The following is a 57,671-nucleotide window of genomic DNA, read 5'->3' as shown; positions in this document are numbered from 1 at the left end:
TTTTCAAATAACTTATTTAAAAAATAACGATCATGTGAAACAGCTAAAATCGTCCCGTTATATTGCTCAAGGGCTTCCTCTAAAACTTCCCTTGATTCAATATCAAGATGGTTTGTCGGCTCATCTAGAATTAGAAAATTGATGTCTTGATACATAAGTTGCGCAAGTCTTAACCTCATTTTTTCTCCACCGCTCAGTTGCGTTACTTTCTTAAATACTGCTGGACCATAAAATAAAAACTTAGCCAATATATGTCTTGCTTCTCCTTCGGTTACAGCTACATACTCTCTAAACGCTTCCAATACATTACTCTTCACATTTCCATACGTATGCTGTGATAAATAACCAATTTTGACACTACTACCAATTCGAATTTCACCAACGTCTGGATTTATTTCTTCTAATAGTAGTTTTAATAATGTAGTCTTTCCTGTACCATTACGACCAACGATAGCCGCACGCTCTTGAAAACGAACATGTAAATTCGCTTGTTCAAATAAAGGTCGGCCAGCAAAACCTTTACTCACTTCTTTCATTACAACAACATCTTTCCCGCTTCTCTCTTGCCCTTCAAACTGAAGACCCATCTGTTTTCGTTCTAAAATTGGCCTCTTTAATTTCTCTATACGTTCTAACGCACGTTCCATATTTCTCGCTCTTTTATGCAATCCTTCATTCGGAGGGTTCGCTTGATTTGCCCATTCACGTAGACGCTTAATTGCTTCTTTCATTTTCTTTATTTTCTTTTGTTGCTCCTGATAAGCTTGAAACTCTTGAAGTAATTTTTCTTCCTTCTCCTCAACGAACTGAGAATAATTCGTATGGTACACGTGAATCTCTCCATCTTCCAAATCAAAAATTTTCGTTACAACTTCATCAAGGAAATAACGATCATGTGAAATAACCATAACTGTTCCAGTGTATTCTTTTAAAAATTGCTCTAACCATTCAACTGCAAATAAATCTAAATGATTTGTTGGTTCATCTAATAGAAGTACATCTGGTTTCTGCAATAGCATATATGCAAGGCTTACTTTCGTCTGTTCTCCTCCACTTAATTCCGTAAATACTCTTGAAAATAAGTCTGTCACTTGTAAGCCATTTGCTACCTTCATTATATTTGCCTCGATTTCATAACCACCGAGAAACGCAAATTTTTCTTGAATGACTCCGTACCTCTCCATTAGCTTTTCCAAAGCAGATTGTTCCTGTTCCACCGCCATATTTTTTTCTAAAGCATGCATTTCTTTTTCTAATTCCTTTTCTACTTTAAAAGCAGAACTCAATACATCATATACAGTCATAGCCTCATCAAACTTCGGAATTTGTGCAACATGACCAATACGTGTACCTTTCTTCATATGAATGGCTCCTGCATCCAAACTCTCCCTTCCCGTCAGAAGCCCAAAGATTGTTGTCTTCCCACTACCGTTACGACCAACTAATCCAACACGTTCACCATTCTTTATTTCAAGCGATATATTTTCAAATATGGTGTTTCCACCAAAAGATTTCGTTACATTATTTACACTACAAATAGTCATTTTCCGTACTCCTTTCAATATAAAAAACCATGAGAAAGAAACATTCCCCATGGTTTTCGGCATAGAAAAAGGAAGCCAAATAGCTCCCTTTTCACACGTTTATTAAAAATGGGTGAAGAGATTTCTATCGTTCAATAGTCACTATGCAATTGTTAAAAAAGGGCATACGTATCCCGTTAACAACTACATCATGAAAAATCGCACGACAAAAATAGATAAAATCTAAAAATTTGGCACGTGCAGCTAAAGAACGTTTCATCTCATTCACCCCTTTCGTACGGAATTTAATACTTACTTCTTTATTATACTTTCCAATTTCATGTTTGAATAGTCATTTTTCTGAAAATAATGAAGATAGACTAAACATTTCAATAAGTGACATCAAATCTTACAAAACTGTTATGTTCACGTAATGGAAAGCGATAGTACGAAAAGATGCCTCCCTATACAATAAAGATGTAAACAAGAGAGACAAACAAAAGGAGGAAACAAACATGATGAAAGAAATCGTAAAAGCAATCTTTGAGGTATTAGTGAACGGACAAGCAGTTGTAAAAGAACTAAATGAACTATAAAAAGGAGTGAAGAAATATGATGAACATGGTGAAAATGATTTTACACGCTTTAGTCGATGCAAAAGCAGTTAGCCAAGAATTAAACCAACAATAAAAAGGGGTATATGAATATGAAGAAAGCCATTATTATAATTGCAAGCACAGCAATTACTTTATACACAATAAAAAATAGAAAAAAGAAAAATACTGAAAATGTTCTATATTATCCATACACACTATTAGAGAAAAAATAAAAGACAAGGTACCCTATCGTAATGAGGATATCTTGTCTTTTATTTTTTCCATATTGCCTTTAGAGGATTTCCTCCTCCTTTTCCCGAATGTATTAAGCGGGATTTTTACACATATTTTAAAGGGGCATATATACAAATGGATACACAACAACTATATTTTTTAAACGATATCGGTAAACAAAAACCAGAAAGTATTCGGAATAGAAGCGCTGCATGTCCATTTTGCGATAAAGAACATTTAACGGATATTTTAGCAACTGATGGTTCTATTATTTGGTTAAAAAATAAATTTCCTACATTACAAGATACATTTCAAACAGTGTTAATCGAAACCGGTAATTGCGAAGATCATATCGCAACATATACAGAAGAACATATGCGGAAATTAATGCAATTTTCTATTCAACATTGGTTACACTTACAGAAGAAAGAAGAGTTCGCATCTGTGATTTTATACAAAAATCACGGTCCATTTTCAGGTGGAAGTTTGCATCATGCACACATGCAAATTATCGGAATGAAATATGTAGATTATCTTGAAAATATTGAAGAAGAAAATTTCCAAGGGGTAATTGTTCAAAAAAACGAACGCATTGAGCTTAATATTTCAGAGCGTCCCATTATTGGCTTCACTGAATTCAATATAATCATTGATAATATTTCATATATAGATGATATGGCAAATTACATTCAGCAAACTGTACGTTACATACTGACAGATTTCCATAAAGGATGCAGTAGTTATAACTTATTCTTCTATTGCTTAAATGGAAAAATTATTTGTAAAGTTGTTCCTAGGTTTGTCGTTTCACCGCTGTATGTAGGATATAAAATACCTCAAGTTTCTACAAAACTAGAAGACGTAAAAATACAACTAGCGGAGTATTTCACAAAATGACACGATTATCAAAAAAAATAGAGTAGGTATTAAAACCTACTCTTTTATTACACCTTTATTTCGATAGTACACATCTTCTAATCCGATGTTATACTTCATGTTATTATCCGTCCACTCTGGCCCTAAATTCCCTGGCCATCCAGATGTATTCGCTATATATTTCAGTAATGCAAAATCAGTCAAACCTTTTTGCACCCCACGCTTATATCCTTTCAGTAAATGCGGCATTGCAATTTGTGCATTTGTACGTGGATCTTTTAGCTCATCATCAGTTAAATGTTCTGGTGCAAGCCCGCCGCCGCGGTGCAGTTGAAACAATCCGAATGAAGTTCCATTATCTCCAACACTCCTTGGATTTAATCGACTTTCATGCTCAGCAATTGCAAGAGGTATCCATTCCGGAAGATTTACTTTCTTCGCTTCCTCTATAATGATTTGTTTCACCTGTTTTGCTTCTTCTGAATCAACATAGCTTGTTCCATTCACTAGCTTATCCATTCCTTCAGACTTTCCTTGGAAATATAAATATACTCCAAGAACAACTAAAAATCCTACAAAGAATTTCTTCACTACCTCTACCTCTTTCTCCGCTGAAATTTGTCCCCTTTCAGCCTTCCCTTTACAATTACCTACATTCTACTACTCTTTTATCATAGCAAATAACTATACATATTATCATCATGCTTTAGACCGATTTTGTGAAAAAAAAGCTGGTAAATACGTACAAAAATGTAACTTTCATAGACTATAACGCATTCATTGTATATAATTGTAAATTGAATTCTAAATATAAACTAGGAGAATAATAATATGAAAAAATGGCTGTTACTCTTATTTAGTTTACTACTATTAATTCCTGTCCCTATTTCTGCACAAAAAACTGAACAACCAAAAACCCTTATTTTATACAGTTCAAACGATGATCAAATTACAAGCGATATCCAAATACTTAATACACAAGTAGGGCATTTCACTAATAATATAACAATTAAAAACATAAAACAGTTAGCTAAAATAACTGATAAATCTTCTTATACACATGTTATTTACATGGGTGAAAAACAAGAAGAACTTTCTACTGAAGCAAAGGAATTTCTAGAAGGCTTCCCAGGACCATTACTAGTTTTAGGTCAAAATATAGAACAGTTATCTACTCGTTTTTCATTTATCACACTTAAAAATGAAGATATAAACTCTGATACAATTGAATATCCAACACGTAAACTAAAGAATATATTAGAAGAAGAAAGATCAATTAAACAACTTGATACAAACGGCACAATTCTCGCACATGCTTTAAGAGGAAATAATACTTATCCATTAATTGTACAGCAAAATAATTCTTATTATGTAGCAACTTCTAACCTCTTTGATTGGATATCTTATTATATTGGCGAAAGCCTATTTTCTTATTTTCGGCAAAAACCCGAAACCAATAAAAAATTAGCTTATTTACGTCTTGAGGATGTTCACCCAGCAGCAGATATAAATCAATTGAAAGAAATTGCTGAATTACTAAAAGAGAAGAAGATTCCTTACATGATCACTGTTATTCCTGTATATACAGATCCAGATACAGGTAAAACACTACATTTAAAAGATAAACCCAAACTAGTCGATCTTTTACGCTCTATGCAAGATGATGGCGCAGCGATTATTATGCATGGTTACACTCACCAATTTTATGATAGTGAAACTGGGGAAGGTTTTGAATTTTGGGACGTAAAGACGGATCAACCAATTCGCCAACCGAAACATGAAAAACCGAAGTCAAAAGATGAATTTCCAAATATAGAGTCATATAACCAATATGTAAAAAAAGGGGAAGAGTTTGAGGAAAAATATACGACAGATCACATCGAAAAGGGGATTCAAGAACTTGTAGATGCTAAACTATATCCTGTCGCCTTTGAAGCACCTCATTACACAATGTCTCAAAAAGGGTATGAAATATTATCAAGATACTTTTCAACTTATGTAGGACAACTACAGTTAAGTGATACAACTTGGAAATCCATGCACTCTCCAGCATATAGAAGTACACCATCATTTCTACATGGAATGAAATTAACGCCTGAAACAGTCGGTTTTATTGAAGAAGATAAGCCACAAGCTATTGCTAAAATGAAAGCAAATGCTTTATCTGTTGCTAAATTATCCGATGGGATTATTGGAGCATTCTATCATCCTTACTTAGGTGTGAAACCATTAAAAGAAGTGTTAAAGGATCTAGAGAGTATTCCAAATATAGAATGGATTGATTTACAAAAGGAAAAGAATGAAGTAAAAATGAAAGGTATTCATATTACTACGAATAAAGACGGCATTCACGTTAAAAAACCAACAAGTGCAAATGACATAATTGATTATATAAAGCAATATGGCTTCTTCCTTATACTAGGATTCGTTATTATTGTCTTTCTTTTATTATTAAAACGCGCGAAAAAATTAGAATCCTAATACAAAACCATCGAGCGGAACGCTTGGTGGTTTTTTGTCCTATATCAAACCGTGGCATTTTATTAAATACATTCAATTTTTACTTTTTCCGTTACATGATTAAAACTATAATTCTCCTATCCTTTCAAATAAAATCGACTTGTATTTTCATATATTGTTTCTGCAACCTTATCAATGGATATGTTTTTTATAGAACTAATTTCCTTTAATACCTCTCGAATCATTCTTGGATGCGTTACAACACCCTCTTGAAATTCCCACGGTCCATCTGTTTCTACCATCATATATTCAAGCGGATAATACGAAACGATTTTTCTAATCTTCTCCTTATGTAAAACATCCGGTGTAATCGAAGTATAATAACCATTTCTCATCATCCGTTTCATTGTTTCATCGCTTCCTTTAAACCAATGGAAGTGTGCACGTGAAACTTTATATTTCTCTAGCAAATCACATACAATGTCAGCATCTTCATAAACTGCATGTAATACAATCGGCAAATTATACTTACTAGCTAGTTCTATAAATTTTTTCAATACAGCTATGTATAGATCTGCAGCAATTCTTTCATCTTCTTTTCTCAAATAATAGGGCAAACCTACTTCACCAATCGCAACAATTTCCTCTGCGTTCTGTTCAATAAGTTGATAAATCTGTTCACACTCTTCTTTATGAATCTGTTGCTCTGGATGAAACCCTATCGCTGGATATATAAAGGGATACTTCTTCGCTAAAGATAACGTTTCCTTACAAGATTGATAATTCATAGATACCGCAATAAGCCCCTTTATTTCATTACTATTTTCCACCTCTTTTAGTAATCTGCTCTTCTCTTCATCCTTATATTGATCAACATGTATATGACTATCAATCCATTTCATCTTTATGCCCCCATAAAAAAAACAAGAAAGGACTTCCTTTCTTGTTTTAGCATCTATATTATTTAACAATTAAGTTTGTTATGATATCAAATAATCCAATACACACTACGGCAACAGTAAAGTAGCTACAGAAATCTTTAATTGGTAACTTCACTACTTCTTCTTTACTCATCCCATTTTTCTCCCTTCTTACTAGATCCCTAATTATTTTTCTATTTGTATCTATTATGCAAAAAATATGACAAATTTACTATCGAATTAACTTACGTAAACCTTACAATGTTGTAAGGTTTTAAAAAAGATCCCCATCTTGATTCAGATGAGGATTATTAAAAATTAGTTGGTTTTTCATTCTTCATTACAAACAGAAAGTAATACATTGAGACTTTCTAGTTACACTATATGAAAATTACTATCTTTTAACTATCGAATTACATTACAGAAGGCTTACATGTTTGTAAGTTATGTGTAATGTAATTCGATAGTTCCCCTTACTTATATTTCGTACAATAAAATTAGAAAGTAAGCCAAATAAGAAGAACAATCACATAACCAAATTACATTGCTAGTAGCTACTCTTCTTATACCTTTCACCCATGCTACTACAATGTACCCCCTTCCCCTTTATATAACAAAAAAGCCTTAGTCTATATGGACTAAGGCTTTTTTGTCGAAAATAAAAATACCCTTACCCAGTATTTTTATTTTCGACAAAAAATAGCTGGGGGTATATTTCTCTATCTCACCGTTAAAAGTTTACTCTTCGCATTTATAGGAATATTTGCAACCTCAATCTCTTCAATGGACTCACCGTAACGCCCTTTCGCAAAAACCTTTAATGCTTCATCTCTCTTTAACATATGCTTAACCGTTTTCTTTATTTTCTGCTCTCTACCACGTTCATCGAATGCAATGAATTCATATTCATACCACTCATCACCGATATGCTGACCAATTGTATTCACAACCGTATAGTATTCTTTCGTCTTATAAAATGGATTATATTTATCGATAACCGGTCCAAGTTTCGTAGGCAGTAACATTACTACTATCACTATCATCGCTATTATAGTAGTGATCATTTTTTTCTTCATAATAAACATTCCTCCTCTGCAGGATATATATACATCCATTTTAAAAAGGGGGAATAAAATCTACTATTGAATCTCATTACATTACACTTACATTTTTGTAAGAATTAAAAAAGGTGAACGAATTTACTCGTTCACCTTTTAGCTTGCTTTAAAGCCACCGCCAAGTACATCACGTACATCGTGTATAACAACGAAAGCATCTTCATCTACCCGGCTAATAACTTGTTTTAACTTAACAAGCTCTTGTTTATTAATAACAACATATAAAACTTCTTTATTTTTACCAGTATATCCGCCGCGCCCTTCCAATACAGTAACACCGCGTGTCATATTTTTCGTAATGGCCTCACGAATTAAATCTGGTTGATTTGAAATAATCGTAACAGCCGTTTTTGTATCCATTCCTTCTACAATGAAATCAATCACCTTCGCTCCGATGAACACAGCTACAAGTGTATACATTGCCTTTTCTTGTCCTATTATAAATACAGAACCAGCAATTACAACAATATCAATAATTAGTACGCCTTTACCTACACTCCAACCTAAATATTGATTTGCTAACCGAGCTAAGATTGCTGATCCTCCCGATGTACCTCCGGCTTTGAACATACAGCCTAATCCAATACCCACAAATAAACCAGCAAATAAAGCTGCTAATAATGTATCACTATTTACATGATACTCAATATGTTCTGTAACGTATAAAAACAAAGATGTTTCTACAATCCCTAAAATTGTATAAATCATTGTTTTCTTATCAAAAAATTTATAACCAACAGCTAGTAAAATTGCATTTATAGCAAAATTCACAATCCCTGGTGACCAATCAAATAAGTAGTACGTAACAACCGTTAAACCAATAATTCCACCTTCCGATAAACGGTTTGGAATTGCAAAGTAATTAATACCAATTGCGAATAATAATGAACCAATTGTAATTAGTGTTATTTCCTTTATACGTTGATTAACCATAGTTCATACCCTCCCCCCATTTGACATTGTATCACTATCTCCTAGAGGTTTAGAAGTGGTTTTTATTCCGCATTTTCCCTCTTAAAAATTGAAATATTATGTTTAAACAGAGGGTTGATTAATTATTCATATTTGCTCTAACTACATGGACAAATCGCTCCACATTCCCTTTCTGAATATGCTTAACTCTAACCGTTTCATGATTATAAGTAAACTCAAAGTACGGATGAAAATCTATGCTATCTATATGCAAATATGAGTACTCTTTAAATGTTGAAGGATAGTACGGAAATTTCCCGTAAAACAGGAGACGTCTAGTAGTGGCAACAAAAATTCCATGTTGATAACATAACATGAAATTATCCTTCTCAAAGATCCCTACTACAAAGGCTAAAATTTTTTCGTCATCCTCTATATACTTGTTCACACTTAATAAAAGTTCATTCATGCATATCCCTCCAAATACTATTCTTGAAAAGAATCCATGGATTATTACAGACCGGTTTAACTCCTTTATAAAGTATGAAACGCGTTTCCTGTCAAAGATATTTCAAAAAAAATAATCCGTTATGCGATTATACACATAACGGATTAAGATTAAACTGTAGAACGTTCCACAAGTTCGTATGGAATTTCCAGCTTTTCTTGTTCAGAACTCTCATCATTCACTTTTCTATGCAACATTTCAAAAGCAGTTTTCCCTATCTCCTTTAAATTTTGATCAATAGTTGTCAATTGTAACACTTGCGAGATAGGTTGATTATCCAAACCAATAATTGCTAAATCTTCAGGAACTCGAATACCTAATTTCCCAACTTCCGTCATAACCCCAATCGCAACTTCATCGCCTGCTACTATTAATGCTTCAGGAAGATCCTGCATCTCTTTTAACTTATGAGCCACTTTTACACCGTCTTCTAGTGTAAAACATTCTGTAAAAATCCATTCTTCATTAACCTCTTCGTCTATAGATTGCAATTGCTGTTTATAAACATCAAAACGCTTTTGACTACTCGGCCCTAATTTTCTTCCCGTACAATAACCAATTTTTTTATAACCTTTCTCAATCAAATAATCCATTCCTAATTGAAAGGCCGCTGAATGATTCGTATATACACTTGAGATGTTTGAAATATCATTATCTTCACAAGCAATTATTGTGCCGTAAGAAGCATACGGTTCTATCGTTTCCCAATCATTTGCACGTGAACAAATAATAAGACCATCCAATTGTTTTGTTTTTAACATATGTAAACTTTTCATTTCTTCTTTTTTATTATAATTCGTTTGGCAAAGTAGCACCCTGTAATTATGAGTTAACGCTCCCTCCATCATTCCCCCTACCATTGCATCAAAGCTCGGGTGATTAATGTAAGGTAGAATTACACCAACAATATTCGTCTTTCCTTTTGATAAATGAACAGCATTTGCGTTTTGCGAGTAATTCAATTTCTCAACTATCTCTATAACCGCTTTCCTTTTTTCTTCACTTACATATGGGTGATCATTCAACACTCTCGAAACAGTCGTAACTGAAACTCCCGCCATCTTTGCAATATCTTTAATATTAGCCATACACTCACCTCTACCTTTAACTTAATGAATCTCATGAACATATGTCAAATCTTCTTATCATTACACCTTCATTCGTTTCTCTTACAAAAGTGTAATTTTTCTGTAAGCTAATTCGATAGTTACTTTCCGCAACATTTCATACAATTGAGTCAGAAACAGGGTAACAACTATTCGAAAAGGAGCGGATTAATATGATGAACAAAATGAAAACGAACAATTTCTTAAATACAATGGGCATGGTATTTTCCGCTCTTATCGACGCAAAAGCTGCTGCTTCTACATTAAACAAGTAAGGAGAATATATTATGAATAACATCACTTTTAACAAATTAGATTTTTTAGGACTAGCTAGTGGCTCTCTTCTTCTTACTGCTTTTATTTACGCCGCTACGCTTGTATAACTTTGTGTCCCCTTTCCCCTTTATTATAAATAGCAATAGAAAAGACGACCGTCTATGCCCGGTCGTCTTTTCTTATTTTTGATTTGATTGCAAAGCTTCTTTTAACTCCTCAAACTTCTCATTTAATTGATCTGTCATCATTTTCATAGCGGTTTTTCGATCTATTTGTTCTCCAGCCTCAATTTGAATTGGATCTCCAAAAATCAATTGTGCCTTTTTTCCCTTTATTAATTCTTTTACACTTGATGGACCAACATAAGCTGCTGGTACTAACGGAACATTAGAACGCATCGCAATTGTCACAGCACCCGCTTTTAATGAAACATCTTCCGCTGATCTTGTTCCACTCGGAAAAATCCCTACTACCTTTCCTTCTTTTAATAAACGTGATGGAATTTTAAGTGTACTTGGTCCTGGATTCGCACGATCTACAGGGAATGCATTTACATTTTTAAAGAACCAATTTTTGAATTTCCCTTCAAATAATTCTTTCTTGGCCATGTAATGAATTTGAGTTGGATACATCCCTGTAGCTAACATTAATACATCCATAAAACTTGTATGTGTACATGCAACAACATACGGTCCACCTTCTGGTAGCTTTTCTCTTCCTTGTACTTCTACTTTCCCAGCTGTTTTAAATATATATTTCAACAAAAATGTAATTGGTTTATACATTTGTTTCGTTCCTTTCTAAACATCCGAAGTATAATCATATTCTTACAATAATTATAACACTAAGTTTTAGGAGTTGGTAATAAAATTAAGAATGAATTGTTAAATTTCAATTCTTACAAAAGTGTAATTTTCTTGTAAGCTAATTCGATAGTTACTTCTTACTATATTTCATACAATTAAGTCAGAAACAGGGCAACAATTATTCGAAAAGGAGTCGATTAATATGATGAACAAAATGAAAACGAACAATTTCTTAAATACAATGGGCATGGTATTATCGGCTCTTTTCGATGCAAAAGCTGTTGCTTCTACATTAAACAAGTAAGGAGAATGTATTATGAATAACATTACTTTTAACAAATTAGATTTTTTAGGATTAGCTAGCGGCTCTCTTCTTCTTACTGCTTTCATTTACGCTGCTACGCTTGTATAACTTTGTGTCCCCTTTCCCCTTTATATAGAAAAAGACGACCGTCTATGCCCGGTCGTCTTTTTAATTTTTTCTTTCTTTCAACTCTTTTAAAAGCTGTATCAGCTCAGCTTGTTGTTTTATCTTTTTACGACCATTTCGATTAATTGCTGCAAGCTCACAGGCAACTCCGACGGCGAAGAAAAACAATAAACTTTCTAACATGTGAAATCCTCCATTTGCCTATTAAACAGCTTGACGTAATTGTTCTTCTTGTAAAACTCTCTTATTTATATTTTCTTCTTTTCTCTGGCAAACGTTATTGCGAATAAGTGCTGCAATAACAAGTACAGTCCCTATAATATCAAACATTGTGATCTGATACCCTTGCATCATCATAATAACTAAAGTCGTAATTGGTACAAAATTAATAAATAAAATCCCATTAATGGATGATAAAATTTTCACACCGTAGTTCCAAGCAAGTAGCGCTACAATACCTGGCAATGTCATCATAAATAACAAATCATACTTCACAATAGAAATCGTTCCCACACTAGGAACTGAAACATATCCAAGCGACGTAATAATTACCGTTATAATTCCTGTAACAGTCGTACCGAATACACACGTCAACGTAGAATAACGTAATGTTGACCAATCACTACACGTTTGACCACCCATCGTATAAATAACCCAGCCTACAACACCAATAAATATAAATGCTAATGAGAACATATTATCTTTCAATGTTACAAAGAAACTCATGTCACCTTTTGTAATAACAAACACAGCTCCTACAAAAGCAATAACCATACTCGTTATCATATACTTCTTCGGTTTTATATGCTTATATCCCCATAAAATACAAATAGAAATCATCGGCATAAGTGATTCCATAATGGAAGCTACCATTACACCCGACTTACCCATTAACATTTGCCCTAAAAATATGAGGACATTATATACTGTAAATGCCATCGTTCCAAAAAAGACGAGTAACTTTCCTCTTCCCTCTAAACGAAATGCCTGTTTTCCTTCTTTCATTAACAACAATACAATCAGCATTATCGCCACTGCTCCATAACGAATAAGCGAAAAATAAAATGGATCTATGTATTCTAGCGCATGATCAGCAACTGGAAACATCGCTCCCCATGACATACTCGCAATTAAACACGCTAAAGCCCCTATTATCATTTGACCTCTTCTCACCGCAATCCCCCGTTTCTTTCTATTTGCACAAAGAGAATTGTAAAAGAAAAAATATATCACGTAAAATGATTCAAAATGATGTTAACTATCATTTATAATGATAGTTAACATCAAGGGGGATTACAAAATGGAATTACGAGACTTACAAATCTTTAAAAGCGTTGCCGACCAGGGTAGTGTAAGTAGCGCAGCAAAGGAATTAAATTATGTACAATCAAATGTAACTGCACGTATTAAACAACTAGAAAACGAATTAAAAACCCCACTCTTCTACCGCCATAAACGAGGAATGACTTTAACAGCTGAAGGAAGAAAAATGCTCGTTTATGTTAGTAAAATTTTGCAAGATGTCGACGAACTAAAACAAGTATTTTTAGATAGCGAAACACCCTCCGGTATATTAAAAATCGGTACAGTCGAAACAGTAAGTACACTGCCTACCATTTTATCTTCTTACTATAAAAGCTATCCGAATGTCGATTTATCATTACAAGCGGGTCTAACAGAAGAATTAATTAGAGAAGTACTTGATCATCAATTAGATGGTGCCTTTATATCAGGTCCTATTAAACATCCACTAATCGAACAATACGATGTTAGTACAGAAAAATTAATGCTTGTAACACAAAATAAAGCTTTTCATATAGAAGAATTTACAACAACGCCTCTACTCGTTTTTAACCAAGGATGCGGATACCGTTCCAAACTAGAACGATGGCTGAAAGACGAAGGTTTGCTACCAAAAAGAATTATGGAATTCAATATATTAGAGACAATATTAAACAGCGTTGCACTCGGCCTCGGAATTACACTCGTACCACAGTCTGCTGTCCATCATCTTTCTAAAGCAGGTAAGGTACATTGTCATGCAATTCCTGAAAAATACGGCAGTATTTCAACGGTTTTCATACGCCGTAAAGATAGCTATATGACGAATTCAATGCGTAGTTTTTTAAAAACAATTGAAGAACATCATCATATCAATATGCTGTGAAAGACATTCTTACATGAATGTCTTTTTTTCTTACAAAAGTGTAAGTCTTTCGTAAGCTAATTCGATAGTTGCAAGTGGACATATTTCCTATAATTAAGACATAAGCAGGGCAACAACAATTCGAAAAGGAGCGGATACGCATGATGAACAATATGAAATCAAATAAATTTTTAAATACAATGGGCATGGTGCTATCCGCACTTGTCGATGCAAAAGCTGTTGCAACTACATTAAACAAATAAGGAGAGATTATAATGAACAACATTACTTTCAACAAATCAGACTTTATCGGACTTGCAAGTGGAGCTACTCTTCTTACAGCTTTCATTTACACACTTGCTCAAGGTCTTATTTAATACTTTGTTTCCCCAAACCCCTTTATATATAGAAAAAGCAGCTCGTCTTATAGACAAGCTGCTTTTTAGTTTGTTTCATATATAATTTGACCTGTTTTCATAATATCATATCCGTCAATTGCATTTAATTCATTATGAAATTCTTCCGATTGCAGAATGTCTTTCACGACTTCAATCAGCTCTTCATTTTCTTTATTCTTCAAAATTACTAAATCATACTGTTCTTTCATGATTGGAATAAAGTCCACATTTACAATTTGCGAAAACTTTTCTGAACCTACTCCTACATCAGCTTTTCCATTTGCAACTTGCGTGGCAACACCCAGATGATTCGATTCTTCCCATTCATATCCACTAATATCAGCTTTATTTAATTTTTGGATTCGTAATTGTTCATCCACTAACACTCTAATACCAGAACCCTTTTCTCGATTTATAAACTTTATAGTGGATCTGGATATGTCGGCCCATGTCTTTATTTTCTTCGGATTTCCTTTTTGGACATAAAATCCTACATTTCTGGACAATAAATTAATCATAATACATGGCTGGCCTACTAAAATGCGTTTTACATAAGGAACATTATATGTACCCGTTTCACCATCAAACAAATGCAAACTAACGATACTTCCTTCTCCTTGATACATTTTCACTAAACTTGTTAAGCTACCTTGATACGCTCTTAAAACATTAGAACTTGGCAAACGATTTTCTATACGTTTAGCTAACATATCTAACGTTAGTTCTTGACCACTAATAATACACGTGTTCAAGATACTACTACCATCGTTTTTTACAGGAGTAACTTGTACCTTTCCTGTTTTCATTTGTTTTATATATTGATCTAAATCTGCTGCATCAATGCGCATCTGTCTACCAACTCTATAAGAAGGAAGTTCTCCTTTTTTAATTAAGTCGTATACAGTTAATTTTGATACTTTTAATCGCTTTGCTACTTCTTCCGTTGTGTAGGAATGATGATCCATAGACGATTCCTCACTTTCTTCTTTCATTGTAACAAAGAAAAGAATATTTCTCCTATTTTTTAAAAATAGATATATGTTCAAATTATATTCAATTATAACTAGTTATATTTAGTTATATTTAGTTATAATTAGATGTGTCAAAACGAAAGGGGATTTTTTTATGAATAAATTTACATTACGTTCGATTGGGGCACTTATACTTTCTTTTCTTCTTATATTTAGTGTTGCATGTATAAACGGAGATAAGAAAGAGAAATCAACTGCTAAAGAAGGAAAAGCAGTTGAACTTACTATCTCAGCTGCTGCAAGCTTACAAGATGCATTAAAAGAAATTGAAAAACAATATAAAGAAAAAGAACCCAATATTAAACTTTCTTTTAACTTCGGTGCTTCTGGAGCACTTCAACAACAAATTGAACAAGGTGCACCTGCTGATTTATTCTTCTCTGCAGCAGAAGATAAATTCCAAACCCTTGTAAAAAAAGGATTCATTAATGAAAAAGAAGGGAAAAATCTTCTTGGAAATGAACTAGTTCTAGTCATCCCTAAAGATAGTTCTCTTACAAAATTTCAAGATTTAAAAGATGAGAAAATCAAAAAAATTGCACTTGGTACACCTGAATCTGTACCTGCTGGAAAATATGCAAAGGCTTCTCTAACACACGAAAACCTTTGGAATGATGTTCAAAATAAAGTCGTATTTACAAAAGATGTTCGCCAAGTGTTAACATATGTAGAAACAGGGAATATCGATGCTGGTATCGTATACAAAACAGATGCTCTCATTTCAGATAAAGTAAAGATTGGTGAAACAGCAGCAGCTACTTCTCATGAGCCAATCCACTATCCTTTAGGTGTTATAAAGGAATCTAAACATAAGAAAGAGGCGACTTCATTTTATGAATATTTGCAGTCAAAAGATGCACAATCTATCTTTAAGAAATATGGATTTACAGTCCTGTCGTAATTACTATGAGCATTGATGCTATTATATCGCCTGTCTTTCTATCTTTAAGAGTAGCTGCGTGTGCCACTATTCTCGTTACAATTTTAGGGACGATTGTCGGGCGAGCACTAGCTCGCTCCTCATGGCGATATAAAGTACTATTAGAAACTATATTTTTATTACCAATGGTACTTCCACCAACTGTTATCGGCTTCTTTCTCATTATCATCTTTGGAAACAACAGCCCGATCGGAAGGTGGGTTGAATCATTATTTCAGCAGTCTATTATGTTCACATCTACCGCTGCGATCATCGCTTCTACAGTTGTTGCATTTCCGCTTATGTACCAATCAGCGAAAACGGGATTTTCTATCGCAAATGTACAAATTGAAGAAAGTGCTCGTGACCTTGGCGCAAGTGAATATCAAGTTTTTCTGCACGTTACACTTCCGCTCGCATTTCCTGCATTACTAAGCGGGATGATTTTGAGCTTTGTCCGCGCGCTCGGTGAGTTTGGTGCTACACTCATGTTTGCCGGGAATATCCCTGGTAAAACACAGACAATCCCGACTGCAATTTACATGGCCATTGACGCAAGTAATATGCAACTCGCCTGGACACTTGTGGTTATCACTATTAGTATGTCACTCCTATTTCTGCTATGTATTCAGCTTATTAACAAAAGAATTACTAACCCTTAAAGCAGCTTTTTTGGAAGCTGCTTCTTTATTTCTTAGGAAATAAAATATACCACCGGGAAATAACTGAATTTTACCTCTTATTTAAATATACATTTTATTTGAATTCACTTTCTAAAATAGGCAATTTCCTGTTATTATATGGAGGTGTTTCAAAAAATGAAGAAATGAAAACGCATTTATATCGTGAATTCTTCATCCTGTTTTAGCGATCGGTAATCTTCTACTCTATTAGTGGGGCATTACCGATCGTTAGAACAATATGTAACTATATTGGTATAGCAAACCGAAGGGAGTCTTGTAATGGACATTTTATTAGCGCTTCTTCCTGCAATTGCATGGGGAAACATCTTATTAGTAAGCGTAAAAATGGGCGGTGGTGCATATAGCCAAACGGTAGGTATGACAATCGGTGCTCTATTCTTCGCAACAATTATGTATGTATTTACTCAACCAGCTTTAACAATGACAGTCTTAATTGTTGGTTTTATTTCAGGTTTATTCTGGGCTTTAGGACAAGTAAACCAATTAAAAACAGTTGAAAAACTAGGTGTTTCAACTACCGTAACAATTTCTACTGGTATGCAACTTGTTGCAACTTCTATCTTTGGAGTTATCGCTTTCCGTGAATGGACTACTACAACAACGATTGTTCTGGGAACGATTGCAATCCTATTAATCGTAGTTGGTGTTGTATTCACATCACTAGATGATAAAGAAAATGCTCAGCCACCAGGACAATTGAAAAAAGGACTTCTTACTTTAATCGTTTCTACTTTCGGCTATCTTGTATATGTAATTATTATTCGTTGGTATAATATCGATGGTTGGTCTGCTATTTTACCACAAGCAGTTGGTATGTTTGTTGGTGCGGTTGTACTGACGTCTAAACATAAACCATTTAACAAATATGCAATCCGTAATGCTTTATCTGGTTTACTATGGGGAACTGGAAACTTATTCTTACTTCTTTCATTACCACGTGTCGGAGTAGCAACAAGCTTCCCATTATCTCAAACTGGAATCGTTATCTCAACATTCGGTGCGATTGTCTTCTTAGGTGAAAAGAAAACAAAACGTCAATTGATCTTTATTGCACTAGGTAGTGTTTTAATTATCGGCGGTGCTGTATTACTTGGTATGACAAAAGCATAATCTTATATTCTATTAGTAAACCCCTGAAGCATATATGCTTCAGGGGTTTTTCAATTCTAATTATTTTCTAGATATAATTATTTGTATGTTCTTGCCCCTTATAATTGCTCTTCCACTCTAGCAAACCAGCTACACATATAAAGAGATTAATAACAGCTAATATTAGCATGACGTATAAAGTAATAGCCCTTTCCTTTACCATGAATTTCCGCCTTCTCATTATCCATTCCACCTACGATAAGTCTTTTCTTTTTACAAAATTCCCTTAAAAATGATATCGTTTTTATAACATATCTCTACTAGAAAGGAATAAAGGATATGGCAACTAAACATCGAATTTTATTTATTGGCGCCGGTCGTATGGCAGAAGCTATATTTTCCGGATTACTCAAAACAAGCAAAGAATACATCGAAGAAATTATCGTCTCTAACCGAAGTAACGTAGAAAAGCTCAAACAGTTACAACATCGATATAATGTGTCTACTGCAACAGATTGGAAGCAGCATATTACATCTGTTGATACGGTTGTTTTAGCAATGCCACCTTCTGCTCATGAAGAGTTATTAACTGAGCTATCTCCGTTAATATCAAATCAACTTGTCGTAACAGTAGCAGCTGGCATTGGACCATCTTATTTAGAAGCTAGACTCCCAAAAGGCACTCCTGTTGCTTGGATTATGCCTAATACAGCTGCTGAAATTGGAAAGTCTATCTCCTTATATACAATGGGACAATCAGTAAATGAGTTGCATCAAGAAACCCTGCAACTGCTTTTAAGAGGCATTGGTACTTCACAGCTTTGCACCGAAGAAGAAGTTCATCAGCTTACTGCAGTTACTGGAAGTGCGCCAGCCTTCCTTTATTACTTTGCTGAAAGCTTAATTGAAGCAACAAAAAGTTATGGAGTCGATGAAGAAACCGCAAAACATCTTGTCATTCAAATGATTTCTGGCTCTGCTTCTATGCTTGAACAAACGCAAAATCCAGCTAACCTCCGAGAACAAGTAACAACACCAGGTGGTTCCACAGCTGAAGGTCTCAAAACTTTATATGAATATAATTTTTCAGAGGCAATTCAAAAAGCAGTAGAAGCAACAAATAAAAAAGCTAGGGGGAAATAATATGAATTTAACAAATTTAAAAGACTATACAACATTACATAATGGTGTGAAAATGCCTTGGTTCGGTTTAGGTGTTTTTAAAGTAGAAGATGGTTCAGAAGTAATTGATTCTGTAAAAGCAGCAATTAAAAATGGCTACCGCAGCATCGATACTGCAGCAATCTATCAAAATGAAGAAGGCGTTGGACAAGCGATCCGTGAATCCGGTGTTTCACGTGAAGAATTATTTATTACATCAAAAGTATGGAATAGCGATCAAGGCTATGAATCAACACTTCAAGCATATGAAACTACATTAGAAAAATTAGGGCTAGAATATTTAGATTTATATTTAGTACATTGGCCTGTAAAAGGGAAATATACTGAATCATGGAAAGCGCTAGAAAAACTTTATAAAGATGGCCGTGTTCGTGCTATCGGTGTGAGTAATTTCCACATTCACCACTTACAAGACGTATTTGAAATTGCTGAAATTAAGCCAATGGTCAATCAAGTGGAATATCACCCACGCTTAGCACAAGAAGAATTACATACTTTCTGTAAAGAACATAACATCCAGCTTGAAGCTTGGTCACCATTAATGCAGGGCCAACTATTAGATAACTCAACATTACAAGAAATTGCGACAAAATATAATAAATCAACTGCGCAAATTATTTTACGCTGGGATTTACAAAACGAAGTTGTAACAATTCCTAAATCAATTAAAGAATATCGCATTATTGAAAATGCAAACATCTTCGACTTTGAATTAAGTGCTGATGATATGAAAGTAATTCAAGCTTTAAATGAAGATCGTCGCGTTGGTCCAGATCCAGATAACTTTAACTTCTAGTAGAAAAACCACTGCCATATGCAGTGGTTTTTTCGTTTAAGAAAACTGAAAATTTAAACTATATTTCATTTAGTTGACACTTCATTATTCAAGGTGTAAGATTTTGAATTATCAAAGAAACACAAAAATTAATAAAATTTATTCGTTTACTCATTGTATCAAGAGAGGTGGAGGGACTGGCCCTTTGAAACCTCGGCAACAGGTTCATTTTGAATACTGTGCCACTTCCTGCAAGCTTTATGCTTGAAAGATAGAATGAGGGACTTCGTTTATATACGGGTGCATAACTTGTACGTAAAAATCCCTCTTTCTCAATATGAAAAGAGGGATTTTTTATTTTTCATTTCCCTCATCATCATCCAAACTTAATTATTTAGGAGGAAAATCAAATGAAAAAGAAGTTTGTACCCGGTATTGCATCAGTTGTAGGAGTAAGTATTTTATTAGCTGGTTGCGGTAGTTATAAAAACGAAGCAAGCGGAGCAAATGCAAAAGACGAGGCACCTAGTAAACAGGTTTTAAACTTATCTTCACCTACTGAAATACGAACAATGGATACGGCTCGTGCTACAGATACTGATTCTGGTCAAGTAATGAGAAACGTATTTGAAGGTTTGTATAATCTTGGTGAAGGTAACAAACCTGTTCCTGCTGTTGCACAATCTCATGAAGTAAGTGGCGATAAAACGAAATACACATTCCATTTGCGAGATTCAAAATGGTCAAACGGCACTCCTGTTACAGCTAAAGATTTTGTGTTCGCTTGGCAAAGGGCCGTAGATCCAGCAACAGCCTCTGAATATGCATTTCTATTCTTTGATATTAAAAACGCAACAAAAATTAACAACAAAGAACTTCCAGCCGACCAACTTGGTGTAAAAACAGTTGATGACCATACGTTTGAGGTAGAATTAGAGCGTCCTGTTCCTTATTTTATTAGCTTAACAGCGTTCCCAACATTTCTACCAATTAATGAGGAATTCTTTAAAGCACAAGGTGATAAGTACGCTTTAGAAGATAATACAATCTTGTACAATGGAGCTTTTACACTAAGCGATTGGAAGCACGAACAAAGCTTTAAATTTAAGAAGAACCCTACCTATTGGGATAAAGATACTGTCAAACTAGAAGAAATCAATTTTAACGTCGTAAAAGAAAAATCAACAGAAGTAAATTTATTCGAGTCAAAACAATTAGATCGTATAAAACTAACATCTGACTTCGTTGATAAATATAAAAAAGATGCTAACTTTAAAGAACGTCCAAATGTAGGCGTACAATTTTTACGTATGAATCAACAAAACAAAGTACTTCAAAACGTTTCTGCACGCCAAGCAATCGATCAAACAATTGATAGAAAATCCTTTGTAAATACGTTATTAAATGATGGCTCTACACCAACATTTGGTCTCGTTCCAAAAAACTTTGCAAAAGGACCTGAAGGAAAAGACTTCCGTACTGCAAACGGCGATTTAACAAAAGTTGATACAAAATCTGCACAAGAGTTATGGAAAAAAGCTAAACAAGAGCTTGGTTCTGAAAAGATAACATTAGAATTATTAACGAGTGATGCTGACCTTGATAAGAAAACTGGTGAATTCTTAAAAGGACAACTAGAAAAGAATTTAGATGGCTTAACAGTAAATATAAAACCGCAGCCGCGTAAGCAACAAGTTTCGCTTTTATTAAAAGGTGACTACGAAATCGGAATTGATGGCTGGAGCCCTGACTTTGCTGATCCAATCACATTCCTTGAGCTATTTACAACGAATAATCCTTACAACTTAGATCATTACTCTAATAAGGAATTCGATGAAACAATAGCAAAAGTGAAAACAACCTTAGCTGGTGATGAAAAAGCTCGCTGGGAAGCATTACTAGAATCAGAGAAAATATTATTTAAAGACTCTGTTATCGCTCCTCTTTATCAAAAAGGAGAATCTTATTTAGAACGTTCTTACGTAAAAGGAATTGTGCAAGTAGACTTTGCTGGTCAGTTAAACTTCAAATGGGCAAAAATTGAAAAATAAAGTGAAACTTTAATAATTGGGGTTTCTTCATCCCCAATTATTATTAGCCCACACCAATTGTTTTTTTAGCAAAATATATTAAAAGTAGATTCTCTCATACAAGAGAATCTGCTTTTTTAATATATTATTCTAAGAAATTAACAATCTGTTTTTATTATTGACATATAGTTCTTTCCAGTGTTAATATTCTAAATAATCAAAGAAACAAAATATTTCACCATCAAAATATAACGTCCACTACGTTAAAAGATATAACGATAGATTATAGTTCAACATGTATATACATATAGAACACCTGATTACCTACATGCACATATCTATAATGGGTTTTCTCTTCTTCTATAGATACACTTCAAGACATGGACATTATGACGTTACGAACAACACATTTAGGGAGGACCGAACAATGAAGAAAAAAATTGTACCTGTTGTTGCATCTGTTTTAGGGGCAAGTCTATTACTAACTGCTTGCGGGGGAAATAAAGATAATACAAGCGGAGCGAAAGCAAACGATAAAGCACCTGATAAACAAGCAATTAACTTATCATTTGCTTCAGAAATTCCAACAATGGATGTTGCCAAAGCAACGGATGGGGAATCCATGAATGTAATGCGAAATGTTTTTGAAGGTTTATATGCAATGGGAGAAGATAATAAACCTATCCCTGGTGTTGCTGAGTCGGTTGACATTAGTCCCGATAAAACAAAATATACATTCCACCTGCGTGATTCAAAATGGTCAAACGGTACTCCTGTTACAGCAAAAGACTTTGCCTTCGCTTGGCAACGTGCCGTAAGTCCTGAAACAGCTGCCGAATATGCATTCTTATTCTTCGATATAAAGAATGCAAAACAAATAAACCAAAAACAATTGCCAATTGATCAATTAGGTGTCAAAGCTCTTGATGATAAAACGTTAGAAGTACAACTAGACCGTCCTGTTCCCTATTTCTTAAGCTTAACGACATTTTCAACATTCTTACCAATTAATGAAGATTACTTAAAATCTCAAGGCGATAAATACGGTTTAGAAACAAATCATTTAATTTACAACGGTGCTTTCACATTAGATAACTGGAAACACGAACAAAGCTTCCAATTAAAGAAGAACCCTAACTATTGGGATGCTAAAACTGTAAAATTAGAAGAAATCAACTTCAATGTCGTTAAAGATAAGTCTACAGAAGTTAACTTATATGATTCAGGACAAATTGATCGTGTTGCTTTAACTGCAGAGTTTGTTGATAAATATAAGAGCGATCCAAACTTCAAAGAACGCGCTGAAGTCGGCATTCAATTCTTACGACTAAATCAGAAAAATGAAACATTAAAAAATCAACATGCACGCCTTGCTATTAACGGTGCAATGAATAAAAAAGCTTACGTAGAAACAATCTTAAATAACGGCGCGGTTCCAGCTGAAGGAATGGTTCCTGCGAAATTCGCAAAGAGCCCAGAAGGCAACGACTTCCGTAAAGAAAATGGAAATCTAGTTAAAGATGATGTGAAAACAGCAAAAGAAAACTGGAAAAAAGCAAAACAAGAACTTGGTACTGACAAAGTAACAATCGAACTATTAACAAGTGACAATGCTTTAGCTAAAAAGACTGGTGAATATTTAAAAGGTGAATTAGAAAAGAACTTAGACGGATTAACAGTGAACTTAAAACCACAACCACGTAAGCAACAGTTGAAACTACTATTAAGTGGTGACTATGAAATCGGAATTGACGGCTGGGGCCCTGACTTCGCTGATCCAATTACATTCTTAGATTTATTTACAACAGATAGCGCTTATAACTTCGATAAATACTCTAACAAAGAGTACGATGAGCTAATTCATAAAGTAAAAACAGATTTAGCTGGTGATGAAAAAGCACGCTTTGAAGCAATGAAGCAATCTGAAAAAATCTTATTACAAGACGGTGCTGTCGCTCCGTTATACCAACAAGGTCGCTCTTACTTACAACGCTCTTTCATTAAAGGACTTGTAACGACTGACTTCGGCGGTGAATTTAACTACAAGTGGACAGAAGTTGCAAAATAATAAGTACTAATAAAAGGTATCCAATTGAAGGATACCTTTTTATTTTATGCTTCTTTAACTACCGAGCTTCTTCTTCCCTTTACCATTCCTTTTATAGCTAAAGTCGTCACTGCTACTAATTGTGTAACCAATACAATAACTAATAATGAAATAATATTTCTCTCTAAACTAACTCCTCCGAATATTATTGTATAATAGCCATTTGCTGCATATGTTGCGGGAAATAATTCACCGATCGTTTGATATGTTTTAGGAAGCATTTCAGTACCTCCTCACAAATTCAATTTACCATATACATACAAATCGTTTTTGATTTAAATTGCGGATTAGCCCTTGTGACTGCAGGATAATAATTTATTTTCAACACATACATAATTACATGTTTTTGGGAAAAACTTGTATAGAACGAATTTACATAAGGAGGAATTTATAATGAGAATTCTACTATCAGTTTTATTAGCTCTTATGCTAGTACCTGCATTAACAGGATGTAAAGCTCCTGCAAAAGAAGACACAACTTCTAATAAAAAGACGACTGAAGAAGCAAAAAATGAGGCTCCTGCAGATTTAAAACTAAACTTCAATGAATTCGATTTAAAGGCAGACTACCAAGATACAAAGAAAGACTACGAAGCAGACTATAAAAATGTAGCAGCTGATAAGAAAATGGAAGCAAAAATTGAAGATCATAAAGCAGATGTAAAATTAACAGGAGACGAGGCTATCACAAAATTAAGCCCACTTCTACAAGAATTAAAATTTGATAAAGATACTGCTGACCAAGAAGTAATCGATCAAGTAGTAAACGTGTTCAAACTTGATAAAGACTATCAAAAATTCGATTTAGAAGTTGTCTTCTCTGATGGAACGAAAAAAGAATATAAAAGAGAAATAAAATAAAGAAGTAGGCGATTGCCTACTTCTTTATTTTTTAATTTTTGCGTATCTTAGTTCTGGACTAGAACCGATAATGAACTGAACACCAGATACTGATGGTTTTTGTAAATATGAAGCACTTGGGAAAATAATTGGGATTAATGGTGAATCTGTAAACATAATATCTTCCGCTTTATGCAATAAGTCAAAACGCTTATCTTCGTTTTGTTCAACTTTTGCTTCTTTTACTAAAGCGTCAAATTCTTTATTATGCCATTTTGCATAGTTATTCGGACCATCACCTGCATATAAATCTAGTTTAGTAATTGGATCTAATAAAGAGCCGCCCCATCCCATATAAGCTAATTGGAAATCACTTTGCTTGTATGTGTCGATGTAACTCTTCCACTCTTTATTTTCTAATTTAATATCTACGCCAAGATTTTTCTTAAACATTTCTTGCATTGCTTCTGCTACTTTTTTATGTTGTGTATCTGTAGTGAATTTTAATGTTACTTCAGGTAATGTAGACCACCCTTGTTCTTTCATACCTTCTTCTAATAATTTTTTCGCTTCTGCTGGATCAAATTTAACGTAATCACCTTTTTCTTTACGAAAATCACGACCACTTTGTGTTTTTGCTCCTTCTGGAACGAATGCATATGCTTCTTGCGCATTATTTTTATACAGTTTTTCAACGATAAATTTACGATCAACCGCTAATGAAAATGCTTTACGTACCTTCGCATTTGTAAACGGCTCTTTTTCTACGTTAAACGAATAAATATAAGATGAAAATCCTGCAACACGCTTATATTCTTTATTTCCTTTTTCTTTTTCAATCATCTCTTGTGGTAAACCACTTAGTAAATCTAATTCTTTTGATTTAAATAATTGATACGCTGTTTTAGAGTCTGGAATAATACGAAACTCAATTTCTTTTAGAGTTACCTTTTTATCGTAGTATTCTTTATTTTTTTGTACTGTAATAGCCTGGTTATGCTTCCACTCTTTTAACTGGAATGGTCCATTCGTAATTAGCTCTTTTGGATCTGTTTTTAATTTATTATTATCATCAATCGACTTTTTAGCTAATGGAATAAATAATGAGCTTGCTAATTTTTGTTTAATAGAAGCAACTGGATGTTCAAGAGTTACCTTTAATGTTTGAGGATCAACGACTTGAATACCAACTTGTCCCTCTTCACCTTTTCCAGTATTATATGCCTCTGCCCCTTTAATGAAATACATTTCTGTCGCATTCATAGAACCCGTTTTCGGATTTAATAATCGCTTCCATGCAAATTCAAAATCATTTGCCGTAATAGGAGAGCCATCTGACCATTTAATATCTTTCTTCAAATGGATTGTATATTCAGTTCCATCAGCATTTACCTCTTCTTTCTCTGCTAATTCATTTTGATATTTCCCATCACTATCTTGCGTATATAAACTTGAAAACAACTGCCCAATTATATAACCTGACGTGCTATCTGTTGCAATAGCAGAATCAAGTGTGTATGGATCACTACTAATATTCGTTACTAATCGATCGCCTTCTCCCTTACCAGCACTCGCCTTTTGCGTCTCTTTCTTACCACAAGCGACCGAAGTAATCGCTAAAACAGTCATAATGATAAACAGTAAAAACTTCTTCATCCTACATTCTCCTTTAACCCGAAATTTTTGGTGTTGATGCTAACAATGTTTTTGTATAAGAATGTTGTGGATTACGGAACACTTCGTCCGTATTTCCAAATTCAACAAGTTCTCCTTTATATAAGACAGCCACTTTTTCACATAAATAGTGAACCATCGGCAAATCATGTGCGATAAATAAATATGTATAGCCTTGTTCCTTTTGAATTTTTTGCAGCAGATGTACAATTTGAATTTGCAATGAAACATCTAATGCTGAAATTGGTTCATCAAGGATCAATACTTCTGGCTCACACAATAACGCTCTTGCAATAGCGATACGTTGACGTTGTCCTCCGCTAAATTCATGCGGATATCGATCAATATATCTTCTATCTAATCCAACACGTTCTAGCGCATCACCTGCTACTTTATCCTTCAATCCTTTATCACCTAAACCGAATGAAATATAACCTTCCGTTACGCTATCGCGTACTTTCCAGCGCGGATTTAATGCTGCTGTGGAATCTTGAAAAATGAACTGTACTTTCTGTAAAAAATCTCGCTTATGAGCTGATTTCAGCTTGTGAACGACTTGACCGTTATAATTAATTTCACCAGACGTTGGACTCTCAATCCCTGCTATGAGCTTTCCAAGTGTTGTTTTTCCTGAACCACTTTTACCAATAATGCCAAGTGTTGTTCCTTTCGGGATAGAAAGTGATATGTCTTTTAACGCTGTGATTTCTTTACTTTTACTTCCATACGTTTTCGTTACTTGCTTTACAGTAATTAAATCTGTCGTCATGAGGCATTCACCTTCTCTTTTGATTTCGCTTTATTATGCTCTAGAACATGTTGCCAACAATGTGAACTATGCTCCTTAGAATATGTGGTTCTCTCTGGAAAACGATGAATACATTCTTTTATCGCTACTGAACAACGATTTACAAAAGGACAACCGAAGCTATTTAATGTTTCAATGGAAGGTGTCGTTCCTTCTATAGCACGTAATACCTTTTCGGAATCATCCATATTCGGAATTGCTTGTAATAAACTTTTCGTATATGGATGTTTAGGAGAACCTATTACCTCCTGTATCGTTCCTTTTTCAACGACACGTCCCCCGTACATAACAACTACTCGATCAGCTACTTCACGTACAAGTGCCAAATCATGTGTAATTAATAAAATACTCGTATTTTGTTTTTCTTTTCTTTCTTTTAATAGCCCCATAATTTGTTTCTGAATCGTTACATCTAACGCTGTTGTCGGCTCATCTGCAATTACAAGCTTTGGATGACAAGCAAACGCAATTGCTAAACAAATACGCTGCCTCATACCTCCGCTTAATTGATGTGGGTACTGTTCAAAGCGTTTCTCTGCTTCATGTATCCCTAAATCTGTTAACAAGTTAATCGCAATTTCCTTTGCTTCTCTTTTCGATTTTTTCTCATGTTGCAAAACTACTTCTGTAATTTGTTTGCCTACCTTCATCGTTGGGTTTAAAGATGAAAGCGGATCTTGGAATATAAAGGAAATATCTTTTCCACGAATTTGATTCCATTCTGACTCTTGTAAATTCGTTAATTCCTTTGCTTGGAAAGCTATATTTCCATCATCGATATGAATTGATTCTTGATTTAGTCCGATAATAGATTGTGCTGTAACACTTTTTCCTGAACCACTTTCTCCTACAAGTGCAACTATTTCACCTTCGTTAATAGAAAAGGAAACATGTTTCACAATCGCTTGCTTACTATTCTCTTTTTCAACGGCTAACGTTACGTTTTCTAAAGATAAGATTTGTGCCATGTTTTTTCTCCTTTCGATTCCGTTTGACGATTTTCGGATCAATTGCATCTTGCAAACCATCACCAATTGCATTAAATGCGAACATAATGAGTGCAATCATGATTGCCGGGAAAAATAACTGCCACCATTCTCCGCTCAATAATGTCCCGAGTGCATCATTCGTCATCGTCCCCCAACTTGCCGCTGGTGATTGTACTCCAAGTCCTATAAAGCTTAAAAATGATTCTGAAAAAATAGCTGCTGGAATTGTAAATGATAAATTTACGATAATAATCCCTGTTAAATTCGGAATTAAATGCCCATATATAATTTTCATATGTGATGTACCTAATCGCTCTGCTGCAATAACAAACTCTCGTTGTTTTAAAGACAATACTTGTGCTCGAATGAGACGAGCCATTCCAATCCATCCCGTTAATGCAAGGGCGATAATAATGGTGAAAAGACCTGGTTTCATAACAATTAATAGTAAAATAACAATTAACAAATATGGGATGCCATATAATACTTCAATTCCCCTTATAATCCACTCATCAATTAACGTTCCAAGGCGATTACGCCCTCTCACATATCCACTAAATCCACCAATCAGTACACCAAGCCCTATATCGAGGGCAGCTGCTACTAATCCAACTGTTAGTGAAATCTTCCCACCAGCCCAAGTACGTGCCCAAATATCTCTTCCTAGATCATCTGTTCCAAACCAATGTTCACTACTCGGCGGTAAATTTGTTGCCTCTTTTACTTGTTCACTCGCAGTAAATGAAGTTAAACTTTCGCCAATAAGCGAGAAAACAATAATTAGCAATAACGTCACTGTTCCTAAAACTGCGATTGGATTCGATATAAACTTACGAAACACTTCTTTCTTTCTGCTAATCGTTTGCTGATTTTTATTTATCGTTAATTCTTTTTTCTCTTCTTTCGTTAATAACTGTTCATTAATTTCATAAGCTCCCATTTAAATATCCCCCCTCCTTATGTAATAGAACGAATACGCGGATCAACAATGCGGTGAATAATATCTGTAATGAAAATACAAGCAATTAATAATGCACTATAGAAAATCGTTGTTCCCATAATCACCGGATAGTCTCGGTTAAAAATACTATCTACAAAATATTTTCCTAGGCCAGGAATTGAAAAGATTTTTTCAATAACGAAAGTCCCTGTTAAAAGTCCAGCCATTAACGGTCCCACAAATGTAAGTACTGGAACAATCGCATTTCGAAGAGCATGTCTTATAATAATCTTCTTAATTGGTATACCTTTTGCTCTTGCTAGCTTAATATAATCACTCTGCAGTACTTCAATCATATTAGAACGAACAAACCTCGTAATAACCGCGATTGGCCCTAACGCTAATGCAAAGGATGGCAATACCGTATGTTCGAATGTTCCCCAAGAAGCTACTGGTAAAAGCTCAAATTGGATAGCGAATACTTGTATAAATAGTGGTGCTAAAATAAAACTTGGAATAGAAATACCGAGAATTGCAAGTAAACTCAGACTATAGTCAATTACTTTTCCATGATATAGAGCAGCAAATGTCCCTGCCGCAATTCCTACTAACAACGAAATAACAAGTGCTTGTAGACCAATAATTGCCGATGGACCAAAGCCAGTTGTTATAATTTCTGATACCCCTTGTCCAGTTGATTGAACAGACTCACCAAAATCAAAATGAACTACACCGTCTAAATAAGCAACATATTGATTCCATAACGGTTCATCAAGGTGATACTTCGCTCTCATGTTTTGGATCACTTCTTCAGGAAAGATTTTTGCATCTGATGAAAATGGATCTCCCGGAATAATATGCATAATTAGAAATGTCACTGTCGTAATAACCCATAGTGTGAACACCATAACCGATAATTTTTTAATTACATACACTCTAATAACCCCCTAAACACATATATTTACTTTGTTTTATGAACGTACTTTTTCAATTACTCCCTTTTCTCTTTTTAGAATACAAAAAGCCTTGATCTTAAAAAATAAGATCAAGGCTTAATAAACAAAGGCCCATCACTTATCTTTCAAGACTTGCTTGCTGGAATTAGCACGGTGTTCCTATTACAGAACCCGCTGCTGAGGTGTCATAGGGCCAGTCCCTCTACCTCTCTGGATAAGTAAATTGCTATATTATTATTTGGTTCAAATTGTATATTTCGAATTATAATTCTGAAAAATTAAAAAGTCAATCGAATTGGATAAATTTATAAAAATCAGTTTTTAATCCTTTTATCGAAATTACAGTTTTCGGCTTATCATAAAAAGAAATGATGATAAAGGAGTTATAAGATGGACCCCTTACTTCTTGCTACTATAGGATTCCCCTTAACAATCGTTATACTTGTCATCATTGGCTTCTATAAACTCTTTATTAAAAAGAAAAGTATTACTTCTTTTTATACCCCTTTCGATAATATTACCGGGCAAACTATTTCCGAATTTTACGAAGAACAGAAGGTATTAGTATCCGAGGATGAAGACGGAGATGGCAAGAAGAAAAAATAACCTTGCACAGGCAAGGTTATTTTTTCGTTTCTGCTTGAAAACGTTTATAGTATGTCGATGCTGTTGCAAAATTAATTTCTATATCACGAATCAACGATGAATCTTCTTCTTTAGCTAACTTCTGTAATTTTTTCATTGCTTGTTCCGATTCATTTAAGAAACCAACATATACCTCATGTTCTTGCTCTTTCGACTTCGGAACACGAATTTCTTTACGTATATTATCAATATCTTCTAACATGCTCGTTGTTACCTTTTGCACATCTTCTTTATATGTAGCCTTCGTTATTTCCTTACCGCCCTTTTCCTTTGCCACTTCAAATAGCTGCAGTGCGTTATTAATTTCTTTATTCATTTTTATATCGTATTTTTCATGTACTGCACGGTATTCTTTCATCTCTTCTGTTTGTTCTGTAGATTGCTCTATCTTTTCTTTCGGTTCTTTCGTATCTTTATTTCCATCACATCCTGCTAGAAGGATCATACTTCCCATTACAGCAATACCTAAAACCTTCTTCATCTCTTCTTCTCCTTTTATCTACAACTACTACTCATTATAGTTTCTTTTATCTCCACTTGTTATTATACCGAGAACATCCTACTTTTTACACTTAAGACGACATCGTAATATATATACCAACATGTTTGTCACAGTATCGTCACTTTATACAAATAACTTTTGCAATGCTTTACTACATCACCTTACAAAACTGTAAGCACACATAAAGAACAAACCATGCTAGACTTACATATGCATAACGCAAACATATGTAAGTTTTTAAGGAGAATCATCTATGTACAACACAACGCCTTTTATGGGAGAAGATATTCGTGTCCTTATTCGCGAAAAATCACTTCATATCGAAAATACAGAGAGCCTTCGCCGCGTATTAAAGAAGAAGCATGCTCCATTTAAGTTAGCCCAATATTTAAAACAACAACATACAAATCAATTTCATACCGTGCTAAATATATCGGATAAATCATTAACAATCGAAATCATCGGTCATGTCTACATTGGAAACTTCGCAGATATCTTAAAAGAAATCCCACGTATACCGAAAATTACTCCTATTATCGTTAAAAAAGCATATAAAATTACCGGCCATACCGATATTATCGACTGCGGGGAAAAAGAGGTCGATAGTAATCGCTGGGTGTGGGATAAACTTGCTGTTTTATATGATACGATCATGAATAATATGTATGAGGTATTTCAAAAAAATGAAAAAAAGAACTGATTCAAACATTCCCTTTGAATCAGTTCTTTTTTGTTAAGCCTCTAGATTTTGTTTTTGCTGCAGTTCAAACTGCTTCTCACTTCTTCTGGCCATAAATAGATAACATAACACTGCTCCTACTTCACAAAGCGCAATAACAACACCCATCGGTAATGCTGTATTACTTCCACCGATACCTACTAGCGGAGCAACAAGAGCTCCTGAAATAAACTGTAATAAACCTAATAAAGCTGATGCTGTTCCTGCAGCTTGTTTCTGATTTCTCATCGCTAATGAGAACCCAGTTGTTGATACAACCCCGACACTTGATACGACAAGGAATAACGAACATAAAACACCAATTAAACCTATTCCTAGTACGATTGTCAGTAATAAAGATAGGCCACCAACAGCTGCGATAATAATACCAGCAATAAATAATGTCTTCTCATTCACTTTCCCCGCTAAACGCCCCGTTACCTGACTAGCAATAATAATACCGATGCCGTTAATCGCAAAGAATAAACTAAATTGCTGTGGTGATGCTCCGTATATGTTCTGCAACACAAATGGTGAGCCCGAAATGTATGCAAACATTGCCGCTGTTACTAATCCTTGTGACAATGCATATCCCATAAATAGACGGTCCTTTAACAATTTTCCGTACGTCGCCAAAGTCCCTGACAAACCACCCGTTTCTCTTTCTTCAGGAGGTAATGTTTCACGCAATACAAAAGTAGCTGAGATTAACATGAATACGCTAATTGCTCCAAGAACGATGAAAACACCGCGCCACGTTGTAAACTGTAACAATTGCCCTCCAATAATTGGTGCCAAAATAGGTGCTGCTCCGTTTACTAACATAAGCAGTGAGAAAAACTTCGTCATTTCAGAACCTGAGTACATATCACGTACCATTGCACGTGATATAACAATCCCGGCTGATCCTGAAGCTCCTTGTAGGAAGCGCAATAACACCAATGTCCAAATAGATGGCGCAACAGCACAAAGTAAAGAAGAAGCAACGTAAATAATAAGAGCAATAATAAGTGGTTTGCGTCTTCCGTAAATATCACTAATTGAGCCAACAAATAATTGTCCTACTGACAGCCCAAGCAAACAAGCTGTTAATGTAAGCTGCGCTAGGGATGCACCTGTTTGCAAGTCATCCGTTAACTTCGGTAATGAAGGCAAATACATATCAATAGATAATGGCCCAATCGCCGTAAGTGTTCCTAATACAAGAATCATCCATAACCTGTTTGCCTTTACAGGTTTATATATTTCGTGATTAACTTCATTCACTTTTTCAATTCACCCTTTCCTATACACACTGAATCGTAACAATTATAGTTACATCATAAACATACGTCAAGTACAGCGCATTTTCCTCTTTCATAATGTAAAAAAAGCGATAGAAATTCTATCGCTTTACTTTTTAACATTGCTATTCGTAAATTTAGATACCGAGGCCATCGTCTCTCCTGTATCTAAATATGTAATTTGAATTGGGTCTCCTACTTCTGTAAACATAGCATACGGGAATTTCTTCACCGGTATCATAAATACCTTTTGTTCATTCTCTAAAAGTACGTACACGATTGTATTTTCACCTGATTTCTCTTTATATACACGTTGTACAATACCTTCTTTTTGCGCTTCTTTTCCTGTTGAGGTTGGTCTAAAGGTATCACCATTACCGCTCATTACGTTTTTATAATTCTCAAGCGCTTCTTTCTGCGAAGAACCTGTCGCAAATATTTTTGCATTAGCAGCATAAACAACTGTATGTGCACGTACTAGGCCTCCGTCATCAACAACCGGAATAATCCAAGCTGGTTTACCGTATACGTTATAAATGACAGGCATTGTCCCATGCCATTTCTCTCTCTTAAAGGAATTATCCACTACTTCTGTAGCTGCTGAACCATCCATAATCCCCTTTACTTCTTTTCCATTATAGTAATATAGCTCGCCTGTGCGTGCATCTACTAATGAATAGCCTAGGGCTGAATCTACTCCTTCTTTTGGAGAAGTAAAGTCTGTAAAATAATACAGTGTTCCATCTTTACCAAAGATCGGGGTCACGCCTTCTTTCGTTCCCCACTCAGTCGGAATCTTCATATCAGTTTGCGAAAATTTCGTATTCCAAAATCCGTGAATATATTTACCAAAGTACGTATTTAACGTAGATGCAGTCTCATGATTTAATACACCATCAACAAATTTAGGTGCCTTTCCTTTATCATACCTTTTCACTTCACCTGTTTGTGCGTCTACTACGACAACACCTTCTACCTCAAATCCAGATCTTCCTGAAATAAATTCACCATACGTCATTGTATAATATGGTTTCCCTTTATCATCAACCTCAAATTTAGGTTTTCCTTTAAAGATTAAATCTGGTTCTGCTTGCCTTACCACACGCTCTAAATTATTACCAAAAAACATGCTTGGCACATATTTCATTTTATAACCGAGGTGCAGTTTCGCTTCCGCATCAGGATTCGTACCTGACATCGTTACATACCCTGGAATTGTCTCAGCTTTACGCGCTTTAAAAAATCCTGAAACTTCAATCGGCGCTACATATAAAGCTTCGCCGTTTACCATTTGTGGCGTTAATTCTCCTAGCTCAAAATAAGCTACTTTCGGAATATCACCAAATACTTTTTTCATCTTATTCTCCGCTGTCTTTGGCGGCACTGTAAACGGCTGGTCATTTTCAGTAAATGGCTCTGAAATATCTTTCTCTACCTTAACAACAGAATCATATTTCTTTTGCGAGATTACTATATCGTGCAAATAACCAAAGTAACCGTAACTTGCGAGTAAAATAAACATTAGAAGTCCTTTTAACGTACCTTCTAATTTACCTATTTGATCTTGTGAAAATAAAACAAGCCCAATTAAAATTGCTACTGCAACAGAATAATGAGTAAGAATCGAATCTACTCGATCATCAATTAGCCAAAAGTATTCATAGATTGCAATACCTATCCAAAATAAAACAGGAATAACTAAAATAGATGATTTCTTACCCTTTACAACCTTCTTATCTCCCTTCTTATCCACCGCTCGAAGCTTACTACTACTTCTTGTCCATGGAATCAAAAACAAAGTAAGAATAGCTAAAACTACAAATTTCATCAAAGGCACTGTCCCCTTTTCTTTTGTATTCCCTTTTAGTATAACAAATAAAGGGTATTAAGGTGAAAATAGGAATAGTTATATTTTTTTACTACTTAATACAATCCCGCTCACTACATATAGAATAGATGCAATATAAAAAATTGTACCAATCGTAAAGAAATCTACTAAATATCCCGTGGCAATAACCGCTACTGCTCCGCCAATGGATGTCCACACATGGTATTTTCCAATCTCATAACCAGCCTTTTCCTGCGCAACCTTTCGTGCTAACGAAGTCTTCTCAGTATTACGCTGCACAGCACCTAAAACACCCATTACAATTTGAAGAATATACACATGCCAAACTTCCGTGGCAATTGGAAAGCAAAGCATTAAGATTGCCATGGACCAAGCGTATATGATTAATAATTTTTTATCACCTACTTGATCAGATACCTTTCCCACTAGTGGATATACAAGTGCTGATGTTAAAGCAAATAAGCCATACGCCCAGCCAAATTGCGAGAAGCTATTTCCAACGTTTCGAAGCAATAATATATAAAAAGGAAATACCATACTTCCTGCCATCATGATGATACTTTGCGAAGCCACAAATCTTCTATATGTCATTTCGTATACTCCCTATAAAATAAATTCACAAATCTCTCTTCTGAATCTACTTCCTTCTTTTTCTTGAGAAATTCTTCAATGCGAGGATATGCCCTCTTTAACTGCTCTTTCGTTGGATAAGAATAATATGGCAAATAGTAACTACCATTATGCTTTAAAGTAACATCAATCATCTTTCGAATGACATCCTCTGTTTTCTTTATCTCACTCTCTGAGCGTCCCTGGTTAATCAAAAGAACCAGCGCAAACATATCATCTTTCGCATAGGACAAAACTGCATTTTCATTCTTTTCCACGTAACGAATCGTAATGTTGAGTAAATTAAACTCTTCTTCATTTAATACGTTACGTAAATCATCTATATACTCTGTGAAAGCATCTATAGGCACAAAGTATTCTTGTAACACTTCGGTCCTATTTGGATTTTCATATTCCATAAAAGCACTATCTGATCTCATAACGTTATTACGCGTCTCATACTTTCCATCTGTACGTTCAAAATAACCTCTTTGTATATCCCAAAATGTATTCTTTCCCCAATCACTATAACGTGATAACCCAAGTAAAAATTTCGGTGCAGCTATAATATTTTCTTCCTTTAATTCACTGTACTCTTCTCTCATATTTTGATTTTGTACCAAAGTATAATTTGTCACATACATCTCTTTTAAAAATGAATTTGGAGCAACAGAAATACGCGCTAAGTGCATACGAACATTCTCATCTCTTTTCACTTTCTCTTTGAAATAAGATGCGTATTCTTTATAATCTATCATTCTCGTGTGCATTTCATATAATTCATCATCTGTTAACTTCAGCGTCACATCTAAAATAACTCCAAATAAACCGTAACCCCCAATGACATATGGAAATAACTCTGCATTTTCTTCTCTACTTACATTACGCACCGTGCCATCTGCCATTAACAATCTGAATGACTCTACTGTATCAATTAGTGCCTCATGACGAATATCACGCCCATGTACATTCACACTTAATGAACCACCAACAGTAAAAATATTTTGAGACTGCATGACCTGTACCGCAAGGCCATAAGGATTTATTTTCTTCTGAATATCATTCCACGTGACACCACTTTGAACTGTAATCCGCTTCTTCTCTGGATCAAATTCTAATATTTTATTATATCCTTTCATATCGAGCATCGTGCCATTCGGATAATATGTCTGTCCTCCTTGGCTATGTTGCATGCCTGCAATGGAAATTTTCTCTCCTGAAACTTTTGCATCTCGCACTAATTTTATTAACGAGTGCTCTTCCGTAGCACTTTCAACACGTTTTATTTTTGTCGGAAGCAATTTACCTACATCACTCATAATAGGATGATCAATTTGTTTTTTATACGTATGTACAGACGTTGCAAGCAAAACCGTATATGTGACAATGACCACTGCTATCTTTCTTTTTTTCAAAGGACACTCTCCTTATTAGCAACAAAAAGAGATACCCGTTCTTTCAGGTACCTCTCTTGACAGTGATTACTTTGCTGCTGGCAATTGTATTGGATCAAATTTATCATACGATGTAAACTTTGCATCCGTAATAATGTGCGCTTTATCCTCACCATTGCTACTCATAACCATATCTATCTTTGCTGATTCATATTTAAAATCTTTTGTAATAATATATTCCCCATCTATTTCTTCTATCTTTGCATTTTGGCCTTGTAGCATTTTTTTCTGCTTTTCATCCATACTAGCTAGCATACTCTCTGTCTCTTGCCCTTTTAATGCAAACTTCAGCTTATAATTATCTCCACTTTTCTCCATCTTCACTTTATTTAAAATTTCCGATGGAATCTCTAAATTATCTACCATTCCTTGAGTCGCGTTCATTCCGTTAGCATTTAATTGTTCCTCTGGTACAGACATAACTTCACCCGTATTAGGATTTTTCAACTGACCAGCAATTTTGCCACCCACATCATAAACAACAACCTCTGTACCAGAAACATTCATTTCAGAACGAGAATTTTTTTTCTTCGGCTCTAGTTGCATTTTGGCCTTTATTACATTCATCTCTGTTCCTTCAGCCTTTATTCCCACATCATATGTCATCGTTACATTTTCTTCGTTTTTAAAAGCTTCATTCGCTTTATTGAAAACATCCTTCGCTGTTAATTCCTTTTCTTTCTGCACAGCTTCTTTTTTCGGTTCATCAGTCTTTTTTGTTTTCTCATTACTACACCCTACTCCTAGACCGACTGCAAGTACTAAACTTGAAATTAAAATAAGTTTTTTCATAACGTCCCCTCCTTCCCCAAAATAATATCATCTCTTTTCCTATTAAATCTATATAATTCGTAATATTTATCTTTAAATTTATTTCCTATATAACAACATGTTTGAGAAAAATTTTAAATATGATGTAAATAATAACAACTCATTTCAGGAGGTCATTATGAAAGCGATTATTTGTACAAAGTACGGACCACCTAATGTTCTCCAGCTTCAAAATGTAGAAAAGCCTAAACCTAAAAAAAATGAAGTATTAGTTAAAATTCACGCAACAAGTGTATCGACTGGAGATTGTAGAATACGTGGCTTTAATAGCCCCCTCTTATTTTGGATTCCTATGCGGATCATATTAGGTTTCAGAAAACCGAGAAAACCTATACTTGGCGTAGAGTTATCCGGTGAAATCGAAGACATTGGAACAGATGTAACACAATTTAAAAAAGGAGATCAAGTTTTTGCATTAACAGAACTAAACCTTGGTGGTTATGCGGAATACACATGCGTGCATGAAAGTGGATTAATAGCATTAAAACCTACCAATGTGACATATGAAGAAGCTGCTGTTATTCCTTTTGGCGGAACTTCAGCATTGCACTTCCTTAGAAAAGGACAGATTAAAAAAGGACAACGAGTACTTATATACGGCGCCTCTGGGTCAGTAGGGACAGCTGCCGTACAACTTGCTAAATACTTCGGGGCGACTGTCACAGCCATTTGTAGTAGTTCGAATTTCGATTTAGTAACAGCTTTAGGGGCAGACAACGTAATTGATTATATGAAAGAAGATTTTACTAAGCAGGGCGAGCACTACGATATTATATTTGATGCAGTTGGAAAATATAAAAAGTCTCTTTGTACAGATGCATTAATGCCTAATGGAAAATATGTATCTGTGAACGGAATGATGGCAAAGGTCAGTAAAGAAGATATGAACCTACTAAAACAACTAGCTGAAACAGAAAAGCTAAAACCTGTTATTGATAGAACTTACCGATTAGAAGAAATTGCTGAAGCTCATATATATGTAGAAAAAGGACATAAAAAGGGGAACGTTTCGATTACCTTAAAATAAAATATATTCTGAAAATACCATTGACAATTTTTTTTGTACGATTTACTATTAGTACCATATTCAAAACTACATACACATACTCTTATCAAGAGTGGCGGAGGGACTGGCCCGATGATGCCCGGCAACCGAGCTTATGACGTATAAGCTAAGGTGCTAATTCCTGCAAAACGAGTTTTCGTTTTGGAAGATAAGAGAGGAATCTATTTCGTCTATTCGGCACCTCTCTTATTTTTGGGAGGTGCTTTTTATTTTGGAATGTATATGAAGGGGGATTTATAGATGAAAAAGGTATTATTAAGCATCGTAAGCGGAGCAGTATTGTTATTAGGCGCATGTAGCGTGAGTTCAGATAAAGAGGTAAAAGCATTAGACGAGAAAAAGATTACTGTCGGTGTAACAGGTGGACCACATGAACAAATTTTTGAAAAGGTAAAAGAAGTTGCAGCAAAAGATGGTCTCGAAATTGATATAAAAGTATTTAATGATTATGTAGCGCCAAACGTATCATTAGATGAAAAAAGCCTTGATGTAAATAGCTACCAAACGAAATCGTATTTAGATGTATTTAAAGCTGAACGCAATATGAAATTAGCTGAAGTATTTTCAACAGTAACATTCCCTATGGGCGTATATTCTAAAGATATAAAAGATGTAAAAGACTTAAAAGAGGGCGATGCAATTGCTGTACCAAATGACCCAACGAATGAACTTCGAGCTTTAAAATTATTTGAAAAAGCAGGGGTTTTAAAAGTTGATCCAAAGGCTACAGAAAAAGCGACTGCAAAAGATGTAATTGAAAATCCCAAAAAATTAAAGATTGTCGAATTAGAGGCATCTCAATTACCAACGCAACTAAGTGAAGTGAAAGCAGCTGCAATTAACACAAACTTTGCATTAGGTGCAAAATTAAGTCCGGCGAAAGATTCTATTTTCCGCGAAGGAAAAGATTCACCATATGTGAACTGGGTCGTTGTTCGTACTGAAAATAAAGATGATGCTGTTGTAAACAAATTAAAGAAAGCTTATCAATCTAAAGAAGTAAAAAAGTTTATCGAGAAAAAATTTGATGGTTCAGTTTTACCATCTTGGTAGGAGCTGACGATAATGATTGAATTAAAAAACATATCCAAAGTATTTACAACAAAAAAAGGGAATGTTGAGGCTCTTAAGTCTACTTCCCTTAAAGTAGAAAAAGGCGAGGTATTTGGAATCATTGGGTATAGTGGCGCTGGTAAAAGTACATTGATTCGATGTGTAAATTTATTAGAAAAACCAACGACAGGAAATATCATTGTAAACGAACAAGACTTAACAACGTTATCGACAAAAGAACTCGCAAAAGCGAGACAAAAAATCGGAATGATCTTCCAAGGATTCAATTTACTTAAAACTGTTACCGTTTATGAAAATATCGCATTACCGTTACGGCTTACTGGCATTCCAAAAGCAGAAATTGAAAAAAGAGTAGAAAAGTATTTACGCATTGTCGATCTTTTTAATCGAAAAGATGCGTATCCAAGCGAACTTTCTGGTGGGCAAAAACAGCGTGTTGCAATTGCTCGTGCGCTATCACATGAACCTGAAGTGTTATTAAGTGATGAAGCAACGAGCGCATTAGATCCAGAAACAACCGATTCTATCCTTGATTTGCTATTAAAGATTAACGAAGAAATCGGAATTACGATTTTACTCATTACACATGAAATGAATGTCATCCAGCGTATATGTGACCGCGTTGCTGTTATGGAACATGGATCTGTAGTCGAAAGTGGGACTGTAAAAGATATTTTCACAAACCCACAACATGTAACAACAAAGAAATTTGTAAATAGCGCATTTGCAGCGAAAATTCCAGAAGAGGTACAGAAAGAACTACAAAGTACTGGAGAAATTGTAACACTTTCGTTTATTGGCACTACTTCAGGGGAACCTGCCTTAGCCGTTGCCACAAAACGTTTCCAAGTGTATCCGAATATTTTATCCGGTAATATTACGCAGTTAAAACATGAAGCATATGGGAAACTAGTCGTTCACATGCAAGGGGGACAAAATGAAATCCAACGTGCTTTATCATTTTTACAAGAGCAAGGAATCATCGTAGAAGGAGGTAGAACAGATTATGGGAAACAAGCCCTTTTTGGATGAATGGGGTAAAGTCATATGGGAAGCCACAATCCAAACCTTTCAAATGACATCTATTTCATTACTCATCTCTATCCTTATTGCACTGCCACTTGGCGTCACACTTGTTTTAACGAGACCTGGTGGGCAGCGTGAAAATAAAATCATCTATCCTATTCTTAATACAATTATTAATATCATTCGCTCTCTTCCATTTATCATTCTATTATTCTTTATTTTACCTTTTACAAAGTTTCTAATGGGAACGTCCATTGGCGTGCAAGGTGTTATCGTACCGCTTGTCGTCTTCACAGCCCCTTATATCGCACGTTTAATGGAGACAGCTTTACTAGAAGTCGATCGAGGTGTCATTGAAGCCTACCAAGCGATGGGCGTTTCTACTATAAAAATCATTTGGCACGTTATGGTGAAAGAAGCACGTCCCTCCCTTGTACTCGGATTAACAATCGCAACAATTGGCTTAATTGGCGCAACAGCAATGGCTGGCCTTGTAGGTGCTGGCGGGCTAGGGGATTTAGCATATCGCTTCGGACATTTACGCTACGAGCCTGAAGTAATGTATGCAACTGTCTTTATTTTAATTATCCTCGTTCAAGGATTACAGTCTTTAGGGAATGGTGTTGCACGAAGACTGAAGAAAGATTAAAAAAGAAGGTATCTCCTCAGGGTGAGATACCTTCTTTTTATCTTTTAAATCCACCTTCTGAATGAATAACTTGCCCAGTAATCCACTCAGCTTCTTCACTTACTAAAAATTTAATGAGTCTAGCTGTATCCTTTGGCTCACCAATTCTGCCGAAAGGAAACATCGGCTTTAACCCTTGTTTTATCTCTTCAGTCATCCATCCTGTATCGGTTGGTCCTGGATTAATTGCATTCACTGTTATGCCTAAATGAGCTACCTCTGCTGACAACGTACTAGTAAGAGCATCAATAGCTCCCTTCGTTGTCGCATAAGCTAGTTCTCCTGCCATAGGACCTTGAAATTGCCCCGAAGTAATATTAACAATTCTACCACCAGATTTCTTATCAAATCCCCGGGCAAATTGACTACTTAACAATGTAGTCGCACGGATATTTACCATGTAATGCTTATCTAATTCTTCAGCAGTCAACGTAGAGAAATCATTATTCGTAGAGTACGCTGCATTATTAATTAATATATAAGGGTACCCTAATTGTTCAGTAACTTTATTTATAAGCTCTTTCGGTGCATCATTCCGACTTAAATCTAACTCCATGCTCGATACTCTAACACCGCTTTGCAATAGCTCTTCTTTTAATTGTATTTGTTCATTTTTATCAACGCCCCAAGGCATCTCTTTATCGTAAGCTGTCCAATAGGTAAAAAATATATCGTATCCTGCTTCAGCTAATTCTTTACAAATCGCTGCCCCAATACCATCTAGACCACTTACCCCTGTAACAACTGCTACTTTATTTTTTAATTGATTCATCATATACTCCTCCAAGTTTAAAGGGCGCATACTTTATATAAGAGATATAAAATTTCCCACAAAAAAAGACAGATACATAAAATAGGCATCTATCCTTACAAAAGGGATGTACAAGCCAAATATGCAGTCCTTGAATGATTTACAGATAGCTAAATAAACCCTCACTTATGAGAGAAAAATTCATCTATCTAATTTCTAATCATTACAATTTCATCCACATATTAAGTCTTTGTCCCCTTTACATATATCTCTATTCTTAGTTTACCAAAACAGATAAAATGTTACAAAAAATAAAACAATTACTCACAACCTATCCTTGTTCACATTCTCTTCATTGTGAATCTTTTCACATTGAATATATAATAAACTTGTAAATACAATATTGGAGGGATTTCAATGATTATCAATTTTTTAAGAACTGATAAACGTGCTACTTTCATATTATTACTTTTACGTCTTTACATAGGATATACATGGCTCGCTGCTGGGATAGGCAAAGTCTTCGGACAATCTTTTGACGCAAGTGGTTTTCTAAAGGGTGCTATTGCTCAAGCATCAGGTGACCACCCTGCAGTACAAAGTTGGTGGGCAGATTTTCTTCAACATTTTGTCCTTCCAAACGCAGACCTATTTAGCTTTTTAGTTCAATGGGGAGAAATTTTAGTAGGTCTAGGTTTAATTTTAGGCGGATTAACAAAAACAGCTGCATTTTTCGGAATCATAATGAATCTTTCATTTTTATTAAGTGGAACTGTTAGTGTAAACCCAAACCTGCTTATTTTGACTATGTTCATTTTAGTTGCAGGGCAGAACGCTGGACGTATTGGATTAGATGGCTATGTTTTACCTAAACTTTTCCGTAAAAACAACCACGGAACATATAAATTAAGTAAAACTGCGTAGTAACAGTTTACTTTTAAAATATAAATAAGAAAAAGAGCCTGAGTATAGGCTCTTTTTCTTATTTATCCTAATTTAAACTTTTAACGAGCCACGAAAACCTCTGGCAGCATAGTAAGAGTCTGCTCCATTGTGGTACACGAAAACATGTCCGAAGCGATAATCGCAAAATAGAGCACCACCGAGTTCTCGAATATCTGAAGGTGTTTGCACCCAGCTTGATGATTTCATGTCGAAATCCCCAAGTTTTTGCAATTCCCGATATTGTTCTTCAGTTAATAGTTCAATGCCCATAGCATTTGCAACATCAATAACGTTATTTTCTGGTTTATGTTTTTTTCTTGATTCTAACGCTTCAAGATCATAACAAAGACTCCTGCGGCCTTTAGGACTCTCCTTTGAACAATCATAGAAAGTATATTCGTCCTTTTCTTCATCATAACCAACAATATCCGGCTCACCGCCAGTTACTTCCATTTCGTTAAGTGACCACAATTTTTCATTATTAGTAGTCAGCTTCGCTTCAACTTTAGCCCATTCAAGACCTTCATGACGGTTCATGTTTTCCTCAAAACGAGCTTGTAATACTTTCAATAGCTCTTCACGTTTTTCTACTAGTAAGTCATTTTTATTTCCTGTCATATTAGTCCTCCCTGATGTGTGTACTGATAGTAGTTTAAGTATATATTTTATAATAAATCATCTCAATATGAAGAGCATTTCAACCTTATGTCTTGTACAAACATCCATTATAAAGTCCTAAAACCCTCCATACTCTCTCCAAGAATATAGTGTGAAAACCACATCAAGTTCTGCTTCATAATAGCCACATGAACTCCTGGTTGGTCAGAACTATATGCCATTCCTTTAAATATAATTAATTCTGTATCAACTTCCATATCCATTAATCCTTGATATAGATCATATGCATTTGTAATTGGAATTCTTGCATCCTTTTCCCCATGTTGAATTAAGGTAGGCGTACAAGCTGATTTAATATACGTCATAGGTGATGTCTTCGTATATATATCTGGATCATTCCATGGAGTATTTCCCAAATACATTCTAATAAAGTAAGGTATATCTGTATTTACATAATGGGTACTCCAGTTAGTTATTCCACCGCCAACTGAAATAGCTTTAAACCTGCTACTAAATGTAGAACAGAAAGCTGATACATATCCACCGTTGCTCCATCCCATAACTCCTACTCTATCTTTATCTACTATCCCTTGATCAACTAGTTTATCCACTCCTGATATAACATCGTCGTAGTCAGCAATCCCCTGTTTTCTATAGTTAGCTTTTAAAAATTCATTACCATAACCTGAACTTCCTCTGTAATTTGGTTCTAAAACGATAAAGCCTTTTTCAACAAACTGTTCAATTGGATATTTCTCATTGAAGCAGTCTGAAAATATCGGAAAAGATGCCCAAGCCGGACCGCCATGAATTACTACTAATAAAGGATATTTTTTATTAGTGTCAAACTCTACTGGCGTTGATAAAACACCTTCTATTTCAAGACCATCACTACTTTTCCATGAGATGATTTCCCTGTTACTTTTAAGTTTCCCTTTGAAAAAGCTATTTTCATCCGTTATTTTTTTATCGTCTAAATAGATTTCAAAGGTTTCATTTATTATAGCCTTATTATAGGATATATGTTCTCCATCCTTTGTTATAGAAGCATCCATTATAAAGCCATCTACTTTTTCGCTTAATGCTTCCACAGTGCCATCTTCAGCTAGCAAACCAATAAGATAATTTGTTTTATTCTGCCATCTAATTAAAATTCCTTTAGCTGTCCACTGTAGTGGCATAACTGTACTATCAAAATCTGTTAAAGGTTGAATTACCTCTCCGGTATTCATATCATATATCTCTAACGTACAATCTTGTATATGGTTTCTATAGTAATCCCTCCCTCTTATGCTTGCTGTGTAACATATTTTACTGCCGTCAGGAGAAAAGCAGACGCTACCGCCCAACAACTTATCCACATTCAGCTTTTGGAGCTCTCCAGCTTTAGTATGGAGTATGTATAAATCTCCATTTATATAATCCGCCATATTTGAGCTTGGTGTCGCCATAAACACAATCTTCTTCCCATCATTTGAAATATCAAATTCATGGATATGAAAATCCTTACCATCAGTTAATTGATAAACAACTCTGTTCTCGTGTTCATCTGTATCACTTTGTATTACCTTTTCTATTTCAATGTAATATAAACAATTATTCTGGTGTTCCTTACCTATATGTTGAAAATCTCCATATAGGTCCTTACGTTTCTTTATCTCCTCACATTCTTTTAACTGCGTAACATAATAAAGACCCTTGCCAGTAGGATCCCATTTGAATGTACTAATTCCTTCCTTCTCATCAGTAATTTGAACCTCGCTATAACCACCTAGTGACTTAACAAATATCTGATTTTCCCCATCACCAACTGGACTAAGATATGCGATACACCTAGCATCTGGAGACCATAATGGGTGTGTACTATCTATATCCCCATTTGATAATTGGGAACTCTGCTTCTTATCTTTTTCATATATCCATACATGATTTCTATAAGTATTGTCTTTCCAATCAGCCGTCTTCTTAACAAATGCTACGTTTTTACCATCATCACTTATGTTTGTACTTAATAAGGTTGGTAATGAAATAATCTCTTCTATACTTAGATATGTTTTTTCATTCACTTTCATCAATATACCCCCTTGAAATGTCCATAAATCCCTCGTCTCTTTTTGTCGTAATAAAGGAGATTTTTCACAGATACTTAAAATAATAACGGAAAATTCAGATAAATAAAAGTAAAACATTAATCTATAGGTTTCTATCCACTTACCAATTCTAGATGTTCTTTTTCGGCACAAAAACACCCCTTTAGATAAAATATCTAAAGGGGTGTAAATTTGTAAATTTATTTTAAAGCTATAACTATATTTATTAACCTACCAATCTCCTACTCAACAGTAACAGATTTAGCTAAGTTACGTGGCTTATCAACATCACACTCGCGGTGAAGTGCTGCGTAGTATGAGATAAGTTGTAATGGAATAACTGCTACTAGCGGTGCTAGTGCTTCGTGTACAGCTGGTAATACGAAGCTGTCACCTTCCATTTCTAAGCCTTTCATTGAGATGATACATGGGTTAGCACCGCGTGCTACTACTTCTTTCACGTTACCGCGAATTCCAAGGTTTACGTGCTCTTGTGTAGCAAGTGCGATAACTGGTGTACCATTTTCGATTAAAGCGATTGTACCGTGTTTTAACTCTCCTCCAGCGAATCCTTCTGCTTGGATGTAAGAGATTTCTTTTAGTTTTAACGCACCTTCTAATCCTACGTAGAAGTCTACGCTACGTCCGATGAAGAAACAGTTACGCGTTGTTGCTAAAAATTGTTTTGCTAATGCGTCCATTTCTTCTTTTTGATCACAAAGTTCTATCATTGCATTTGCTACAAGTCCTAGTTCGTGTGTTAAATCGAAATCAAGAACTTCACCTTTTGCTTTAGCAATATCAGCTGCTAAAATTGAAAGTACTGCAAGCTGTGCTGTATAAGCTTTCGTTGATGCAACTGCAATTTCTGGTCCAGCGTATAATGGAAGTGTATAATCAGCTTCACGAGAAAGAGTAGAACCAGGCACGTTTGTAATTGTTAATGCTTTATGACCCATTTCATTTGTTTGTACAAGTACTGCACGGCTATCAGCTGTTTCACCACTTTGTGAAATGTAAATGAAGAATGGTCTTTCTGTTAATAATGGCATGTTGTAAGAGAATTCACTTGCTACATGTACTTCAACTGGCATTTTTGCAAACTTCTCGATAAATTGTTTTCCAACAAGACCTGCATGATAACTCGTTCCACATGCAATGATGTAAATACGATCGCTATCTAAAATCGCATTGCGGATGTCTTGATTTAATTCAATTTCGCCATTTTCATCTTGATACTTTTGAATTATATTACGGATTACAAGTGGTTGCTCATCGATTTCTTTAAGCATGAAGTGAGGATATGTTCCCTTTTCAATATCACTTGCGTCTAATTCCGCTGTAAAAGGTGCACGTTCAATCGTTTCACCTTGTAAGTTTTTAATTGTAATACTTTCTTTCGTTACGATTACGATTTCTTTATCCATTAACTCAATAAATTGATCTGTAACTTGTAACATCGCCATAGCGTCGCTTGCCACAACATTAAAGTTGTCACCAACACCTACTAATAGCGGGCTTTTGTTTTTAGCAACATAAATCATGTTTGGATTTTCAGCATCAAGTAATCCGATTGCATAAGAGCCATGTAAAAGAGATAGCGTATTACGGAACGCTTCTTCTACACTTAATCCTGTGCTCACTTGTTGTTCCATAAGCTGTACGATAATCTCTGTATCTGTTTCACTTACGAACGTTACATCTTGTAAATATTCCTTTTTCACTAATTCATAGTTTTCAATTACACCGTTATGAACTAGTGTAAAGCGTTTTGATGTACTTTGATGCGGATGCGCGTTTACTTTACTTGGAACACCGTGTGTAGCCCAGCGTGTGTGTCCGATACCTACGCTTGCTGCTGCGTTCTCATCTACGATTTCACGAAGTTTTGCGATACGGCCTTTTTCTTTGTATACAACAACACCGTTCTCTGCTTGTACTGCAATACCTGCTGAATCATATCCACGATATTCTAGCTTTTCTAAACCTTTTAATAAAATTTCCTTTGCATCTTGCTCTCCAATAAATCCTACGATTCCACACATGTTTAGTCGCCGTTACAAATGCTTACACTGCTCTGCGAACATGTAACGACATAGTCCGATACCATTTTTATTTATACTAAAAAACGGATTACATATTGCTAGCCCTGTAAGCTTGTAACGGCTTTCACCTTCCTCTCGATTGGGTTTAAGTCCGTATATACTTATACAGCTAGTTTTCATCCGTTCCTCTTCTCTCATCACACTTTCACCTTTGTCCACTAAGTCACCTTAATGATTTAAGTAAAAGTTTGCGGTTGTGATGAACAACCGGGAGTCATCCGCCGAAATCTCGATAAACCCCACCTCGTCAACTACACTATTTGTAGTTCTGGCGCTTTTATAATTTACAATATTTCCTTTGAGAAAAAGAACAAGACCATCTTATAACAAACATGGATAAACCGTCAATGAAATTTTTTTCATCGTCTATAAAACATATGAAAAAGGAGCACTTTTTGTGCTCCTTTTTCATATAAATTCAGCTAATTATTCAGCGCCAACTTCGGCTTTCACAACTTCTACAATGCGATGTACATATGCATCACAAACTTCTTGTGTTGGTGCTTCTGCCATTACACGAATAAGTGGCTCTGTTCCAGATGGACGAACAAGAATACGGCCATCACCGTTCATTTCTTCCTCTACAACACGAATAATTTCTTTAATTTTTTCATTTTCTAATGCTAATTTTTTATCTGTTACACGAACGTTTACTAGCAATTGTGGGAATTTCGTCATTTCTCCTGCAAGCTCAGATAATGGTTTTTTCGTCATTTTCATGATGTTTACAAGTTGAAGTGCACTTAACATTCCGTCACCAGTTGTAATGTAATCAAGTAAGATAATATGGCCTGATTGTTCTCCACCTAAGTTGTAACCACCGCGTTTCATCTCTTCCATTACGTAGCGGTCACCGACTGCTGTTTTATCACTTGTAATATTATTTGCTTCAAGTGCTTTGTAGAAACCTAAGTTACTCATAACAGTTGAAACAACTGTATTATGTTTTAATTGACCAGTTTCTTTCATGTATTTCGCACAAATAAACATAATTTGATCACCGTCAACGATGTTTCCTTTTTCGTCTACAGCAATTAAACGGTCGCCATCGCCATCAAAAGCAAGTCCGATGTCAGCACCTTTTTCTTTTACTAATTCAGCTAATACTTCTGGATGTGTAGATCCTACACCTTCGTTAATATTCATACCGTTCGGTGAAGTCCCCATTGTTGAAATATCAGCTTCTAAATCTGCAAATAAGTATGGAGCTAAAGAAGATGTGGCACCATGTGCACAATCTAAAGCAATATGTAGGCCAGAGAAGTCTTCTTCAACAGTTTGTTTAATGTATTGTAAATATTTTTGTCCACCTTCAAAGTAATCGCTCACTTGTCCAAGGTTAGTACCTGTTGGACGTGGTAGTTCATCAACTTCTTTGTCTAATAAAGCTTCAATTTCAGCTTCTTGCTCATCTGTTAATTTAAAGCCGTCTGAACCAAAGAATTTAATACCGTTATCTTGTACTGGATTATGAGATGCAGAAATCATAACACCCGCTTGTGCGTCTAGTGCTTTTGTTAAATAAGCAACACCCGGTGTAGAAATAACGCCAAGGCGCATTACTTCTGCTCCAGTTGATAATAGACCTGCTACTAAAGCTCCTTCTAACATATGGCCAGATACACGTGTATCACGACCGATAATTACTTTTGGACGATCTGTATCTTTTGTTAATACATAACCACCAAAACGCCCAATTTTGAAAGCTAATTCAGGTGTTAACTCCTTATTTGCAACTCCGCGTACTCCATCTGTACCAAAATATTTACCCATTATGATTCGCTCCTTTTTCTTGCTCTTTTTGATTATGGTTATCTACTGTTGGTTCTTGACTAGTTTCTTTATCTTTATCTTGATTTTGGTTTTGATTATTTTCCTGTTCCGTTTCCTTTTCTGGATCGGGTTCAGGATTTTTTGGCTTCTGATTTTGATTTTCTTGATTGGTGTTTGAATCCGGTTGTTGACCGTTACCCTGTACTTCTTTATCTGGTTTTTCTTTTTTTACAATAGTAACTTTAGCACTTTTTTGTTTTGGCTCTATTGAAATATTACCAGGACCACTCACTTGAATAGAAATATCTTTCGTCCCTGAAGATACATTTTGCAGATTAATTACCGCTGTTATTTGGGCAGCTGTTATTTTATCTACTATACTTGCTTCTCCTGAAATATCAACACTTATCTTTTCATCTTGCGGCGAAATTAGCTGAGCCGTAACATCTTTAGAAAGTCCATTTTTTTGGATTGGGATACCATCAATCGTTTTTGTTTTCGTTTGCTTTGTTTTTTGTACTCCCACCGAAACCTTCACTTGATTCGGTTTTGCACTTGTTACACCCTTGGGTAATAAAACAGAGGCATCGAATGTTGTAGACTCTGTCAATTGACTAAAATCTACTTCGACCCCCTCTAGCGATTGTATATTATCCAAAATATCTTTTGGACCAGCTATCGTTACTTCTCTCGGCTCGACACTGATATTTGTAACTGCCAATCCTTCTGCTAAATTCCCCTTCTTCGTATACGTTACAGGAACAGTTTTTTCAGTATTATTGGCTGTAGTTTGCGTTGCCACATTCAACGTTACACTAATCTTAGATGGACTTGTTCTTACATTTAAACGTTTTCCTTCTTTATTGTATAATGTAACTTCGGGCGTTTTTGTAACAGTTTTATTAACACCTTTTAAATCAACATACGCTTTGGCAGATGAAATGCTTTCAATTTCTTCTTTCGTCCCAACTACCTCAACAGTATCCGGTTTAAGGCTTGATTTTTCGAGAGTAGCCCCCGCTGGCATCTGATCCTCATTTGATAATTTCAAATCTACATGAACATATTTTCTCGCCTTTTCATGAAGAGTAACTTTAATTGTTGATGGCTGAACTGTTCCTTTCACATCATCTGGAAGCCCGTTCGTTTTTAAAGAAATCTCATAAGTTCCTTTTGGACTATCTCGCAAATCAATTGGTATGTCAAATTGTTTTTTTGCTTTTGCTGTAGCAACTGATGCTTTTGGGCCTTCTAACTTCACCTTAACGCCCTCTGCTGGAATACCACTTACAATATATTTCTCCTCATCATACTTAAGGTTAATCGCATAATTAGTTAATGTTTCTTTCGTATCATTTGCAAAAGGTAATATACCTGATGTCGTATTTTTTTCAGTTAACGTCGCTGACATAAAAAGCATACACGCCAATAGTAATGAGATCCCTTTTAAAAACCAATGATTCTCCATTAACTTATCCATGACGCTTTCTCCTCCAATTCCATAAAGACGAAGAAGTCGTTTTTTCGTTCCCACTAAATTCAGCTAATAACATATCCTTCAGCTGTTCTGTCTTCAAATCACGATGCAACTTACCATTTTTCGTTAAAGAAATTTGACCAGTTTCTTCAGACACAACTACTGTAATACTATCAGTAACTTCACTAACTCCCATTGCAGCACGATGTCTAGTTCCTAATTCTTTAGAAATAAACGGACTTTCTGATAATGGAAGATAGCATGCTGCTGCTTTAATTGTACTTCCTTGCATAATTACCGCTCCGTCATGAAGAGGTGTATTTGGAATGAAAATATTAATAAGTAATTCCGATGATACGTTTGCATTCAGCGGAATACCCGTTTCCACATAATCACCCATACCGGTCTCTTTTGACAAAGTAATTAATGCACCAATTCTACGTTTCCCCATATATTCGGTTGCTTTTGCTATCGCTGTTGCAACCATTTCAGGTTCATCATCCTCATGCGTTCCAACACGCGAAAATAAACTCCCGCGCCCTAGCTGCTCAAGTGCTCTTCGCAATTCTGGCTGAAAGATAATAATAACGGCTAAAAATCCCCACGTTAATACTTGTTCAGTTAGCCAAGATAGCGTATGCAATTCAAGGAAAATACTAATCATCTTAACGACAATGATAACTGTAATCCCTTTTAAAAGTTGAACAGCTTTCGTCCCTCGGATTATAAGAATTAGCTTATATATAATAAACCATACAATGGCAATATCTAATGCCGTACTAAGATATTTCAAAATGGTCGTATCTTCAAAAGGCATGCTATCCCTTCCTCCTACTTACGAGCAATTCTATCCATATATTGAAATATTGTTTTATGCTCTATCTGTATGTATTTCCAACAACTAGTTAATTATACCATACATGAAATAAACGACAATTACAAACAACCCCCTTTAGCTCAAATTGGTAAGATGTCAAACATTTTTATCTTACAGTATAATATAAATCATTATTATACGCCTATTTTCAAATAAAAAAAGCAACTTCTCAGTTGCTTTTCTTACATTTATTTTAGTTTTTCACCGAATAAAGAACCCATTAAAGCAACTGCTGTTGTTGCCGTTCTATTTCTCTCATCTAAAATCGTATTTACCTCAACAAATTCAGCAGATGTGATAATATCAGCTTCCGCTAACATTTCCATCGCCAAGTGGCTTTCACGATAAGATAGACCACCAATTACAGGCGTTCCAACACCTGGTGCATCATGAGGATCAAGACCATCTAAATCTAATGATAAGTGTACACCATCAGTATGAGATAAATATGCGATTGTTTCTTCCATAACAGCCGTCATCCCCATACGATCAATTTCATGCATCGAGAACACTTTAATACCTTCATTGCGAATGAAGTCTTTTTCTCCTTCATCTAATGCACGCGCACCGATAATTACAACATTCTCTTTTTTCACCTTTGGATATGCTCCGTATAAATCTACAAGTGAAGAATGTCCATAACCTAAACTTGCAGCAAGTGACATACCGTGAATATTTCCAGATGGTGAAGTTTCCTCTGTATTTAAATCACCGTGTGCATCATACCAAATAACACCTAAGTTTTTATAATGTTTGGCTACACCAGCTAATGTACCGATAGCAATACTATGGTCACCACCTAATACAAGTGGAAAACGACCTTCTTCTATAATATGATCCACCTTACTTGCTAATTCATTACATACAGTTGCAACTTGTCTAAGGTTTCTTAATTTTGTATTTTCATCTACCTCTTTTTCTCTCTCTATACATATATCTCCCATATCTTTAACGTCATATCCAATTTCTTCAATTCTTTCAATTACCCCTGCATAACGGATCGCGCTCGGTCCCATATCAACTCCACGACGCATCTGTCCTAAATCCATTGGAACTCCAATAACTGAAATTTCTTTTTTCATAGATAGTATCCCCCTTTTATGCCTTCACTAAATATTTTAAATCTTTTATATAGTCTGACTCAACTCGACATTTTTTTGTATGGATATACAATTTATTCACTTATATTCACGTTGAAAATCAAATTTCAAGACTATTCTATGTATAAAGTTAACTTAATGAAACAATCGCAATCACTATTATCAAATAATAATAATAAAACACTCCTACATTTAGAAGTGTTTTTCTGACGCTATTTTCCATACTGCTGCAATATTCTTCGTTGTCATTTCAATATTTTCTTCTGCTACTCTATATGCTTCTTCTAGTGTCATCGGTCTCGTTGTAATACTAAATACCGCATCTATTCCTTTCTCGTAAACAGCTGGATAATCAGATGATACAGACCCTCCAATAGCAATTACAGGCACAGAAAAACGTTTCGCACGCCCCGCAACACCAACAGGAGCCTTCCCATATGCAGTTTGTTCATCTATTCTACCTTCACCAGTTATAATGAGATCTGCATCTTCTATATGTTTATCGAAATTTGTATAATTCAATACAATTTCAATGCCCCTTCGCAAGTCTCCCTTTAACACTGAAATAACAGCTGCTCCCATTCCTCCCGCTGCCCCTGCACCAGGTATTTCAGATACATCAAAAGATACATATCGTTTAAGGATATTCGCGTAATGTTTTAAATTCTCATCTAGCTCTTTCATCATCTCTACATTCGCACCCTTTTGTCTCCCAAATACGAAAGATGCTCCCTGCATTCCGACTAATGGATTATCCACATCACAGGCCGCTTCTATCTTTACTCCCTTTAAGCGTGGGTCCAGTTGTGAAAAATCAATAGCAACAATTGAATGTAATGTGCCTCCAGATGGATTTATTACTTCATCCTTGTCATTTATAAATCTTACTCCTAAAGCTGCTAACATACCTGCCCCACCATCATTTGTAGCACTTCCTCCAAGTCCTAAAATTATGTACTTCACTCCTTGATCTAGCGCATGTAATATAAGTTCTCCTGTTCCTTTTGTCGTTGTAATAAGTGGATTGCGCTTTTCAACTGGAACGTGCTGTAATCCTGATGCTGCTGCCATTTCAATAAACGCTGTCTTTTTATCTTTAGAAATGCCATAAAAAGCTTGTACACCTTGTCTAAGCGGTCCTGTCACACTAATTGATATAATTCTCCCCCCTGTAGCATCAACAAGTGATTCAACCGTCCCTTCTCCTCCATCTCCAATTGGTATTTTTACATACTCTGCATTAGGAAAAATCGCTCTAAAACCTTTTTCAATAGCTCCACATACTTCTATAGCTTTTAGGCTTTCTTTATATGAATCAGATGCAATAACAACTTTCACAATTATCCCCCCATCCCTTATTTTTACGTTTTCTTCATTTTAAACGATAAATATAAAAGTTGTCTTTTTAAACACAAAAAAGCTTACATCGTATGATGTAAGCTTTTTCTATTTAGATGGAGCCTAGCGGGATCGAACCGCTGACCTCCTGCGTGCAAGGCAGGCGCTCTCCCAGCTGAGCTAAGGCCCCTTAGTAATAAAGCGGAAGACGGGATTCGAACCCGCGACCCCAACCTTGGCAAGGTTGTATTCTACCACTGAACTACTTCCGCGAAAATGGTGAGCCATGAAGGATTCGAACCTTCGACCCTCTGATTAAAAGTCAGATGCTCTACCAACTGAGCTAATGGCTCGTAAATGGCTGGGCTAGCTGGATTCGAACCAGCGCATGACGGAGTCAAAGTCCGTTGCCTTACCGCTTGGCTATAGCCCATTAATATTTACTAGTATGGTTATCTTCTCAAAAAAATAAACCCTTTCAGGTTATTTTAAAGAAAATGGTGGAGGGGGGCAGATTCGAACTGCCGAACCCGAAGGAGCGGATTTACAGTCCGCCGCGTTTAGCCACTTCGCTACCCCTCCGACATTTAAACATATATGGTGGAGGATGACGGGATCGAACCGCCGACCCCCTGCTTGTAAGGCAGGTGCTCTCCCAGCTGAGCTAATCCTCCAAAAGTGGTGACCCGTACGGGATTCGAACCCGTGTTACCGCCGTGAAAGGGCGGTGTCTTAACCACTTGACCAACGGGCCAAAAATTTAAAAACTTTTCCAAGCTTCCAACCGGGCTTGAACCGGTGACCTCTTCCTTACCATGGAAGTACTCTACCAGCTGAGCTATGGAAGCATAATGGCTCCGCAGGTAGGAATCGAACCTACGACCGATCGGTTAACAGCCGATAGCTCTACCGCTGAGCTACTGCGGAATAATACAAGCCTGGCAACGTCCTACTCTCACAGGGACAAGGTCCCAACTACCATCGGCGCTAGAGAGCTTAACTTCCGTGTTCGGTATGGGAACGGGTGTGACCTCTCTGCCATCATTACCAGACTTTTATCATTATACACATTCTTTTCAGAATGTCAAAAGGAATTTTAAATATATATTCCTTCAAAACTAGATAACATTGCTACATATTATATGGTTAAGTCCTCGATCTATTAGTATTCGTCAGCTCCACATGTCACCATGCTTCCACCTCGAACCTATCAACCTGATCATCTTTCAGGGATCTTACTAGCTTACGCTATGGGAAATCTCATCTTGAGGGGGGCTTCATGCTTAGATGCTTTCAGCACTTATCCCTTCCGCACATAGCTACCCAGCTATGCCCTTGGCAGAACAACTGGTACACCAGCGGTGCGTCCATCCCGGTCCTCTCGTACTAAGGACAGCTCCTCTCAAATTTCCTACGCCCACGACGGATAGGGACCGAACTGTCTCACGACGTTCTGAACCCAGCTCGCGTACCGCTTTAATGGGCGAACAGCCCAACCCTTGGGACCGACTACAGCCCCAGGATGCGATGAGCCGACATCGAGGTGCCAAACCTCCCCGTCGATGTGGACTCTTGGGGGAGATAAGCCTGTTATCCCCGGGGTAGCTTTTATCCGTTGAGCGATGGCCCTTCCATGCGGAACCACCGGATCACTAAGCCCGACTTTCGTCCCTGCTCGACTTGTAGGTCTCGCAGTCAAGCTCCCTTATGCCTTTGCACTCTACGAATGATTTCCAACCATTCTGAGGGAACCTTTGGGCGCCTCCGTTACACTTTAGGAGGCGACCGCCCCAGTCAAACTGCCCACCTGACACTGTCTCCCGGGTCGATAAGACCCGTAGGTTAGAATTTCAATACAGTCAGGGCGGTATCCCACCAGCGCCTCCACCGAAGCTAGCGCTCCGGTTTCAATGGCTCCCGCCTATCCTGTACAAACTGTACCAAAATTCAATATCAGGCTACAGTAAAGCTCCACGGGGTCTTTCCGTCCTGTCGCGGGTAACCTGCATCTTCACAGGTACTATAATTTCACCGAGTCTCTGGTTGAGACAGTGCCCAAATCGTTACACCTTTCGTGCGGGTCGGAACTTACCCGACAAGGAATTTCGCTACCTTAGGACCGTTATAGTTACGGCCGCCGTTTACTGGGGCTTCAGTTCAGAGCTTCGCTTACGCTAACCCCTCTCCTTAACCTTCCAGCACCGGGCAGGTGTCACCCCCTATACTTCGCCTTACGGCTTCGCAGAGAGCTGTGTTTTTGCTAAACAGTCGCTTGGGCCTATTCACTGCGGCTTTCCGTTAAGAAAGCACCCCTTCTCCCGAAGTTACGGGGTCATTTTGCCGAGTTCCTTAACCAGAGTTCTCTCGCACACCTTAGGATTCTCTCCTCGCCTACCTGTGTCGGTTTGCGGTACAGGCACCTTTTATCTCGCTAGAAGCTTTTCTTGGCAGCGGGGAATCAAAGACTTCGCTCCATAAGGAGCTTCCCCATCACAGCTC

Annotated in this window: 57 protein-coding genes, 9 tRNA genes, 2 rRNA genes and 3 riboswitches (2 of these 71 running past the window's edge); of the genes, 22 read left to right on the top strand and 46 right to left on the bottom strand. The window is 35.8% G+C overall.

The annotated features are described in order from the left end of the window. Both abc-f and JFU02_RS32620 read right to left on the bottom strand, forming a co-directional pair. Positions 1 to 1,595, bottom strand: the 5' portion of a protein-coding gene (abc-f, locus tag JFU02_RS20360) for a ribosomal protection-like ABC-F family protein (protein ID WP_141527024.1). Its footprint begins 337 nt before the window's first position; only the first 1,595 of its 1,932 coding nucleotides appear in the window; its start codon is at positions 1,593 to 1,595; its stop codon lies off the left edge, out of view. 73 nt (positions 1,596 to 1,668) lie between these two features. Further along, positions 1,669 to 1,803, bottom strand: a complete 135-nt coding sequence (locus tag JFU02_RS32620) for an RAxF-45 family protein (protein WP_000830643.1) — start codon at positions 1,801 to 1,803, stop codon at positions 1,669 to 1,671. Positions 1,804 to 2,223: 420 nt separating this feature from the next. Between JFU02_RS32620 and JFU02_RS20355 the strand changes: the two genes are divergently transcribed. Then, a complete protein-coding gene (locus JFU02_RS20355) occupies positions 2,224 to 2,352 on the top strand; it encodes a hypothetical protein (protein ID WP_002083998.1) in 129 nt (42 codons plus the stop codon). Between the two features lie 136 nt (positions 2,353 to 2,488). Beyond that, positions 2,489 to 3,250, top strand: coding sequence for a DUF4931 domain-containing protein (locus JFU02_RS20350; protein WP_201071534.1), 762 nt, complete (start codon positions 2,489 to 2,491; stop codon positions 3,248 to 3,250). Positions 3,251 to 3,286: 36 nt separating this feature from the next. On the opposite strand, the gene JFU02_RS20345 is transcribed toward JFU02_RS20350, so the two are convergent. After that, positions 3,287 to 3,820 carry a transglycosylase SLT domain-containing protein gene (locus tag JFU02_RS20345; protein WP_000713252.1) on the bottom strand — a complete coding sequence of 178 codons (534 nt, stop codon included), beginning with the start codon at positions 3,818 to 3,820 and terminating at the stop codon, positions 3,287 to 3,289. A gap of 240 nt (positions 3,821 to 4,060) precedes the next feature. Between JFU02_RS20345 and JFU02_RS20340 the strand changes: the two genes are divergently transcribed. Then, the gene (locus JFU02_RS20340; RefSeq protein WP_201071531.1) at positions 4,061 to 5,710 is read left to right on the top strand and encodes a DUF2334 domain-containing protein; all 1,650 of its coding nucleotides are present in this window, start codon (positions 4,061 to 4,063) and stop codon (positions 5,708 to 5,710) included. Positions 5,711 to 5,826: 116 nt separating this feature from the next. Here JFU02_RS20340 and JFU02_RS20335 read toward each other — a convergent pair whose 3' ends face one another. The 5 genes from JFU02_RS20335 to JFU02_RS20315 form a co-directional block, all read right to left on the bottom strand. Then, positions 5,827 to 6,591: a TatD family hydrolase gene (locus tag JFU02_RS20335; RefSeq protein ID WP_098013560.1), complete on the bottom strand. Its 765-nt coding sequence runs from the start codon at positions 6,589 to 6,591 to the stop codon at positions 5,827 to 5,829. Between the two features lie 737 nt (positions 6,592 to 7,328). Then, positions 7,329 to 7,685: a YxeA family protein gene (locus JFU02_RS20330; protein ID WP_000728423.1), complete on the bottom strand. Its 357-nt coding sequence runs from the start codon at positions 7,683 to 7,685 to the stop codon at positions 7,329 to 7,331. A 138-nt stretch (positions 7,686 to 7,823) separates the two neighbouring features. Next, positions 7,824 to 8,660: a YitT family protein gene (locus JFU02_RS20325; RefSeq protein ID WP_000248046.1), complete on the bottom strand. Its 837-nt coding sequence runs from the start codon at positions 8,658 to 8,660 to the stop codon at positions 7,824 to 7,826. 118 nt (positions 8,661 to 8,778) lie between these two features. After that, positions 8,779 to 9,108, bottom strand: coding sequence for a PH domain-containing protein (locus JFU02_RS20320; protein ID WP_061666734.1), 330 nt, complete (start codon positions 9,106 to 9,108; stop codon positions 8,779 to 8,781). Between the two features lie 149 nt (positions 9,109 to 9,257). Continuing rightward, positions 9,258 to 10,235 carry a LacI family DNA-binding transcriptional regulator gene (locus tag JFU02_RS20315; RefSeq protein WP_097960141.1) on the bottom strand — a complete coding sequence of 326 codons (978 nt, stop codon included), beginning with the start codon at positions 10,233 to 10,235 and terminating at the stop codon, positions 9,258 to 9,260. A 305-nt stretch (positions 10,236 to 10,540) separates the two neighbouring features. On the opposite strand from JFU02_RS20315, the gene JFU02_RS20310 reads away from it, so the two are divergent. Continuing rightward, positions 10,541 to 10,636, top strand: a complete 96-nt coding sequence (locus JFU02_RS20310) for a DUF3948 family protein (RefSeq protein WP_001060007.1) — start codon at positions 10,541 to 10,543, stop codon at positions 10,634 to 10,636. Between the two features lie 72 nt (positions 10,637 to 10,708). Here the strand turns inward: JFU02_RS20310 and JFU02_RS20305 are convergent, their stop codons facing one another. After that, on the bottom strand, positions 10,709 to 11,314 hold the full coding sequence (locus JFU02_RS20305; RefSeq protein ID WP_000277778.1) for a lysophospholipid acyltransferase family protein: 606 nt from the start codon (positions 11,312 to 11,314) through the stop codon (positions 10,709 to 10,711). A gap of 337 nt (positions 11,315 to 11,651) precedes the next feature. Between JFU02_RS20305 and JFU02_RS20300 the strand changes: the two genes are divergently transcribed. Then, a complete protein-coding gene (locus JFU02_RS20300) occupies positions 11,652 to 11,747 on the top strand; it encodes a DUF3948 family protein (protein ID WP_001060007.1) in 96 nt (31 codons plus the stop codon). Between the two features lie 60 nt (positions 11,748 to 11,807). Here the strand turns inward: JFU02_RS20300 and JFU02_RS20295 are convergent, their stop codons facing one another. Beyond that, the gene (locus JFU02_RS20295) at positions 11,808 to 11,948 is read right to left on the bottom strand and encodes a YrzO family protein (RefSeq protein ID WP_000894065.1); all 141 of its coding nucleotides are present in this window, start codon (positions 11,946 to 11,948) and stop codon (positions 11,808 to 11,810) included. A 21-nt stretch (positions 11,949 to 11,969) separates the two neighbouring features. Beyond that, a complete protein-coding gene (locus JFU02_RS20290) occupies positions 11,970 to 12,938 on the bottom strand; it encodes a DMT family transporter (protein ID WP_142307733.1) in 969 nt (322 codons plus the stop codon). A 127-nt stretch (positions 12,939 to 13,065) separates the two neighbouring features. Between JFU02_RS20290 and JFU02_RS20285 the strand changes: the two genes are divergently transcribed. Both JFU02_RS20285 and JFU02_RS20280 read left to right on the top strand, forming a co-directional pair. Continuing rightward, positions 13,066 to 13,932, top strand: coding sequence for a LysR family transcriptional regulator (locus JFU02_RS20285; RefSeq protein WP_023520844.1), 867 nt, complete (start codon positions 13,066 to 13,068; stop codon positions 13,930 to 13,932). 254 nt (positions 13,933 to 14,186) lie between these two features. Next, a complete protein-coding gene (locus JFU02_RS20280) occupies positions 14,187 to 14,288 on the top strand; it encodes a DUF3948 family protein (RefSeq protein WP_001060017.1) in 102 nt (33 codons plus the stop codon). Positions 14,289 to 14,353: 65 nt separating this feature from the next. Here JFU02_RS20280 and JFU02_RS20275 read toward each other — a convergent pair whose 3' ends face one another. Continuing rightward, on the bottom strand, positions 14,354 to 15,274 hold the full coding sequence (locus JFU02_RS20275) for a substrate-binding domain-containing protein (RefSeq protein ID WP_141535847.1): 921 nt from the start codon (positions 15,272 to 15,274) through the stop codon (positions 14,354 to 14,356). 160 nt (positions 15,275 to 15,434) lie between these two features. Here JFU02_RS20275 and modA point away from each other — a divergent pair, with 160 nt between their 5' ends. The 3 genes from modA to JFU02_RS20260 all read left to right on the top strand — a co-directional run bounded on the left by modA (position 15,435) and on the right by JFU02_RS20260 (position 18,073). Continuing rightward, positions 15,435 to 16,241: a molybdate ABC transporter substrate-binding protein gene (gene modA, locus JFU02_RS20270; RefSeq protein ID WP_201071528.1), complete on the top strand. Its 807-nt coding sequence runs from the start codon at positions 15,435 to 15,437 to the stop codon at positions 16,239 to 16,241. 5 nt (positions 16,242 to 16,246) lie between these two features. Then, positions 16,247 to 16,921 carry a molybdate ABC transporter permease subunit gene (gene modB / locus JFU02_RS20265; RefSeq protein ID WP_002152004.1) on the top strand — a complete coding sequence of 225 codons (675 nt, stop codon included), beginning with the start codon at positions 16,247 to 16,249 and terminating at the stop codon, positions 16,919 to 16,921. 300 nt (positions 16,922 to 17,221) lie between these two features. Continuing rightward, the gene (locus JFU02_RS20260) at positions 17,222 to 18,073 is read left to right on the top strand and encodes a GRP family sugar transporter (RefSeq protein ID WP_000353549.1); all 852 of its coding nucleotides are present in this window, start codon (positions 17,222 to 17,224) and stop codon (positions 18,071 to 18,073) included. A 67-nt stretch (positions 18,074 to 18,140) separates the two neighbouring features. Here JFU02_RS20260 and JFU02_RS20255 read toward each other — a convergent pair whose 3' ends face one another. Next, a complete protein-coding gene (locus JFU02_RS20255; RefSeq protein WP_176542997.1) occupies positions 18,141 to 18,293 on the bottom strand; it encodes a hypothetical protein in 153 nt (50 codons plus the stop codon). A gap of 98 nt (positions 18,294 to 18,391) precedes the next feature. Between JFU02_RS20255 and proC the strand changes: the two genes are divergently transcribed. The 4 genes from proC (at position 18,392) to JFU02_RS20235 (ending at position 24,107) form a co-directional block, all read left to right on the top strand. Beyond that, the gene (gene proC, locus JFU02_RS20250) at positions 18,392 to 19,195 is read left to right on the top strand and encodes a pyrroline-5-carboxylate reductase (protein ID WP_000201593.1); all 804 of its coding nucleotides are present in this window, start codon (positions 18,392 to 18,394) and stop codon (positions 19,193 to 19,195) included. Position 19,196: 1 nt separating this feature from the next. Next, positions 19,197 to 20,030: an aldo/keto reductase gene (locus JFU02_RS20245; RefSeq protein ID WP_001054776.1), complete on the top strand. Its 834-nt coding sequence runs from the start codon at positions 19,197 to 19,199 to the stop codon at positions 20,028 to 20,030. 152 nt (positions 20,031 to 20,182) lie between these two features. Beyond that, positions 20,183 to 20,287, top strand: a riboswitch (SAM riboswitch). Positions 20,288 to 20,419: 132 nt separating this feature from the next. Continuing rightward, the gene (locus JFU02_RS20240) at positions 20,420 to 22,060 is read left to right on the top strand and encodes a peptide ABC transporter substrate-binding protein (RefSeq protein ID WP_201071525.1); all 1,641 of its coding nucleotides are present in this window, start codon (positions 20,420 to 20,422) and stop codon (positions 22,058 to 22,060) included. 406 nt (positions 22,061 to 22,466) lie between these two features. Continuing rightward, positions 22,467 to 24,107 carry a peptide ABC transporter substrate-binding protein gene (locus JFU02_RS20235; RefSeq protein ID WP_201071522.1) on the top strand — a complete coding sequence of 547 codons (1,641 nt, stop codon included), beginning with the start codon at positions 22,467 to 22,469 and terminating at the stop codon, positions 24,105 to 24,107. 44 nt (positions 24,108 to 24,151) lie between these two features. On the opposite strand, the gene JFU02_RS20230 is transcribed toward JFU02_RS20235, so the two are convergent. Then, positions 24,152 to 24,367, bottom strand: a complete 216-nt coding sequence (locus JFU02_RS20230) for a hypothetical protein (protein ID WP_000937087.1) — start codon at positions 24,365 to 24,367, stop codon at positions 24,152 to 24,154. 172 nt (positions 24,368 to 24,539) lie between these two features. Here JFU02_RS20230 and JFU02_RS20225 point away from each other — a divergent pair, with 172 nt between their 5' ends. Further along, entirely contained in the window at positions 24,540 to 25,007 is a 468-nt protein-coding gene (locus JFU02_RS20225) for a YusW family protein (RefSeq protein ID WP_001221551.1), read from the top strand. 24 nt (positions 25,008 to 25,031) lie between these two features. Here the strand turns inward: JFU02_RS20225 and JFU02_RS20220 are convergent, their stop codons facing one another. The 5 genes from JFU02_RS20220 to JFU02_RS20200 are packed head-to-tail and all read right to left on the bottom strand — an operon-like array spanning position 25,032 to position 30,332. Beyond that, a complete protein-coding gene (locus JFU02_RS20220) occupies positions 25,032 to 26,642 on the bottom strand; it encodes a peptide ABC transporter substrate-binding protein (protein ID WP_000714088.1) in 1,611 nt (536 codons plus the stop codon). Between the two features lie 13 nt (positions 26,643 to 26,655). Beyond that, positions 26,656 to 27,429, bottom strand: coding sequence for an ABC transporter ATP-binding protein (locus JFU02_RS20215; protein WP_201071519.1), 774 nt, complete (start codon positions 27,427 to 27,429; stop codon positions 26,656 to 26,658). After that, complete coding sequence (locus tag JFU02_RS20210) at positions 27,426 to 28,436, bottom strand: ABC transporter ATP-binding protein (RefSeq protein ID WP_000057271.1); 1,011 nt, start codon at positions 28,434 to 28,436, stop codon at positions 27,426 to 27,428. The genes JFU02_RS20215 and JFU02_RS20210 overlap by 4 nt, the downstream gene beginning before the upstream one ends. Then, positions 28,393 to 29,397, bottom strand: a complete 1,005-nt coding sequence (locus JFU02_RS20205) for an ABC transporter permease (protein ID WP_016083992.1) — start codon at positions 29,395 to 29,397, stop codon at positions 28,393 to 28,395. Before JFU02_RS20205 ends, JFU02_RS20210 begins: the two co-directional genes overlap by 44 nt. Before the next feature lie 17 nt (positions 29,398 to 29,414). Continuing rightward, a complete protein-coding gene (locus JFU02_RS20200) occupies positions 29,415 to 30,332 on the bottom strand; it encodes an ABC transporter permease (protein ID WP_000289317.1) in 918 nt (305 codons plus the stop codon). A gap of 136 nt (positions 30,333 to 30,468) precedes the next feature. Next, positions 30,469 to 30,574, bottom strand: a riboswitch (SAM riboswitch). Between the two features lie 169 nt (positions 30,575 to 30,743). Here JFU02_RS20200 and JFU02_RS20195 point away from each other — a divergent pair. After that, entirely contained in the window at positions 30,744 to 30,959 is a 216-nt protein-coding gene (locus JFU02_RS20195) for a DUF3951 domain-containing protein (protein ID WP_000371382.1), read from the top strand. Between the two features lie 16 nt (positions 30,960 to 30,975). Here JFU02_RS20195 and JFU02_RS20190 read toward each other — a convergent pair whose 3' ends face one another. Then, entirely contained in the window at positions 30,976 to 31,479 is a 504-nt protein-coding gene (locus JFU02_RS20190) for a hypothetical protein (RefSeq protein ID WP_098316154.1), read from the bottom strand. A gap of 274 nt (positions 31,480 to 31,753) precedes the next feature. Here JFU02_RS20190 and JFU02_RS20185 point away from each other — a divergent pair, with 274 nt between their 5' ends. Further along, on the top strand, positions 31,754 to 32,200 hold the full coding sequence (locus JFU02_RS20185) for a hypothetical protein (protein ID WP_000282892.1): 447 nt from the start codon (positions 31,754 to 31,756) through the stop codon (positions 32,198 to 32,200). A 33-nt stretch (positions 32,201 to 32,233) separates the two neighbouring features. Here JFU02_RS20185 and JFU02_RS20180 read toward each other — a convergent pair whose 3' ends face one another. The 5 genes from JFU02_RS20180 to JFU02_RS20160 all read right to left on the bottom strand — a co-directional run bounded on the left by JFU02_RS20180 (position 32,234) and on the right by JFU02_RS20160 (position 38,205). After that, positions 32,234 to 33,493 carry a multidrug effflux MFS transporter gene (locus JFU02_RS20180; RefSeq protein ID WP_223285854.1) on the bottom strand — a complete coding sequence of 420 codons (1,260 nt, stop codon included), beginning with the start codon at positions 33,491 to 33,493 and terminating at the stop codon, positions 32,234 to 32,236. A 117-nt stretch (positions 33,494 to 33,610) separates the two neighbouring features. Next, positions 33,611 to 35,329: a DUF3981 domain-containing protein gene (locus JFU02_RS20175; RefSeq protein WP_000674041.1), complete on the bottom strand. Its 1,719-nt coding sequence runs from the start codon at positions 35,327 to 35,329 to the stop codon at positions 33,611 to 33,613. A 78-nt stretch (positions 35,330 to 35,407) separates the two neighbouring features. Continuing rightward, complete coding sequence (locus JFU02_RS20170; protein WP_000222367.1) at positions 35,408 to 35,941, bottom strand: MFS transporter; 534 nt, start codon at positions 35,939 to 35,941, stop codon at positions 35,408 to 35,410. Then, entirely contained in the window at positions 35,938 to 37,374 is a 1,437-nt protein-coding gene (locus JFU02_RS20165; RefSeq protein ID WP_061666742.1) for an FAD-binding oxidoreductase, read from the bottom strand. The genes JFU02_RS20170 and JFU02_RS20165 overlap by 4 nt, the downstream gene beginning before the upstream one ends. 66 nt (positions 37,375 to 37,440) lie before the next feature. Then, on the bottom strand, positions 37,441 to 38,205 hold the full coding sequence (locus JFU02_RS20160; protein WP_000733614.1) for a DUF6612 family protein: 765 nt from the start codon (positions 38,203 to 38,205) through the stop codon (positions 37,441 to 37,443). 157 nt (positions 38,206 to 38,362) lie between these two features. Here JFU02_RS20160 and JFU02_RS20155 point away from each other — a divergent pair, with 157 nt between their 5' ends. The 4 genes from JFU02_RS20155 (at position 38,363) to JFU02_RS20140 (ending at position 42,059) form a co-directional block, all read left to right on the top strand. Beyond that, positions 38,363 to 39,271 (top strand): NAD(P)-dependent alcohol dehydrogenase, encoded by a 909-nt coding sequence (locus JFU02_RS20155; protein WP_061666744.1) that lies wholly within the window; start codon positions 38,363 to 38,365, stop codon positions 39,269 to 39,271. Positions 39,272 to 39,350: 79 nt separating this feature from the next. Further along, positions 39,351 to 39,465, top strand: a riboswitch (SAM riboswitch). A gap of 85 nt (positions 39,466 to 39,550) precedes the next feature. Then, positions 39,551 to 40,363, top strand: coding sequence for a MetQ/NlpA family ABC transporter substrate-binding protein (locus JFU02_RS20150; RefSeq protein WP_061666745.1), 813 nt, complete (start codon positions 39,551 to 39,553; stop codon positions 40,361 to 40,363). A gap of 12 nt (positions 40,364 to 40,375) precedes the next feature. Next, positions 40,376 to 41,416: a methionine ABC transporter ATP-binding protein gene (locus JFU02_RS20145; protein ID WP_061666746.1), complete on the top strand. Its 1,041-nt coding sequence runs from the start codon at positions 40,376 to 40,378 to the stop codon at positions 41,414 to 41,416. Continuing rightward, entirely contained in the window at positions 41,391 to 42,059 is a 669-nt protein-coding gene (locus JFU02_RS20140) for a methionine ABC transporter permease (RefSeq protein ID WP_061666747.1), read from the top strand. Before JFU02_RS20145 ends, JFU02_RS20140 begins: the two co-directional genes overlap by 26 nt. A 37-nt stretch (positions 42,060 to 42,096) precedes the next feature. Here the strand turns inward: JFU02_RS20140 and JFU02_RS20135 are convergent, their stop codons facing one another. Further along, complete coding sequence (locus JFU02_RS20135) at positions 42,097 to 42,873, bottom strand: SDR family oxidoreductase (RefSeq protein WP_201071516.1); 777 nt, start codon at positions 42,871 to 42,873, stop codon at positions 42,097 to 42,099. 393 nt (positions 42,874 to 43,266) lie between these two features. Between JFU02_RS20135 and JFU02_RS20130 the strand changes: the two genes are divergently transcribed. Then, positions 43,267 to 43,773 (top strand): DoxX family membrane protein, encoded by a 507-nt coding sequence (locus JFU02_RS20130; protein WP_061666749.1) that lies wholly within the window; start codon positions 43,267 to 43,269, stop codon positions 43,771 to 43,773. Between the two features lie 72 nt (positions 43,774 to 43,845). Here the strand turns inward: JFU02_RS20130 and JFU02_RS20125 are convergent, their stop codons facing one another. The 20 genes from JFU02_RS20125 to JFU02_RS20030 all read right to left on the bottom strand — a co-directional run. After that, positions 43,846 to 44,412 carry a DUF4256 domain-containing protein gene (locus tag JFU02_RS20125; RefSeq protein ID WP_201071513.1) on the bottom strand — a complete coding sequence of 189 codons (567 nt, stop codon included), beginning with the start codon at positions 44,410 to 44,412 and terminating at the stop codon, positions 43,846 to 43,848. Between the two features lie 107 nt (positions 44,413 to 44,519). Further along, on the bottom strand, positions 44,520 to 46,484 hold the full coding sequence (locus JFU02_RS20120; RefSeq protein ID WP_141551114.1) for a S9 family peptidase: 1,965 nt from the start codon (positions 46,482 to 46,484) through the stop codon (positions 44,520 to 44,522). A gap of 260 nt (positions 46,485 to 46,744) precedes the next feature. Continuing rightward, positions 46,745 to 48,547, bottom strand: a complete 1,803-nt coding sequence (gene glmS, locus JFU02_RS20115; RefSeq protein ID WP_098838684.1) for a glutamine--fructose-6-phosphate transaminase (isomerizing) — start codon at positions 48,545 to 48,547, stop codon at positions 46,745 to 46,747. Between the two features lie 12 nt (positions 48,548 to 48,559). Beyond that, the gene (locus JFU02_RS20110) at positions 48,560 to 48,745 is read right to left on the bottom strand and encodes a hypothetical protein (protein WP_001206405.1); all 186 of its coding nucleotides are present in this window, start codon (positions 48,743 to 48,745) and stop codon (positions 48,560 to 48,562) included. A 288-nt stretch (positions 48,746 to 49,033) separates the two neighbouring features. After that, positions 49,034 to 50,380 (bottom strand): phosphoglucosamine mutase, encoded by a 1,347-nt coding sequence (glmM, locus tag JFU02_RS20105; RefSeq protein ID WP_000521479.1) that lies wholly within the window; start codon positions 50,378 to 50,380, stop codon positions 49,034 to 49,036. Then, on the bottom strand, positions 50,373 to 51,860 hold the full coding sequence (locus JFU02_RS20100) for a CdaR family protein (RefSeq protein ID WP_097960136.1): 1,488 nt from the start codon (positions 51,858 to 51,860) through the stop codon (positions 50,373 to 50,375). The genes glmM and JFU02_RS20100 overlap by 8 nt, the downstream gene beginning before the upstream one ends. Next, complete coding sequence (gene cdaA / locus JFU02_RS20095) at positions 51,853 to 52,674, bottom strand: diadenylate cyclase CdaA (protein ID WP_001115695.1); 822 nt, start codon at positions 52,672 to 52,674, stop codon at positions 51,853 to 51,855. Before cdaA ends, JFU02_RS20100 begins: the two co-directional genes overlap by 8 nt. Before the next feature lie 248 nt (positions 52,675 to 52,922). Beyond that, positions 52,923 to 53,816, bottom strand: coding sequence for an arginase (gene rocF, locus JFU02_RS20090; protein ID WP_097960135.1), 894 nt, complete (start codon positions 53,814 to 53,816; stop codon positions 52,923 to 52,925). Between the two features lie 210 nt (positions 53,817 to 54,026). After that, positions 54,027 to 55,172 carry a glycerate kinase gene (locus JFU02_RS20085; protein WP_000869580.1) on the bottom strand — a complete coding sequence of 382 codons (1,146 nt, stop codon included), beginning with the start codon at positions 55,170 to 55,172 and terminating at the stop codon, positions 54,027 to 54,029. Between the two features lie 117 nt (positions 55,173 to 55,289). Continuing rightward, a tRNA-Ala gene (locus tag JFU02_RS20080) sits at positions 55,290 to 55,362 on the bottom strand. A 10-nt stretch (positions 55,363 to 55,372) separates the two neighbouring features. Next, positions 55,373 to 55,444: transfer RNA gene (locus tag JFU02_RS20075), tRNA-Gly, on the bottom strand. Between the two features lie 5 nt (positions 55,445 to 55,449). After that, positions 55,450 to 55,525, bottom strand: a tRNA-Lys gene (locus tag JFU02_RS20070). A 5-nt stretch (positions 55,526 to 55,530) separates the two neighbouring features. Then, a tRNA-Gln gene (locus JFU02_RS20065) sits at positions 55,531 to 55,605 on the bottom strand. Between the two features lie 65 nt (positions 55,606 to 55,670). Further along, positions 55,671 to 55,754: transfer RNA gene (locus tag JFU02_RS20060), tRNA-Tyr, on the bottom strand. 16 nt (positions 55,755 to 55,770) lie between these two features. Then, positions 55,771 to 55,846 (bottom strand) — tRNA-Val (locus tag JFU02_RS20055). A gap of 5 nt (positions 55,847 to 55,851) precedes the next feature. Continuing rightward, positions 55,852 to 55,926 (bottom strand) — tRNA-Glu (locus tag JFU02_RS20050). 21 nt (positions 55,927 to 55,947) lie between these two features. Next, positions 55,948 to 56,020 (bottom strand) — tRNA-Thr (locus tag JFU02_RS20045). A gap of 4 nt (positions 56,021 to 56,024) precedes the next feature. Then, a tRNA-Asn gene (locus tag JFU02_RS20040) sits at positions 56,025 to 56,099 on the bottom strand. 9 nt (positions 56,100 to 56,108) lie between these two features. Further along, positions 56,109 to 56,224 (bottom strand): 5S ribosomal RNA (rrf, locus tag JFU02_RS20035). Positions 56,225 to 56,314: 90 nt separating this feature from the next. After that, a 23S ribosomal RNA gene (locus JFU02_RS20030) occupies positions 56,315 to 57,671 on the bottom strand; it runs 1,565 nt beyond the window's last position.

This window comes from Bacillus sp. TH13, assembly GCF_016651175.1.
GTDB classification, from domain to species: Bacteria; Bacillota; Bacilli; order Bacillales; family Bacillaceae_G; genus Bacillus_A; species Bacillus_A thuringiensis_S.
This window is presented reverse-complemented; position numbering and strand designations above follow the sequence as displayed.

What these genes read in the sequence shown, in the direction of transcription:
- JFU02_RS32620 (WP_000830643.1), bottom strand. Translation starts at nt 1,803, where the DNA reads ATGAAACGTTCTTTAGCTGCACGTGCCAAATTTTTAGATTTTATCTAT.
- JFU02_RS20355 (WP_002083998.1), top strand. Translation starts at nt 2,224, where the DNA reads ATGAATATGAAGAAAGCCATTATTATAATTGCAAGCACAGCAATTACT.
- JFU02_RS20350 (WP_201071534.1), top strand. Translation starts at nt 2,489, where the DNA reads ATGGATACACAACAACTATATTTTTTAAACGATATCGGTAAACAAAAA.
- JFU02_RS20340 (WP_201071531.1), top strand. Translation starts at nt 4,061, where the DNA reads ATGAAAAAATGGCTGTTACTCTTATTTAGTTTACTACTATTAATTCCT.
- JFU02_RS20335 (WP_098013560.1), bottom strand. Translation starts at nt 6,591, where the DNA reads ATGAAATGGATTGATAGTCATATACATGTTGATCAATATAAGGATGAA.
- JFU02_RS20330 (WP_000728423.1), bottom strand. Translation starts at nt 7,685, where the DNA reads ATGAAGAAAAAAATGATCACTACTATAATAGCGATGATAGTGATAGTA.
- JFU02_RS20325 (WP_000248046.1), bottom strand. Translation starts at nt 8,660, where the DNA reads ATGGTTAATCAACGTATAAAGGAAATAACACTAATTACAATTGGTTCA.
- JFU02_RS20320 (WP_061666734.1), bottom strand. Translation starts at nt 9,108, where the DNA reads ATGAATGAACTTTTATTAAGTGTGAACAAGTATATAGAGGATGACGAA.
- JFU02_RS20315 (WP_097960141.1), bottom strand. Translation starts at nt 10,235, where the DNA reads ATGGCTAATATTAAAGATATTGCAAAGATGGCGGGAGTTTCAGTTACG.
- JFU02_RS20310 (WP_001060007.1), top strand. Translation starts at nt 10,541, where the DNA reads ATGAATAACATCACTTTTAACAAATTAGATTTTTTAGGACTAGCTAGT.
- JFU02_RS20305 (WP_000277778.1), bottom strand. Translation starts at nt 11,314, where the DNA reads ATGTATAAACCAATTACATTTTTGTTGAAATATATATTTAAAACAGCT.
- JFU02_RS20300 (WP_001060007.1), top strand. Translation starts at nt 11,652, where the DNA reads ATGAATAACATTACTTTTAACAAATTAGATTTTTTAGGATTAGCTAGC.
- JFU02_RS20295 (WP_000894065.1), bottom strand. Translation starts at nt 11,948, where the DNA reads ATGTTAGAAAGTTTATTGTTTTTCTTCGCCGTCGGAGTTGCCTGTGAG.
- JFU02_RS20285 (WP_023520844.1), top strand. Translation starts at nt 13,066, where the DNA reads ATGGAATTACGAGACTTACAAATCTTTAAAAGCGTTGCCGACCAGGGT.
- JFU02_RS20280 (WP_001060017.1), top strand. Translation starts at nt 14,187, where the DNA reads ATGAACAACATTACTTTCAACAAATCAGACTTTATCGGACTTGCAAGT.
- JFU02_RS20275 (WP_141535847.1), bottom strand. Translation starts at nt 15,274, where the DNA reads ATGGATCATCATTCCTACACAACGGAAGAAGTAGCAAAGCGATTAAAA.
- modA (WP_201071528.1), top strand. Translation starts at nt 15,435, where the DNA reads ATGAATAAATTTACATTACGTTCGATTGGGGCACTTATACTTTCTTTT.
- modB (WP_002152004.1), top strand. Translation starts at nt 16,247, where the DNA reads ATGAGCATTGATGCTATTATATCGCCTGTCTTTCTATCTTTAAGAGTA.
- JFU02_RS20260 (WP_000353549.1), top strand. Translation starts at nt 17,222, where the DNA reads ATGGACATTTTATTAGCGCTTCTTCCTGCAATTGCATGGGGAAACATC.
- JFU02_RS20255 (WP_176542997.1), bottom strand. Translation starts at nt 18,293, where the DNA reads ATGAGAAGGCGGAAATTCATGGTAAAGGAAAGGGCTATTACTTTATAC.
- proC (WP_000201593.1), top strand. Translation starts at nt 18,392, where the DNA reads ATGGCAACTAAACATCGAATTTTATTTATTGGCGCCGGTCGTATGGCA.
- JFU02_RS20245 (WP_001054776.1), top strand. Translation starts at nt 19,197, where the DNA reads ATGAATTTAACAAATTTAAAAGACTATACAACATTACATAATGGTGTG.
- JFU02_RS20240 (WP_201071525.1), top strand. Translation starts at nt 20,420, where the DNA reads ATGAAAAAGAAGTTTGTACCCGGTATTGCATCAGTTGTAGGAGTAAGT.
- JFU02_RS20235 (WP_201071522.1), top strand. Translation starts at nt 22,467, where the DNA reads ATGAAGAAAAAAATTGTACCTGTTGTTGCATCTGTTTTAGGGGCAAGT.
- JFU02_RS20230 (WP_000937087.1), bottom strand. Translation starts at nt 24,367, where the DNA reads ATGCTTCCTAAAACATATCAAACGATCGGTGAATTATTTCCCGCAACA.
- JFU02_RS20225 (WP_001221551.1), top strand. Translation starts at nt 24,540, where the DNA reads ATGAGAATTCTACTATCAGTTTTATTAGCTCTTATGCTAGTACCTGCA.
- JFU02_RS20220 (WP_000714088.1), bottom strand. Translation starts at nt 26,642, where the DNA reads ATGAAGAAGTTTTTACTGTTTATCATTATGACTGTTTTAGCGATTACT.
- JFU02_RS20215 (WP_201071519.1), bottom strand. Translation starts at nt 27,429, where the DNA reads ATGACGACAGATTTAATTACTGTAAAGCAAGTAACGAAAACGTATGGA.
- JFU02_RS20210 (WP_000057271.1), bottom strand. Translation starts at nt 28,436, where the DNA reads ATGGCACAAATCTTATCTTTAGAAAACGTAACGTTAGCCGTTGAAAAA.
- JFU02_RS20205 (WP_016083992.1), bottom strand. Translation starts at nt 29,397, where the DNA reads ATGGGAGCTTATGAAATTAATGAACAGTTATTAACGAAAGAAGAGAAA.
- JFU02_RS20195 (WP_000371382.1), top strand. Translation starts at nt 30,744, where the DNA reads ATGGACCCCTTACTTCTTGCTACTATAGGATTCCCCTTAACAATCGTT.
- JFU02_RS20190 (WP_098316154.1), bottom strand. Translation starts at nt 31,479, where the DNA reads ATGAAGAAGGTTTTAGGTATTGCTGTAATGGGAAGTATGATCCTTCTA.
- JFU02_RS20185 (WP_000282892.1), top strand. Translation starts at nt 31,754, where the DNA reads ATGTACAACACAACGCCTTTTATGGGAGAAGATATTCGTGTCCTTATT.
- JFU02_RS20175 (WP_000674041.1), bottom strand. Translation starts at nt 35,329, where the DNA reads ATGAAATTTGTAGTTTTAGCTATTCTTACTTTGTTTTTGATTCCATGG.
- JFU02_RS20170 (WP_000222367.1), bottom strand. Translation starts at nt 35,941, where the DNA reads ATGACATATAGAAGATTTGTGGCTTCGCAAAGTATCATCATGATGGCA.
- JFU02_RS20160 (WP_000733614.1), bottom strand. Translation starts at nt 38,205, where the DNA reads ATGAAAAAACTTATTTTAATTTCAAGTTTAGTACTTGCAGTCGGTCTA.
- JFU02_RS20155 (WP_061666744.1), top strand. Translation starts at nt 38,363, where the DNA reads ATGAAAGCGATTATTTGTACAAAGTACGGACCACCTAATGTTCTCCAG.
- JFU02_RS20150 (WP_061666745.1), top strand. Translation starts at nt 39,551, where the DNA reads ATGAAAAAGGTATTATTAAGCATCGTAAGCGGAGCAGTATTGTTATTA.
- JFU02_RS20145 (WP_061666746.1), top strand. Translation starts at nt 40,376, where the DNA reads ATGATTGAATTAAAAAACATATCCAAAGTATTTACAACAAAAAAAGGG.
- JFU02_RS20140 (WP_061666747.1), top strand. Translation starts at nt 41,391, where the DNA reads ATGGGAAACAAGCCCTTTTTGGATGAATGGGGTAAAGTCATATGGGAA.
- JFU02_RS20135 (WP_201071516.1), bottom strand. Translation starts at nt 42,873, where the DNA reads ATGATGAATCAATTAAAAAATAAAGTAGCAGTTGTTACAGGGGTAAGT.
- JFU02_RS20130 (WP_061666749.1), top strand. Translation starts at nt 43,267, where the DNA reads ATGATTATCAATTTTTTAAGAACTGATAAACGTGCTACTTTCATATTA.
- JFU02_RS20125 (WP_201071513.1), bottom strand. Translation starts at nt 44,412, where the DNA reads ATGACAGGAAATAAAAATGACTTACTAGTAGAAAAACGTGAAGAGCTA.
- JFU02_RS20120 (WP_141551114.1), bottom strand. Translation starts at nt 46,484, where the DNA reads ATGAAAGTGAATGAAAAAACATATCTAAGTATAGAAGAGATTATTTCA.
- glmS (WP_098838684.1), bottom strand. Translation starts at nt 48,547, where the DNA reads ATGTGTGGAATCGTAGGATTTATTGGAGAGCAAGATGCAAAGGAAATT.
- JFU02_RS20110 (WP_001206405.1), bottom strand. Translation starts at nt 48,745, where the DNA reads ATGAGAGAAGAGGAACGGATGAAAACTAGCTGTATAAGTATATACGGA.
- glmM (WP_000521479.1), bottom strand. Translation starts at nt 50,380, where the DNA reads ATGGGTAAATATTTTGGTACAGATGGAGTACGCGGAGTTGCAAATAAG.
- JFU02_RS20100 (WP_097960136.1), bottom strand. Translation starts at nt 51,860, where the DNA reads ATGGATAAGTTAATGGAGAATCATTGGTTTTTAAAAGGGATCTCATTA.
- cdaA (WP_001115695.1), bottom strand. Translation starts at nt 52,674, where the DNA reads ATGCCTTTTGAAGATACGACCATTTTGAAATATCTTAGTACGGCATTA.
- rocF (WP_097960135.1), bottom strand. Translation starts at nt 53,816, where the DNA reads ATGAAAAAAGAAATTTCAGTTATTGGAGTTCCAATGGATTTAGGACAG.